Below are 57,671 nucleotides of genomic sequence, written 5' to 3'. Positions count from 1 at the left end.
AAATCAAAAACTATAATAATACTTTGCCACAAAATTAATAAAAATGAAATCGGAAGTAGTATTTTTAAACTCTTTTTCATATGTCACTTTCCCTATCATTTTCTTGAAGCTTAGAAATTAGATTTTCTTGTAAATTCCATAGTTTTTCATTTGATAGTTTATGAGGTAAAGTCCCCTGTAAAGAAGCTACTTCTTCTAAAATTACTGGTTGATTTTTTAAAATATAAATATGATTTGCTAGTTTTATAGCTTCTTGTGGGTCGTGCGTTACAAGAACTACAGTTTTATCTTTTAATAATTGACAAGTTAAATCTTGTAGTTGAATTTTTGTAATAGCATCTAAGGCTGAAAAAGGTTCATCCATTAAAATAAGATTTGCATCTTGCATAAGTGTTCTAGCTAATGCAATTCTTTGTTTTTGTCCACCTGAAAGTTCATATGTTTTTTTGTTTTGATGCTCAGACATATTTACTTGGCTCAAAAGTTCTTTTGCTTTTTGTAAAGTTTGCTTAGTTTTACTTCCCTTTAACTCATGATACAGTTGAACATTATCTAAAATACTAAGCCATGGATATAGTGAGTTTTCTTGGCTAAGCCAAGCTATACTGACACCTTCTTTTAATACGATATTTCCACTTGTGATATTCTCAATTTCAAGATCAGCAATGCACCTAAGTAAGGTTGATTTTCCAACTCCTGAACTTCCAAGTAATGCAGTACTTTTGTTTTCACAGATATTAAAGTTTAAATTTTTAAATAAATTTTTACCTTTAAAATCAAGGCTTAAGTTCTGTATTTTAGCTATAAAATTATTGTTCATAGATATTATAATATAATAAAAGAACTAAAACCAAAGGATTTAATTATTATATTTTGATAATAAATTTTGCACCAGTATATGAAATACCGTCAAAATCATAAGTTTCATTCCTTACTTCTATATTACCATTTAGACGTTTTGTTATAATCTCTACACTCATATACAATCCTATACCCGTACCTTGTGATTTATATTTTGTAGTAAAATATGGTTCAAAAATTCTATCAATAATATTATCTTCGATTCCTCCTGCATTATCTATTATTTCTATATACAAAGCATCTTCTTTTTTATATGTATTTATAAAAATTAATCTTCTTATTTCATCTTTAGTAATTAATGCATCTTTAGCATTATTAAGTATATTTATTAAAACTTGTATTAGATCATTTTCTATTGATAATAATTCATAGTTTTCTATATTTTTTATAATTTCTATATTACTTACATTAAACTGAGCATCAATTAATTTTAAAGTTTTTGTTAGTGTATTTTCTATTTTGAATTCGTTGAGAATACTATTTTTAGGATTAAAAAAACCTCTGAAGTCATCAATAGTTTGAGAAAGGTATTGTGCAGAATTATTAATAGTTACAAAAGTATCATCCAACTCTTTATCTGATAAACAATTCATCTCTTTTTGTAATCTTGCACCTGTAGATGCAGTTGTAATAGTAGATAATGGCTGTCTCCATTGATGTGCTATATTCCCTATCATTTCACCCATTGATGCCATTTTACTTTGTTGATATAATAATTCAGATTGTTGTTCTTTTTCCAATTCTAATTTCTTTGAATCAGTTATATCTTGTACTGTACCCATAATAAAAGTTTTGTCTTTATTTATTTCAGCTCTACAGTTAATCCATCTTATATCATTATCTGGTCTATTAATTCTATATATGCAGTTATGTTGTTCCCCTGTTTTAATACAGTTATTAAGAGAATTCTCAAAATAATGTACATCTTCTTTGACTATTAATGTTTTTATATATTCTGGTCCGAAATTTTTTTTATCTACATTTTCAACTCCAAACATACGAATAAACTCATTTGACCAATAAGCCTTATACGTACTTAAATCTAATTTCCAATCTCCTATATTAGCAATTTGTTGAGCTTTTAATAAGTTTTCTTTTTGAGTTACATTTTTAAAAATCTGCTTTTCTAAATTTTTTTTGTAACTTAAAATCTTTTTCTCTATTAATCTTGCTACGAAAAATGAAACAATAAGTAATACAATAGTAAATAAAAATCCATATAATAAAACATCTCTTTTATAACTACTATATTGTTTTTCTATATTTAACTTTCTTTTTTCTATAATTTTATTTGCATCAGATAATTTAAAACTTGTTCCAATAACCCATTCCCAATCATCAAACCTTTTTGAGAAAATGACTCTAGTTTCTTTTGTATCTTTATTATCCGTTACTGTTGGTTTTAAAGAAATAAAACTTCCTGCATTTTTCTCTTCTTTTGAAATTAAATCTTTAATATAATCATTCATATATGAGAATTCTTCTTCTTTTGATATATTATGATTTCTAGCTTTTTTTGATGGATGAAGAAGTACATTTCCTTTAAAATCAATTAAAAAAATATACCCATCATTCTTATATTGAAATTTTGATATTTGATTTAAAATTTTCTTTTTTAAGTTTTCTTCATACTCATCTAAATATATAGAGGTTGATATGATTAAATTATACGGCTCAAATTTTCTTACAAGTTCTATTTTCTTAAATTCTTTTGACTTATCATTTTCTTTAAAATGGTACCAATCTAAGAAGGATTCCTCTTGCGTCTTTAAAACTTCAATAATTTGACGCATAGGATAATTACCTTTATTATCTTTTATATTTAATAAACTTTTTCCTTCAAGTTGGGGATTTATTGGTTCTAATATATTTACCCCATTCATATTATGAATAGAAAAGTATGCTCTTCCTTCATTAAAGCGAATAGTTTCTATTGCATTTTTAATTTGCTTAATTATTTCATCTTTTGAATAAGTATCTTTATTTTTAAGATATATATTTGTAGTAATTTGATAAACATTATTTATTTTACTTTTTAAATCTTTTCTTAATAGTTCTTCTGTTGTTCGTTTTTCATTTTTTATATAATTAAAAATCGTATTTATATTTGAGTATAAGGTATCTTTCTCAATATTTATATACTCTGTTTCAACGAATAATTTTTCAGTCTTAAAATCTCGTTCTTGTTCCTCGTACATTATGAATATTACGATGATGCATGTTAAAACAATTATAATAGGAGGTGTGTATTTTATAATGTTTAATAAGTTATTAACTTTTTTATTCATAAACTCTCTCATATTCTTTTTACTTATAGTATATAAGATTATTTCTTAATTAATATCAGTAAATAGCTAAATAATAATTAAAACTTATTTCTTCATATTTTATCCACTTTATTTACTCAAATTCATGATATTAAAGAATAATGTTATATCATCATTCTAAATTAAAGAAGAAGATATTAAAATGAATTATATAAAAAAACTTAATCAAAAAATATTTGTCAAAGGTACAGCTAAATCAGTAATTGGATTAGGTACAACTATGACTATTGGTTATGGAACTTTATATTACTCATTTGCAATAATGTCTGAAGAATTTGCAAAAGAATTTTTATGGACTAAATCATTTATTTTTGGAATTTTATCTCTTGGCATATTACTAGGAGGATTAATTGCTCCTCAAATTGGAAAACTTCTAGATAAATATGGAGCTAGAGGAATTATGAGTTTTGGCTCAGTTTTAAGTGCAATTGGATTATATAATCTTTCAATGATTGATTCAAAACTTGAATATATAATTGCTATACTTTTTTTGCAACTGGTTTCTGTTTTTGTACTCTATGAATCTGCTTTTATCGCTTTTGCTCAAATTGCTGGCAATAAAGCTCGATTACCTATTATTCAAGTTACATTAATTGCAGGATTCGCATCTACTATATTTTGGCCTCTAATAAGTTATTTACTAACAATGATTTCATGGAGAGAAGTTTATCAGATATTATCTTTGCTAAATATATTAATAGCTTTACCTATTCATTTTTTTATACTCAAGCCTAATTTAATTGTAAAACATGAACAAGATGATGAAGAAATAGAAGAATTTATTTATTTAGAAAACTTACATAAAAGAAATACTTTCATTTTATTATCTATTGCTTTTAGTTTAATTGCAATACCAATTACAGTAATGCAAACACAGTTTTTGACACTTTTTAAGAGTTTTGGAATTGAAATATCCCTAGCTATTACTTTGGGTGCATTAATTGGACCCTCCCAAGTGGGAATTAGAGTTTTTGAAATTTTATTTTCAAAATATATAACTCCAATTCATTCCGCTATTTTCTCAACTTTTTTAATGTCCCTTGGGTTGTTTGCATTACTTTTTAGTGGATATTCAATTACTATTGCACTAGTTTTTGTTTTATTATATGGAGCAGGACAAGGTTTAAGTGATATTATTAGGGGCACTTTACCTTTGTATCTTTTTGGTAAAGATGGATATGGAAAAACAACTGGGAAACTAAACTTTTTTCGTTTAATTATGACATCAACCGTTCCTTTTTCTTTTGCTTTTATGCTTGAAAATTATGGAGGAACATTTTCTACTATATTTTTATTAGTAGTAACAATAATTGCTACAATATTATTAACATATGTAAATATAGTATATAAAAGTATAAATCCTTAGCTTATACTTTTTATATAATATCTCTCATTTTCTTTTTCAAGTTTAATATCTATTTCAAAAATCTCGGATAAATTATCAGAATTTAATACTTCATCTTTTTTACCTTGCTTATAAATAGTATTATTATATACAAGTGCAACATTTGAAACCTCAGGGAAAATTTCTTCAATATGATGAGTCACTAGAATAATAGATGCTTTACTTGAAAGCTTTTGAATTAGCTTAATAAAATTGTTTTGAGCTTTTATATCAAGTCCTACTGTTGGTTCATCTAAAATAAATGCTTTTGGATTATGAATAAGTGCTCGTCCTATAATACAACGTCTTAATTGTCCCGTACTCATTTGACTTACTTTTTTATCTTTCATCTTTGAAATTTCTAAAAAATCTAAAACCTCTAAAGCTTTATCGTGTTGTTCTTGAGTAAAATCTTGATGTTTAAAAACTCCAATTGTACTAAAATGTCCACTTAAAATCACTTCATAAGCACTTAAAAAACTTCCTTGCTTTTCAAAATAATTATGTAAATCATTAGTAATAATTCCAAGATTTTTTTTCAAATCAAAGATACTCCATCTATTTTGTCCAAATATCTCTTTTTTAAATGTATATTTTGTATTTGGGTAAAGATCGTTTGATATAAGTTTAATTAATGTAGATTTTCCACTTCCATTTGAACCTAAAATCACCCAATGCTCTTTTTCTTTTATTTTTAAATTTATATTTTCAAGTACTGGCTTAACATCATAACTTACATATATATTTTCGAAATCTATTATTGTATTTAGATTTTCATCTGTATTATTCAAAATAATATCCTCTTTTTTTGTTTTTATTTATCTTAATTTTATCATTTTTTTTTATATTATTCATTAGATAATATTTATTATATTGATAACTATTATTACTATTATCTAAAATTAAGTTTCATAAAGCTACTATTCTGAGATTAATTATCAAAAAGGAATAAATACATGAAAATTTCACACTTATCAGCAGCTGCATTACTTCTATCTAGTAGTATGTTTGCAAATGATTCTATTAACTCTTCTATTAAAAATGGAACTATTATCGGAGATATAACATTATATGCTGAAAAATCAGATTTAAAAGGAAATAATCCTGATTCAGGTTTTACATCTGGATCAATTGGACTTGGATATGAAACAGCTGATTTTAATGGCTTTAAAGCATCTGTTGGTTTTAGAGGAAATCATGATTTTTCAGAAGTTGAAAATGGAGATTATGGAGAAACAGACAAAACAATATTACATACTGCCAATATTTCTTATGGAAATGAGCAAGCAAATTTAACTGTTGGTCGTCAAGAAGTTGATTTAGAATGGATGAGTGACTTCCATGAAGCTGCAATGTTAGGTATTACTGCAATTACTAATACTACAATAACTTTAGGATATACAAAAAGAGTTGCTGTAGCAGATGCTGATGCAGCTTTAGAAACATTTGATAAAGTAAATAATGATGATGGAGCTTATGTTTTAGACGTAAAATATGAAGGTATTAAAGGTTTAGTTATTAATCCTTATTATTATCATGCAAATGATACTGCTAGTTGGTATGGTCTTAAAGCTGATTATGATGTAGATAGTTTTGGAGTAACTGGACATATTGCTGCTTCTAATGAAGATCAAACAGGAGCAGAAGATGGACAAATTATGCACGTTGATGCTAGAACTAGTGTTGCTGGTTTAAGTTTAAATCTCGGATATATTAAAACTGATAAAGATGCAGGAATTGGAAGTATGGAAGCTGCTGCTGGTGAGAATATTAATCCACTGGAAGATGGTAACCAAGTATATGAAGCAGATGCAGATACTACTTACTTAGCGTTAAGCTATGAACTTGCAGGAATTGAATTGGCTTCAATTTATGGACAAACAAAATATGCACAAAATAAAGAAAAAGAATTAAATATTACTGCTGATTATAATATCACTGATAATTTATCAACAGGTTTACTTTTTGTAGATGTTAATGCACAAGATAGTGGTGATGATTATAATAAAATCACTGCAACTTTAGCATACTCTTTTTAGTAAAAAAAGGGAAAAGTTAAACTTTTCCCTTTTTTATAGAATCTTCTATTCATCATCTTTTGCAAATTTTTCATAAAGAAAACTCAAAATTGCTTCTCTACATCTAATATACTCAGGATCACTTTGTAGCTCAACTCTATTTCTAGGTCTGTCTAACTTTACTTCTAAAATTTCACCAATTGTAGCTTCTGGTCCATTTGTCATCATAATTACTTTATCACTTAATAAAACTGCTTCATCAATATCATGTGTAATAATAATTACAGTATTCTGAACACTTTGTTGTATTCTCATTAAATGTTCTTGCAAATTTGCACGAGTAAGAGAATCTAATGCACCAAAAGGTTCATCCATAAGTAAAACATCTGGTTTAATTGATAATGCTCTAGCAATCCCAACTCTTTGCTTCATTCCACCTGAAATTTCACCTGGATATTTATCTTTTGCATGGTCTAAATTTACCATTGAAACAAATTTTTCTACTCTTGCTCTTAATTCAGAAGATGATAATTCAGGCATAACTTTTTTTACTGCCATTTCTATATTTTCATATACACTCAACCATGGTAATAAAGAGTGATTTTGAAAAACAACAGCACGTTCAGGTCCTGGTCCTATTATCTCTTTATTATTTAAAATAATATTACCTTTAGTTTGTGCGTCAAGTCCTGCAATCATATTTAATAGTGTTGATTTACCACACCCACTATGTCCAATAATTGAAATTATTTCATTCTTTGCAATCTTAACATTTACATCAACAACTGCAACATATTCTTTTCCACCACCAAGAGGGAAACTTTTATGTATATTTTCTAATTCTAAAAATTTATTATCACTCATTTTTTATCCCTACGCTCTTTTTCTATAATCAAAATAATCTGCAATTTTTCCCATTATTACATCTAACATAAATCCAATCAAACCAACAAGTATAATACCAATTATAATATTGTGATAAGCTAGATTATTATATTCATCCCAAATCCAAAATCCAATACCAATACCACCTGTTAACATCTCAGCTGCAACAATAACTAACCATGCAATTCCTAAAGATAATCTCATACCCGTAAATATATAAGGAACAGCAACAGGTAATATAATTTTTGTTATCTTTTCTAAAGAAGTAAACTGTAATACCTTTGCAACATTTAAATAATCTTCATTAACATTTTTAACACCTAAAGCAGTATTTATAATAATTGGCCAGATTGATGTAACAAAAATCGTTGATATTGCAGTTGTATTAATATCTTGAAAAACAAATAGTAATAAAGGAAGCCAAGCTAGTGGTGAAACTGGCTTGAATATCTGAATAAATGGCTCTAATGCATATTGAAAGTTCTTACTCATTCCTACAAGTAATCCAATAGGAACTCCTACAATAATAGCTAAAACAAAACCTGCAAATACTCTCTCTAATGATGCTAATATCTGCCAAAACAAACCTTTGTCATCTTGATTTTCAATATAAAAAGGGTCTGATAAAACACCCTCAATTTCATCACCATCAGCAGTAACACCACCAAATGCATAGACATATGTATCACTAGGCGTTGGAAAATCCTCTACAATTGAGGCTAAACCTGACCAAACTTGAATTAAAACTAATAATACTATAAATGGAAATAGTATCTTTTTATATATTTCTTTATTCATCTTTTACCTTTATTTTGTTCTTTTATATGCCTAAAATCTGTAATTAAAACTTTATTGAAGTTAGGCATGTAAAAAGACAAAGTTTAGAACTTTATCTTTTCATACTTGCCTCGCCCTTGGTGGTACTAATGTGCATCACCTTCGGGTTCCAACTGATAAAAAACAAACTCGTGTCTTTTATTTTCCAGTTGTCACATATTTTGGATCTGCACAACCAGCAGGTCCATAGTGACACTCATATTTTGGTTGTTTTGTTTCAACTTTCCAGTTATTAACTTTCATTAAATCTTCTTTTGAAACTAATGAATTCTGAACTTTTACATCAAAGATATAATCAACAGCTTTGTTTGGATCCCAAACTTTTCCATCTAAAAACTTATTATATTCATCAACACCATCTTTTTTCCAAGCACTTGGAGGTAATGTATAATTAACTTCTTTTGCAACTTGCGCAAATAAATCTGGTCTATAAACTTTTTCAATTAAAGCTTTCATATCTACTGCTTTATCAAGTTGTCCCCATCTATACATTTGAGTAACAAACCACATACCATGTGAATAGAATGGATATGATGCATAATTATTTGCAAATACATTAAACATAGGATTAGCAGAATCTACACCTTTGTTATAAAGGAATGTTCCTGACATTGATTTTCTTAATACATTTTTTGGAGCATTTACATAATTTCTTTTAGCTAAATAACCAATAGCTTCTTCTCTATTTTCCCAAGATGCATCTAACCATTTTTGGGCTTTAATAACCGCTCTCATAACTGCTTTTGTAGTTTCTGGATTCTTTTTAACAAAATCAGCTCTTGCTTGTAAAACTTTTTCTGGATTATTATTCCAAATATCATAATTTGTAACTAGTGCAGAACCTTTACCTTTAAGAACTATTCTTGAATTCCATGGTTCACCAACACAGTAACCTTCAATATTACCTGCAATTAAATTCGAAGGCATTGTAGGAGGTGGGAAAGGTTTAATAGTACAATCTTGATCAGGTCTAATTCCTGATGAAGCCATCCAGTATCTTAATTCATAGTTATGTGTAGAAACAGGATGAACCATACCAAAACTTAAAGGTTGGTAGTTTTTACCCTCTTTTGCTCTTTTTGAATCAATATATTTTTTCAAAGAATCAGCAGTAACAGGACGTTCAGTTTTATCTAATCCAAACTCTTCCATTTTTTCAATAATATCATTACCATATGTAATTGCATTACCATTAAAGTCTAAAGATAATAAAGCTTGTAAATGGGCATTCCCATTGATCCCTAAAGTTGCAGCAATTGGCATACCTGCAAGTGCATGAGAAAAGTCATATTCACCAGAAATTACTTTTTGTTGAATTCCAGGCCAACCTCCCCCTTCTTTTGCAACATGTACATCTAAACCTTCTGCTTCAAAAAAACCTTTTTCTTTTGCTATTACTAATGGAGCACAATCAGTTAATGCAATAAAACCTATTTTTAATTTTGTTTTCTCTGGAGCTGCTAATAATGTACTTGCAACAATAGATACACCTAACCCAATTTTTAGAACCTGCTTAATCATCTTTTTCTCCTTTTGATTAATATAAATGTTTTTCATCTTTAATAGTAACACAGAGAAATGAGATAATATACAATTTTATGGATATTTTATATACATTAAAACTTAAGATTACATTAATAAATTTTAAATAAATTATAGAAATACCTTAAAATAGCTATTTATATTTTATTTTGTAATTTTTTACTTAATATTTCATGAATTTTTATGTAATAAACTTTTATATTATTGAATTGGATATAAAATATACATATAAAAGTAATGATTCTTATCTACGAGCTATATAATAAACTTATAATTACATTAAAGGAATAAAATGGCAGGATTAAAAGATTTAAGAGGTCAAGGACATGCACCAACATTGTTTATGGCCTTTTTATACTTTGACATGAGTTTTATGGTTTGGACAATGCTAGGTCCATTAAGTACAGAAATTGCAGAAGCTTTAGCTTTAACTGGACATATAATGACAGCAGGTGAAAAAGCTACTTTACTTTCTCTTCCTATTCTTTCAGGAGCAATATTAAGAGTTCTATTAGGATTTGGTGTTGATAAATTAGGGGCTAAATTAACAGCACTTATGTCACAAACTATTGTAATTGCTGCACTATTAACAGCATACTTTTTAGGAAATGAAATTTCTTATAATCAATTACTAATAGTTGCACTTGGTTTAGGTTTTGCTGGAGCTTCATTTGCAGTTGCACTTCCACAAGCTGGTCAATGGTATCCTCCTAAACTTCAAGGTGTTGTATTAGGAATTGCTGGAGCTGGTAATATTGGGGTTGTTATTGATTTCTTATTTGCTCCAAAAATTGCAGAAATTTGGGGATGGGAATCAGTATTTGGAGTTGGAGCATTTATGGCAATAATTGTTTTAATTGCATATTTCTTCTTAGCACAAGATGCTCCTGAAGATGTATATAAAAAGAATCCAAAGAAATTAAAAGACTATGGTAAACTTTTAAAAGATAAAGATACATGGTGGTTCTGCTTATTCTATGCCGTTTCATTTGGTGGATTTGTAGGATTTGCTGGATATATGAAAGTTTATTTAATGAATACCTATCAAGTTGATATGTCAGCATTTGGACTTGATGTATTAGATGAAGGGAATGTGAAAGTAATTGCTGGATACTTTGGTGCTTTATGTATTTTTGCAGGTGCTGTATTAAGGCCTGTTGGTGGAGCAATTGCTGATAAAATTGGTGGAGTTAGATCTTTATACTATTTTTATGGAACTGTAGCCTTATTAGCAATAATAAATGCAACTATGGCGTTACCATTTGCTGTTGCTATTTTAGTATTATTCTTAATTATGGCAAATCTTGGTATGGCAAATGGTGCCGTATTCCAACTAGTTCCTCAAAGATTTGGTAAAGATATTGGTATTATGACTGGTATTGTAGGATGTGCAGGAGGACTTGGTGGTACTGCACTAATTAAAACTCTTGGTTGGTCAAAAGGTGCATTTGATGGATACACTGCTGGATTCTTAATCTTTGCTCTTGTTGTATTTATTGCAATTTCAGGAATATCTCTTGTAAAAACTAGATGGAGAACTACTTGGGGAGTACAAGCTGGTGGTAGAATATAAAAAAAGGCAAAAACTTGAGTAAAAATAACATTAAAACTTCTGGATTTTCTCTTGCAAAAAGACAAGAAATTGTAGGAGATGATTACTATGAGATTAAACAATTTAATGACTTAACAATTGCTGTTCTTTGTGATGGAGTGGGTTCTGCAGAAGCAGGTGCCCAAGCAGCTAAAAAAGTAGCTCAACATATAGTTACTAATTTTAAAAATATTCCAAAAACTTGGAGTATTGAAAAAGCTATAAAAAGTTTTATTACATCAATTAATTCAATTTTATATGCCCAATCTATTCAGGACTATGAACGTCCTGAAATGGTAACAACTGTTACAGTAGCAGTTATAAAAGGAAATAGACTTTATGGTGCAAATGTTGGAGATAGCAGAATCTATTTATTTAGAAATAAAGAATTATCTCAACTTTCACATGACCATAATGAAGAAGGAATGGCTAGTGTATTAACTGATGCAATAGGTATTGATAAAGATGTTGAGATATTTTATTTTGAAAATAATATTGAAAAAGATGACAAAATTCTATTATGTAGTGATGGTCTTTATTCTGTTATGAGTGAAAATATGATTATAAATCATTTAGAAAATGGTGCTTATAGTATAGTGAAAAAAGCTAGTTCTTTAATGGAAGATAAACTTCCCGATGACACAAGTGCTGTTGTTTTAGAAGTTAATGACACTGATGAAATAGAAAAAATGAAACAACTAAAGTTAACTATTCCTAAAAAGTTAAAAAAAGGTGATGTTATTGATGGATATAAATTAACATTATCTTTAATTCAAAATGATAGAACATGGGTTTGTGAAAAAAATGAAGAAGAATATGTTATAAAGTTTGCACCTTATGAGGCCTTAGAAAATGACGAGATTTTAGATTTATATATTAAAGAAGTGTGGAATGCAAAAAGATTAAAAGCTGGTTTTTTCCCAAACTCTGAAGTACCACAAGATAGAACTTCACGTTATTATATTATGAAAAAACTCGATGGTATTACACTAAAACAATACCTTAAAAAAAGAACATTGTCTGTTGATGATGCAATTACTCTTACAAAAACTCTTTTAGCAATGAGTCAGTATTTATTAAAATATAACCTTGTCCATGGAGATATTAAACCTGAAAATATTATTGTTATGCAAAGAGATGAGAAAAGAATTTTTAAAGTTATTGATTTTGGTTCTATTACAGAAGTATTTTCTATTACTAATAAAGCAGGAACCGCCTCTTATCTTGCACCTGAAAGATTTAAAGAATCCGCAATAAATGAAAAAACAGAGATTTATTCAATTGGCGTTACATTATATGAAGCCCTAACACAAAAATATCCTTATGGCGAAATTGAACCTTTCCAAAACCCTACATTTAAAAGTATAAAACTACCTCAAAAATATAATAAAAATATTCCTCAATGGTTAGAAAATGTAATTTTAAGATCCACTTGCGCCGATGATGAACTTAGATATTCTAATTATTCATTAATGAAATATGAACTTGATAATCCCAATAAAGTACCAGCTTTTTTTAATAAAAACACACCTTTAATAGAAAGGAACCCTTTAAAAGTGTATAAATTTGGTTTCTATTTTCTTTTAATTCTTAACTTTATCTTACTAATGAAATTACTTTAAAAGTATATTTTTTATACATTATTTTCTTAATTTTACATTAATATACAGTATAATTTTGACTATATATTAAACATAATAGAAGTTAAGGTTAAAGAAATGATAAGATCAGTTTGTGGTTACTGTGGAGTTGGATGTGGTTTAGAATTTGATGAAAATAAATTAATTGGAGATGTAGTATATCCAACAAATGAAGGTAAACTTTGCTCAAAAGGTATTTCTGAATTAGTTAGTATCCAAACACCATCTAGATTATTAAGACCTCAAATAAGAGAAAATATTAAAAACGAATATAAAATCATTTCATGGGAAAATGCAATATCTACAATTGCGAATAAAATCAAAAAAACTTCAAAAGAAAAAATAGGCTTTTATTTATCAGGACAACTTCTAACTGAAGATTACTATATTGCAAATAAGTTAGGAAAAGGTTTTATTGGAACTAATAATGTCGATACTAATAGTAGAACTTGTATGTCAAGTGCGGTAAGTGCTCATAAAAAAGCTTTTGGTATAGACTATGTTCCTGTACGGATGGAAGATGTTCATAAAGCAGATTTACTTATACTTGCAGGGGCAAATACAGCTGAAGCTCATGTTGTATTTCATAATAGAATAAAAAGAGCAAAAAAAGCAGGTCTTAAAATAATTGTAATCGATCCTAGATTTACAGATACTGCAAAAATTGCAGATTTACATCTTCCTTTAAAACCAAATAGTGATATAGATTTTTTTAATTTAGTTTCAAAAAGAATAATTGATGAAGGACTTGTTGATCAAGAGTTTATAAAAACTCATGTTAATAATTATGAATTATTAACAAATAAATTCAAAAGAATTCCCGTAACTAAAATGCTAAAAAGAACAGGTCTAACAAAAGAACAATTTGAACAGTTTTGGCTTTTATATAAAGAAAATACAAATATTATAACAGCTTGGACAATGGGATTAAATCAATCTTCTCAAGGAGTTGATAAAAATCTTGCTTTAATTAATACTCATCTTTTAACTGGAAAAATATTCAAACCTGGAAATGGACCATTTTCTCTAACAGGCCAACCAAATGCAATGGGAGGTAGAGAAGTTGGCGGACTTTCAACTATGCTTGCTGTTCATTTAGGTTTTGATTCAGAATCAATCAAAAAAGTTTCTAAATTTTGGAATACAAAAAATATAGATAAAAAACCAGGACTTACTGCAACCCAAATGATGAATGCAAATTTAGATGTATTAATTATTTGTCATACAGATCCTGTTTATCATTTACCAAATAGAAATAAAGTAGAAGAACAGATCCAAAAAATTCCAATGGTAGTTGAACTAAATGCATATGATAATTCTGAAACATCAAACTTTGCACATATAAAACTTCCTGCAGCTCCTTGGGGAGAAAAAGAAGGAACACAAACAAACCTAGATAGAACAATCACAAAACAAGAAAAACTAACAAGATCTTCAATTGATTGTAAAACAGATTGGGAAATTTTTCAATTACTTGCATGTGAACTAGGATTTGAAAATGAGTTTAAGTATTCATCTGCCCAAGACATATTTGAAGAGTTTCAAGAAATGACTAAATTAAATCCACATTTAAATATTCATGAAACTTCATATGAAAATTTAAAAAAAGAACCCTTTATTTGGGGTGAAAAAATTAGAACAGATAAAGAGTTTTTTACAGAAAATAAAAAAGCAAATCTTCATTTTGTGCAAAATAAACTTCTTAGTGAAAAAACAAACCTAAACTATCCACTTATTCTTCTAACAGGTAGAACAAGAGATCAATGGCATAGTGGAACAAAAACAAATCTCCCAAGAACTCTTTTAAAATTTAAAGAGTTAAACTTCTGTGAAATTCATCCTAAAAATGCAAAGGCTTTTGATATAAAAGATGGAGACTTTATTAAAATTTCTTCAATTAGAGGAGAAATAGAATCTAAAGCTTTAATTACAGAAACTATCAAAGAAGACACTGTTTTTATACCAGTAAGCCATAGAGGAATAAATTACTTAACAAATGATTTATTAGATAAAGAATCCTTTCAACCGGACTATAATCACTCTGCAGTAAAAATTGAAAAAATACTTTAAGCTTAATTTTACATTAATTTTATCATATAAATTATTTATATGTCTATTTTTTATATAGTTTAAGTTTAATTCTACATAAATTTATTGCTAAACTTCTATATATAATATATTTGGAGTTTGGCATATGAAAGTTTTAGAAGAAGCACATAATTTAAGAAATAAGAAAATTAATAAAATTGAAAAAATGAAATCTGAACAAAATCCTATAGATTTTATTAAATCTTTTGAAGAATTTTGTAAGGGAGCTTACGAAGAAACGGTAACAGACAGTCATACTAAACACTTCTTAAAATGTCTAGGATTATATGATAAAGGTACAAGTGATACTTTTGTAATTAGAATTAGAATTCCAGGTGGACAATTGTCAGTTAAACAAGCTTTAAAACTTGCAGAATGTTCAAAAAAATATGGAAATGACTATATTGATATTACAACTAGAGGACAAGTTGAATTTAGATATTTAAAATTTAATGAACTTCCAGATTTATTAAAAGATTTAAACTCTGTGGGAATATCTGCAACTCAATGTGCAGGTGATAACTTTAGAGGTGTTGTAACATCACCACTTGATGGATATTCAAAAACATCTCCAATAGAAACTATTCCATTACTTAAAGAGATACAATCTGTATTTTTGAAACAAGAAGCTTGGATGGGAACACTTCCTAGAAAATTTAATATTGCTATTTTAGGTGATAGTGTAAATACATGTAATATTTTTGGTAATGACTGTGCTTTCGCATTAGCTAAAAAAAATGGCGAGTTGGGATTTAACTTATACCTTGGAGGTAAAGTTGGAGTTCAAGCAAGAGACTTAAACCTTTTTGTTAAAGATCACCAAGTAAAAGAAGTATTCGCATCAGTAATTTCATTATATAAAACTTATGGATTTAGAGATAATAGAAATAAAAATAGATTAACTTTCCTTTTAGATGCAGTAAGTTTAGAAGAGTTTGCAAAGTCTATTAAAGAGTACTCAAAACTTGAACTTCTTGAAGCTGGAGAATTACTTGTAAAAGATGAGTTTACACTCGAAGATTCTTCTACTATTGAACTTAAAGATAAAAAAAGTGCTATTCATTTTGGTATTCCTTCGGGAATATTTTCTGGAAGTGATTTAAAAGAAGCTGCTTTATTAGCACAAAAATATGATGGTGTTATTAGATTAACATATGAGCAAAGTTTTTACATAATAACTGATACAGAAAATATAGAAGATATTAAAAACTCAGCACTTTATAAAAAATATGATTCATACCACAATATTTATTTTAACAATCAAATTGCATGTCCTGGAAATAAAGAATGTTCTTTTGGAGTAATTCCAAGTAAACCTACAGCTATTGAAATGGCTCATTATTTAAATGAAAATATTCCAATAAAAGATGGAAAAGTTAGAATGTACTGGTCAGCATGTCCTAAAGGTTGTGGTATCCATGGTGTTGCTGATATAGGTTTTGAAGGTGCAAAAGCAAAAGATGAAGAAGGAAAATCATGTTTTGGAGTTAAAATTTTTATTGGTGGAAAAGCAGCATCATCTATATTAGAAGCAAGGCAATTAACAAAAGCTGTAACAATACCAAAAGCACAAGTTGTAGTAAAAGAGTTATTAACAATTTATAAAGAAGAAAAGAAAGAAAATGAAACTTTTGAAAGTTTTGATACAAGAGTTTTATCTCATTTGGAAATAGAAGAAATTCAAACAAGAATTGGTCTTTAGTCATGAGTACAAATGAAACTACTCCATTAGAAGACTTTTTAAACTACAAAGCAGATACAGATATGCAATGTGGAAATTACAGTATTGATATAGAAAAACCCAAAGAGGGAGAACAATATAGATTTCACTTTGATGCAACTGCTTGTGTAGGTTGTCATTGCTGTGAAGTTGCATGTAATGAGCAAAATAATAACCCTGCTGATATTAAATGGAGAAGAGTTGGTGAAACACAAAGTGGAATATTTCCAAAAGTTACAAATCATTTTAATTCAATGTCATGTAATCACTGTGTTGATCCAGAATGTCTAAAAGGATGTCCAACAGAATCTTATATTAAACTTGATAATGGAATTGTTTTTCATGATGATGATACATGTATTGGATGTCAATACTGCACATGGAACTGTCCTTATGAAGTTCCAGTTTTTAATGAAGATAGAGGAATAGTTACAAAATGTCATATGTGTCATGACAAACTTGAAGTTGGACAAACACCTGCATGTGTACAAGCTTGTCCTGCAGGTGCAATTGCTATTGAAATAGTAAATATTAAAGATTGGGTAGAAAAAGATATGGCAATACAAGGTGTTGCACCTCATCTACCAGATATTGAAATTACTAAACCTACAACAAGATATACAATAATTGAAGAAGAAAATACTCAAAAAGTAACTCCTGCAGATGCTCATATAATAAAGCCAAACCATTCAGAATGGCCTTTAGTATTTATGACTATTTTAACTCAAATATCTGTAGGTGGTTTTGCTACTTTAGTTTTAGGAGAATTAATAAATTTCCTTGGATTTAATCTTGCAAGTCCAAATATTTGGATGATGATTGCTGTATTTATTCCAGCAGCTATTGGTTTACCATTGTCAGCTTTACATCTAGGTCGACCTGGCCTTGCATATACGGCTATGAAGAATATTAAAACATCATGGTTAAGTAGAGAAGCTTTAGCACTTGGTGTTTATGCAGGTGGACTTGTCATCTTAATGGGTATTTTCTTTTTTGAATTTAATCAAGTATTTAAACTTCTAGTAGAACTTGGAGTATTAGCTATTGGAATATATGGTATTTATGCTCAATCTATGATTTATAGAATTAAAGCTAGGCCCTCTTGGAATAAAAAAGAAACAACTAAAATATTCTTTTATGTTTCATATATAGGAATATTACTAATAACACTAATATTAGTTTTAAATCAAGAATACACAACAGCAGGTGTCCTATTACCCTTTGCCCTATTTTTAGGGTTTCTTCAGTTTGAAGAATTTCATAAACAAAAAGATTTCTATAAAGAGTTAGAAGAAGAAACAGAAGATAACTTCTACCAACTAAATAAAACAAAGATTTTATATGAAGAGAACTTTTCTAAACATAATGATTATAGAGAAAGATCATTAAGTATTGGTGCTTTAGCACTACCTCTAATTGCTATGTTATTACTAGCTAGTGGAAATTACTCAACTACTATATTAGTTTTAGGGTTAAGTATTATTATTTCATTTTCAAGTGAAGTAGTATCAAGATTATTATTTTATAAAACAGCAGTGGCTTTAGGTCTTGCTGGGAATTTCTTCGCTGGGAATCAAAGGGGTTAATATGTTAGAAAAAATTAAAAACTTTAATGTAAAAGATTTTTTAGGACTAGATATCAAAAATGATAAATATTTCCTAGTTGATGATAAAGTATTTGGTAAAGTTGCAAAACAAAAAGCTCCTGATAAATGGATTCGTTCAACTTGTGGATATTGTGGAGTTGGATGTGGTTTATATATTGGAGTCAAAGATGGAAAGCCTACATATGTAAAAGGTGATCCTGCACATCCAGTTAATAAAGGTACTCTTTGTCCAAAAGGTTTAAGTGAACATGAAATGGTTCAAAGTCCTAATAGATATACTAAACCAATGATTAGAAAAAATGGTCAATTAGTTGAATCTACTTGGGATGAAGCATTTAAAACTACTAGTGATAAATTTAAAGAAATACAAGCTAAGCATGGAAATACTTCAGTAGGAGTTATCTCAACTGGACAATTATTAACTGAAGAATTTTATACTCTTGGTAAGTTTGTACAATTAGGGCTTAAAACAAATAACTATGATGGTAATACAACACTTTGTATGGCTAGTGCTGTTATGGGATATAAGCAAACTTTTGGAAGCGATGGACCAGTTGGATGTTATGAAGATTTTTCATACGCTGATACTATTATGTTAATTGGTGCAAATATCGCAGACAATCACCCTATTTTAAAACTACATATTGCAAAAAATAAAAAAATTACTGGGAAGAAACCTAAGATTATAGTAATTGATCCTAGATTTTCTAAGACTGCAAAAATGGCAGATATATTTGTTCCTATAAAACCTAGATCAGATTTAGCACTTATGAACGGCTTAGCTTATATCATTTTAGAACAAGGTTGGGAAGATGAAAAGTTTATTAGTGAGAGAACAACTGGGTTTAAAGATTTTAGAAAACATATTATGGCTAACTATACTCCACAAGAAGTAGCAATCACAACAGGAATAGATGTAAAAGATCTTTATGAATTAGCTCGAGTATATGCTAAATCACCAGCTGCAATGTCTGCTTGGACTATGGGTGTAAATCAAAGTTCAATTGCTACTGATACCGTTAGTGCTATTTGTAATCTTGCACTAATTACAGGAAATCTTGGAAGAAAAGGTGCAACTGCACTTTCAATTACAGGACAATGTAATGCTATGGGTACAAGAGAGACTGGATTTACTTCATCAATTCCAGGATATAGAAACTATGCTTCTTCATATGATAGAGAAGAGTATGCAACAATTGTAAATGTTCCTCTTGAAGATGTACCAACAAAAAGAGGATATTCTTATCCACAAATTATTGATGCGATTGAAGCAGGTGAAATAAAAGCCTTATGGATAGTAGCAACTAATCCTTTAGTCTCATTTCCTGATCAAAAGAAACTAAGACGTGCTTTAAATAAACTTGAACTTCTTGTAGTTCAAGATGCCTTTAAAAGTGAAACTTCACTAAAAGCTGATGTCGTATTCTCAGCTTCTACATGGAGTGAAAAAGAAGGTACTTATACAAATTCTGAAAGACGTTGTAACAGAGCTAGAAAAGCAGTAGAACCACTTGGTGATACTAAAAGTGATTTTGATATTGTTTTAGAATTTTCAAAATACTTTGAAGGTGAAAATGAAAGACTTTTCCCTAAATGGAAAAAACCTATTGATGCATTTAATGAATGGAAAAAAGTAAGTGCTGGAAGACTTTGTGATTATACGGGTATGACGTATGAGTTAATAGAAGAATTAGGAGGTATTCAATGGCCATGTAATGAAGCTAACCCAAAAGGAACACCAAGATTATACAGTGTTGATATGCCTTGCCCTACAGATGATGGAAAAGCAAAACTATTAGCTCTTGATTGGCTTCCTTTAAGTGAACCTCAAAACTCCACATTTCCACTTATTCTTAATACAGGACGTACAGTTGAACAATGGCATACAAGAACTAAAACAAAAACTATTTCAATACTAGATGATTTAGCACCGGAAGCTTGGATAGAAATCAATCCAGAAGATGCTAAAAAACTTGAAGTAAAAAGTGGTGAAAGACTTGATATTTCTTCAATTAGAGGAAAAATAAAAGATGTAATCGTAAGAGAATCTCAAAATGTAAGAGAGGGAAATATCTTCGTACCTTTCCATTATAATGAACAACTAATCAATACTATTACAAAAGCAGAGTTTGACCCTAAATCTTTTGAACCAAACTATAAACAATGTGCAGTTCAACTACATAGTATAAAAGTACCAGATGGGATTAAGTTTGTTGAAGAAGGAATTGCTGGAGAGTTGGAACATATTGTTGTAAAACATGAAACATCTTTGGTTAAAGAAAAAGATCATTCAGAGTTTTCTGTAAGTAAGAAATAGTTCACTAAAAAAATCAAAACTCTCTGGTTTAAATATGACCTGTTTTTACAAAAATTATTGTTTCTTCATTTACATATGGGAAGTGTTCACTCAAGTGAGGACTTCTTAGCCATGAATTTTTTGGATATTCTCCATGTTCATCTATAAAAGTACCTTCTAATACAACTATTTCTTCTCCACCCCAATGTTTATGTGGAGTAAATTTTTCGTCTTTAGGCCATTTTACCAATGCAGTTTGTTCATAAAGTGGCATCACTTCTAAATTACCTTGCCCTTGTAACCATTCTTCAGTATTAGTATTAATAATTAGTTCTTGGGTATCTGTAAAAAAGTTAGTCTTTCTAAAAATTACACAGCCATCATTTGATTTTGCTAATGCTTCATTCTCTTTAGGTAATCTTAAATAAGTTCCTTTAGGATGTTCTCCGTATTCATTAATATAAATACCTTCTACTACAAATATTTCTACACTATTTATTTTTTCTGTTTGATTTAAAAAAGAACCTTCATTTAACTTAATAAATGAAGTTTCCTCTTTATCTTTTATGGCTAGTATTTTTTTTAATATATCTTTAGTTTCTACTTTTTGCCATTGAATAGTATTTGTATCTATAAATGCTCTTTTTTCGTAATCATGATTCATTTTAATATTCTCTTTTATTTATTATAGTATATAGTAAATAATGAAAGATTAAATTAAAGTATTCCTAATTATTTTATACTAAAATTTTTAATCCAATTATACTTATTATAATCAAAGACATAAAACTTAATCTTTTCAATCCCGCATGTTCTCCATATAAAATTATCCCAATAAGAGTAGCTCCTACTCCACCAATTCCTGTCCATATCGCATAAGTAATCCCCATTGGCAAAGTTCTCATTGCATAAGATAAGAAAAAAAAGCTCATTCCAAATGAAAGGATAATAAATAAAAACACTTGTTTATTTTTCTTTTTTTTGTAAAAATTCATCATTAATACACCTAATACCTCACAACATCCAGCAAGGATAAGACTAATCCACTCCATTATATTCTCTCTTTTTCAAGTGCTAATTCATTACTAGTTGTAACCATTTTTAATCCAATTACACCTATTATTAACATTATAATGAAGAAAATTTTCAGAAGTGTTATTTCTTGATTAAACAATATAACATCAGCTAAAATTGTTCCAACCGTACCAATACCTGTAAAAACCGTATAAGTGGTTCCAATGGGTAATTTTTTATTTGCAAATGTTAATAAAACAAATGTTAAGAGAATGCATATTATAGTGCCAATCCATTCTATTATATTTGTTGAATACTTAAGTCCAATCACCCATATAACTTCAAAAATAGTAGCTATAAAAACTGCCATCCAATATTTATTCATCAAATATCTCCTTTATTATGTTTTATTAACAACTCATTTATTGCAAGTAAATATTCTGAAAAATAATGTTTAAAATTAAAGTTTGTATCCATTAAAGAGTGTAAATACATTCCATCTACTGTAGCTAAAATACTACGTGGGAATTTTTTAGCATTTTCTTTTAAACAATCTTTTTTTATTAATTCATCAATCATTTCTTCAATATACTTTAATAGTAAATAATAAAAATTTCTATTAAGTTTTTGAATATCTCCATTTTCAGTGTTGATATATAAATGAAATGTACTTTTTAATAACTTAGCTAATTCAATAAATTCTGGATCTTTTTCTTCTATAAAAAATGAAAAGAACATACTCAATTTATCAAGAAAATTAGTTTTCAATTTTGTTTGTTCATATTTATAATTAAACATTTCATAACATTTAGTATCTATAACTTTACATATAAGTTCTTCTTTTGTTTTAAAATAATAATAAAATTGGCCTTTTGACATATCTATCATTGAGATAAATTTATTTAATGAAAATTGGTTAATACCGTTTTTTATCAATTCATCATATGCTTTTCCACAAATATACTTTTTTTTATCAAGTTCTTTTGACATTATTTCTCCTTTATAAACCAGTGGTCTAATCTTAACGAGTGTATCCTTTTATAAAAATTAAACCACTGGTCTAAATTGTGATTATCTAAAACAGTTGTCATCTATTTTGTCGATTACTTATAAAGATATAGTTTTCATGACTTGTTTTAAATTATCTCTTTTACGACAGATGTAAAATTTATATTACTCTAAAACTTAAAGTATGTTTTCACATGATGTTAGGGAATATAAAAGTAGTTCTCTTAAATCTAGCATATAGCATAAACACAAAATAACTCTTGGATGCTAGTATCATTTATTAAGAGATTAAATAATTGCAAGTTTCATGACAGACTACTATTCTATAATTCATTAAATCTTTTAGAAGGGTAAATTATGAATTATAAAAAACTATTTTTTCCAATTGGTGGAGGAGATGAATTAGAAGAAAGATTATATGCTGCACTATTACTTGCAAAAACTCTAGATACAAAACTAGAGATTTTAAAATGTGGTCTAAAATCAAATATTAATATGTATAAGACATTATCCCTTCCAAAAGATATTTTGAATAAAATTGATGAAGTAGTAGATAATAAGTATGATGATGAAAACATCGAGTTTAAATTACTTTTTGAAAAAGTAGCCAAAAAAATTGGTATAAATATAGATGATACATCTTCGCAAGAAAATGCTTTTGCCTATCTTAAAATTAAAGAAGGTATCAGAAGTACTTTAATTGAGCAAGAATCAAAATTTTGTGATTTAGTTATAGCAGCAGCGCCTCCTTCTGGTGTTACAACAGCTACTTTTGAAACTGCCGTACTTAAAAGTGGAAAACCAGTATTAATGTTCCCTAGAATAATGAAAAACTTTTCTGTGAACTCAATCATTATTGGATGGAATAATTCAACAGAAGCTTCACGTGCTCTTACTTCATCAATTAGTTTATTAAAAAAAGCTCAAAGAGTTCATATAGTATCTTCTCCTCAATATATAGAAGATTCCCAAATTATGCAAAATTTAATTGATTACTTAAAAGAGCATGAAATTGATGCAAGTTTTGAAATTGTTGAAACAACAAAAATTCCAGGACAGGCTTTACTAAATGCAGCATTAGATGGTAATTTTGATTTAATTGTTGCAGGTGCATATGGACATAAAGGTCTTAAAGAATTGATGTTTGGTGGTGCAACAAGATATCTATTAGAAAAATCTACTTTACCAATTTTTATGACTCATTAGTTATGATAGAATTAGTTTATGAAAATATTAATATTAGAAGATAATGAAACATTAGCAAATGGTATAGAAAAAAAACTAAATGAAGTAGGTTTTATCACAGATGTTTTTTACGATGGGGAAGAAGGTCTTTACACATTAGAAACTTCAATTTATGATTTACTTATATTAGATTTAGGATTACCTGGAATTGATGGAATCGAAATCATTAAAAAGTTAAGAAAATCTCAAAAGAATCTTCCTATTTTAGTTATCTCTGCAAGAGATAAACTAGATCAAAGAATTTTAGGTTTAGATACAGGGGCAGATGATTATTTATGTAAGCCTTTTGAACTAGATGAAGTAATTGCACGTGTTCAAGCACTACTAAGACGAAGTAATAATCAAGTATCAAATACAATCACATATAATGATTTAAAATTTGACACTCAAACACATATACTATTAAAAGATGAAAAAACAATTGATTTAAGTAAAAGAGAACTAACTATATTTGAATATTTAATTCAAAATTTAAATGCAATTGTAAGTAAAGAAAACATTGTTGAACATATTACAACTATTGATGATGAATTTAATCCAACTGCTGTAGAAACATATATTTCAAGGTTAAGAAAAAAACTCGGAACTTCAATAAATTTAAAGACAGTTCGTGGTTTAGGTTATATGATGAGTTAATATGAACTATTATTATAAAAATATACATTCAATTAAATCTCGATTAATAAAATGGCTGATATTTCCATTTGCCATACTGACAATAGTTCTTTTTATTTATATATATTTAACTTTACAAGAAAAAGTAAATACATTTTTTGATAAAAGACTTTATGCAACAGCTCAAAGTATTGAAGAAAATATTGGCATTGCAAACTCTAAACTCTTTGTTGATTTACCAAATTTTTCTATTGATTTACTTTCAACACATGAGAAAGGTTTAGTTTATTATTCTGTTGTTAATGAAAATAATGAATTACTTATAGGACATGGTTTACTTTTTAATAAAAGAATTCTAATTAATTTAAAAAAAAGATTTTATAACCTTACTTATGATGGAGTAAAATTAAGAGCAGTATCTTATAAAACTACATTAAATAGCGCTGGTAAAATTCATACTGCATATATTACTATTGGTGAAACAACAGAAGAAAGAGAAGAGAATATAAATTATGTTTTAACTCTTATGTTTATAATAATGTCAATAGTAATATTTTTTACCATCACAATCACTATTATTGCTGTTAATGAAGGGTTAAAACCTTTGGATAATTTAAAGAAGATTATAAAAAAAAGAGATGATAGAGACTTAGAACCTTTAGTATTTAAAGCACCAAAAGAATTAGAAGATGTTGTAAATAGTATTAATATATTATTAGATAGAAGTAGAGATACAATAGATTATATTGAACAATTTAACTCTGATGTATCTCATCAATTAAGAACACCTTTAGCTGAGATGAAAGTAAAACTTGAATTACACTATGATAATAAAAATGAAGATTTTCATGCTTTAAATTCATTATTAAATAATATGACACATATCACAGAACAACTTCTTTTATATGCAAAAACAAATCCTAATACTATTAATTTTAAACGTTTTAAAAAACAAAGTTTAAATAAATTATGTAAAGAATACAGTCTAAAAACAGCACCAAGAGTTTATGCAAAAGGTTTTGAATTTGAATTTGAAGATCTAGAAGAAGAAGTATTTATTCAAACAGATTCTATTCTATTAGAAAGCATGATGGATAATATTATTAACAATGCTTTACACTATGCCGTTGATGAAAATGGAAAACCTATTGGAGTGATAACCTTATCATTACAAAGACATAATAATACTATTTGGTTAAGTATTAAAGATCAAGGGATAGGTGTTCCTAAAGAAAACCTAAAATCTATTTTTGAAAGATATTATAGAGTTGATTCAACAAAACAAGGTTCAGGATTAGGTCTTAGTATTGTAAAACAAATTACTGTTTTACATCAAGCAAAAGTAATTGCAACAAATGAAAATGGTTTAAAAATATCAATAGTTTTTGATCACAAAAAACAAGAAGATTAATTATCTAGTAAATATTTATACTTCTTAAATATTTCATATGAATTATTTAAAATCTCTGTAGATCTTTTAGAACCAAGCCATGAATACCCTATATTTCTATGCTTTAGATGTTTTTGTATTCTCCGTTTAGCTAGTGTTCTTTTTATCGCATTTTTTAAAATCTTAAATCTTTTAGGATATTTTACTTTAAACCTCTTTGCTACTGCAAAACCTCTTGTTGGTCCATTTATAATAGGCATTTTTATATTACTTTCTTTTAATGCTTCATTTAATGTTGGAGCATCCCATCTTCTAGATCTTCTTTCAGAAGAAATTACAAGAGCTTTGATTTTATCTCTATATTTTTCACTACCTTGGGCTGCTGTTATTAAAATATCTGCTTTTTGAGTAAACAAAGCCTCTCTTACTGCTCTTCCACCATTGTAAACTTGAATATCAATATTTTTAAAAGGAATATCAAAGTTCTTTAAAAGTAATTTTAATAATAAATGCCCACTAGATTTATTAATCACAGCAATACTAATAGTATTTGGATATTTTTTTATATGATTTAATACTTGAAGAATAGAATTAAACTCAGAGTTTTTATTTACTGCAATAAAATCATAATCAAACCATTGTAAGTTAATTATTTCAAAATCATCTAAGGCATATTTAGCTTGTCCACTTAAAATAGTATTTGGAAGATAAGGTAAAAAAGTTGAAGAAAAAACTGTATAACCATCAGCTGTTTGATTTAGAACATAATTTGCTGCTTCTAAAGAAGCTTTCTTTTTCATATTTTTAACTTTTATTTGAGTATCAAGTTCATTTTCTAGAAATTTTGTCATTTCTCTTGTCATTCTATCGGCACTACCACCTTCACCTAAGCCAACAACAAACTCTATTGGTTTACTTGGATAAGTATCTGCAAAGATTAAACTGTTAAAAAAAAAGAAAAGAGTGATAAATATTTTCATGATACACCTTTTTATTAAATATAAACAAGCTTAATATTTAAAGCTGTCACGAACCTTGCAAAAATCAAATATAAATTAATGATTCTATAATTAATTTACTTCCTAATAATAGTATAACAATTTTTAAAATCTTTTCAAAGAGTTTATTATTGCTTTTAGATAATACTTTTTTACCTACAAGAGTTCCTAAATATGAAACTAAAATCAAAAGAGAAATTAAAAAAAACCAAGGTAAATAATCAAAACCAACTTGAGAGAAAATAATTGCTTTTCCTAAATTTTGAAAAGAGATACACCAAGCTAAAGTTCCAACAATCAAAACTCTATCTTTTAGCATAGAAGTTAAAAGTATTCCTAATAAAGGAGCAACAACACCTACAAACATTGTTAAAAAACCTGTAATAGCTCCAAAAAATAAGATTGTAAGATTTGATATATTATCAATTTTAAGATTAGGAAGTAATGCGAAAACTATAATACCCAGTCCTAAAAATAATTTTAAAATATTTTCATCTAATGAGATTAAAGTTAAAGTAGAAAAGAAAAAGCCTATTAATGAACCCAAAAAGAAAATCACAAAGAATTTTCTTAAAAAAGATTTTCTAAATAAGTAAGCTCTAAATATTCCAGAACCAGCTTGCACGCTAGCATGAATAGACAATAATGCCGTAATAGGAAGAACTAAACTCATTCCGCCAATTACTAACAAACCTCCACCTGTTCCTACTGTCGTTGAAATTATTGCACCAATGAAACAACTTGTTATTAATATAAATAAATCATATAAATCAATTGAAACAGGCAATAATTCCATTTAAATATAAACCTCACCATCTAGAAGTAACCTTGCTGTTCTTGTTGTTTTACCTTCAACATCATTTATATTTGTTGTAGGAAAATTAACACCAACATCAATAGTCCCAGAAGGTGTCTCTATTTTTACAAGATGATCCCCTATTTCTAATTTTTTAGGATTTAATTCATTTAATAAAGTTCCTTCAATAAAAGATCCAGTTGCAACACAAAAACCAGCTGAAACTGCAAGTGCGGGATGAGCAGTGCTTGGAGTAAAATATCTAATATTTATATCACCATCATTTCTAGCTTTAGAAATAACTGCAATTTTAGGAATAACATTTTCTTTAGCACTTCCTAATCCCATTTTTTGAGATGCTTGTTCTCTAATTTTTTCTAAATCTTCAAATAATTTCTTATTTGAATCAAGTTCACTAGGAGTTTCATACCCTGTAATATTCATATCACTTGCATTTATAAAAACAACAGGCATAGAAATATCAAGACAAGTTGCTTTTATTCCATTAAAAACATCATATGTATTTCCAGTTGGTAAATAATGTCCTGTTTTTCCTCCTGTAATATTCTTGAAAAACATTTCAATAGGAGATGCACTTCCTGGAACACCTGGAATTTTCATACTCCCATGATATTGAACAGTTCTATTTGGTGTTTTTATATTTTGTGTAATTATTGCACCTGTGTTAACATCATATACATTTACAATTGTTTCTTCATCATCAATAGAAACTAATCCTTTTTCTAAACCAAAAGCACCAATTGCAGTTAAAATATTTCCACAAGTTGGCTTATCATCAACAGTTGCAACACCGATATTGGGTTGTATAAATTTATAATCTAAATCTATTCCTTCTCTTTTTGATGCAGAAACAATAGCTACTTTTGTTGTAACAGAAGTTGCTCCTCCAATTCCATCAATTTGCCTAATATCTTCACTTCCCATAATTCGTGCAATTAATTCATGTCTTTGCTTTGTATCTTTTGGTAAATCATTATCTAAAAAATATGCACCTTTTGAAGTTCCTGATCTATAAATCATACATTTTATTCTTTTTAAATCATTCATTATTCTGCTCCTAAAAATGTGTCTGCAATTAATCCTGCAGGAAGATGTAATGTCATAGCATCACTTACAAATAATAAAAACCCAAGTGCAAAGCTTGTGATAATTGCGATTTTTAGCCATGATGATTTCATTTTTGTTCTAATAATCATTACAAATAAAATTGCTAAAGAAGGAACGAATCCAATAATCCAAGTTCCAAATAAAAATACTGGTAAAATCAAGAAGTTTTTCCATGTTTCCATCCAAGATGTAGTTAATTGACCATTTTCAGTTAGTGCAACATTTAATACTTCTTGTTGTTTTTGTCTTGATGTTAATTGCATTGTTAAAAATAATCCAAAGATAATCATTAATGATGAAATTACAATTGGGAAAATCCCACCAAGAAATTCATGAGGAACAGAATCAATAATTACAAATATTGCAAATGCTATAATTCCCCAAGTAAATAAAAGCTCACCTGTAATAAATGTATAGTTATGATTTGCTGTTACTTCAACTTCACTATTAGCTTCTTTTTCTAATCTTTCTTTCTTATCACTTCTTTTTTGGAAAAATACACTTAATCCAATTGAAAGAATCATAAATACAATTAAAATAATAACACCTGGTCTTTCTAACATATCCCAAGAGTAAAATTGAACTGCTTGATAATAGTATGTTTCAATAGTTCCTGCTAAAACAAACCCAATTAATAAAGCAGGTCTTGGCCAATCAAAATATTTAAATAAAGTTCCTAAAGCACCAATTGCAATTAAAAGCATTAAATCTTCTAAACTTCTAGTAGCTTGTAATGCTGCAAAGAAAATAATCATTAGCATAAAAGGAGCCACATATCCATATGGAATAGTTGTAATTTTTGAAATTTTCCCTGATAAAAGAAGACAAGTACCAGTTCCTACTACATTTGCTAAAGCAAGTGACCAAATAATGATATAAGAGATTTCTAAGTTCTCATCAACCATTCCAGGTCCAGGTTCAATGCCTAAAATTACTAAACCACCTAAAAATACAGCCATTGAACCACTTCCTGGAATACCAAATAAAAGTGTTGGTACTAGTCCTCCACCTTCTTTAGCATTATTAGCAGATTCAGGAGCAATAACACCTCTAACATCACCTTTCCCAAATTGTGATTTATCTTTTGAAGTTTGAACAACATGACCATAAGCAATCCAATCAACAACACTTCCACCCAGACCAGGAATTGCACCAATCATTGCTCCAAGTGGAGCACAACGTGCAACTATCCATTTAGAAGCCCATGTATCTTTTATACCTTGAAGCCAAGAACCACCAAGCTTTTCAGCTTTTGAAATTTTTTTATTTTCAACAAGTAATCCGATAATTTCAGGAACAGCATAAACTCCAAGACCTAAAATAACAAGTTTAATTCCATCATATAAGTAGTAACTATCCATTGTCATTCTAAATTCACCAGTTGCAGGAGCAGAACCAATTGATCCTAATAATAAACCAACACCAGCTGCTAAGAATCCTTTAAAAAGTGATTTCCCACTTAAAACACCAACCATACTAAGACCAAATATTCCTAAAATAAATAGTTCAGCAGAACCTAGTTTTAAAATTAAATCTCTAGCAAATACTATAAATGCCGAAAGAATAATAGCTCCTAAAAGTCCACCAACTAAAGAAGCAGAAAATGCAGCGCCTAAAGCTCGTGCTGCTTCACCTTTTTTAGACATAGGATATCCATCTAAAACTGTAGCTTGTGAAGCAGAAGAGCCTGGTATTCCCATTAAAACTGAAGTGAATGTATCAGATGTAGGAATAACAGCAACCATTCCAATTAACATAGCTAGTGCAGAAGTTTGATCCATACCATAAAGAAATGGAAGCATTATAGAGAAACCAACTATTCCTCCAAGTCCAGGAAGTATTCCAACTAAAATTCCTAAAAATACTCCCCCTAATAAATAAAGCATGTGCTGAACTTGCATAAGTTCATTAAACGCACCAATAAGAGCTTCTAATGCCATAATTAATCCTTTGTTGAAGTGAGTAAACACTTCTATATTTTATATAAGAAGATTAACATTCAAGGCTGTCATGAAACTTGCAAAAAAAGTATTTTTAAAAAAATATAATAAGTAGATTATCGATAAGAAGGTCTATATAATAAAAAAACACTTTATCCAAGAGGATAAAGTGTTTTGAAAGTATGTATTTTGTTTTAATTAAAATCTAACTCTATAATTTTTAGTAAGCCAGTTTCTAATCCATTGTCTATCTTCTGCATTAACACTTGTTGCAATGTCTTTTAATCTATCAGCTTTTGCTCCAACTGTTTGAGTATAATCACCTAATTGTTGTCTACTCATTTCTTTAAAGCCTTCTGATTCAACTATTTTCTTCATCGTATTTTGATATGTTTCAATTACATCACTTGAAACACCTTTTGGCAACATAATCATTTTTTGTGATGGGAAAGAAGCTGTAAAGAATGTTTTCCAAGCTTTAAAAGCTTCACCTGATGGTTTTTTACCATGTACTTTTTCATATACTTCACCAAAATGTGGTAAATTAGGGAAAGTTGGGTCTCTTTGTAAATCACCATTTTCATCTAAAGTACCAAATGCAAATAAAGGAACTGCTCTACCTTCTTTTTGTGCTGGTAATACATTTTTAATATATGAAGAAGATGATTGGAAATCAATATTAGTTTCACCTCTTAAAAAAGCAAGTCGAGTAGATTTTTTTCCTTTCATTCCAAAAACTGGTTTTGTTTTTATATCAAGTAAATGAAATGCTAATAATGGAATTAAATCCATTGATGTTGCACCTTGTGAACCAAATTTTAAATTTTGTGTTTTTAATTTATCTAAATCATTAATACTATTTACACCTAATTTAGAAGAAACATATACAATACCATTTGTAGGAGAGCTCAATACTGCATTCCAATCTTTATATTGGTATCTAACTCTTTTATCACCTAATAAAAATGGAATTTGTGTAGATGCTGATGATGCAAAAATTGTTAAGCCATCTTTTGATGCACGTTTTGCAAAAAAGTTTGCACCTTTAGTTGAACCACCACCTGGCATATTTTTAATAACAACAACAGGATTACCTGGTAAATTTTTAGATAACAAGGGAGCATAAAATCTTCCCCATTTATCTGTACCACCACCTGCTTTATATGGCATTATCCATTCTATTGTTTTTCCCTTGAAACTAACTTCTTTTGCACTTGTTATAGTTGTTAACATTCCTATTGCTAATGTTGATGCAAAAAGTCTCTTTACTATTTTCATCTTAAATCCTTTTTAAGTTTTATGGTGGAAGATTATCATTGGAATCTGTCATGAACCTTGCAGTATTTCAAATTTTTAAAATGTTTATAAATGCTATTTTAATGCTATTTTTAGGGCTTCTTTGCAAGTTTGGTGACAGAATTCAATGTTAGTATTCTTGCAGTCAAGCTAACAATTATATGTAAGAATAGTTGATTAGAAAAAAAATATATAGGATGAAAAATGAAAAAATTAACAAAAAGAAGTTTAGTAGCAGCATTTTTATTAGTAGGTTTAAGCTCACAAAGTTTTGCAGCTGAAAGTTTAAGTGAAGCTTTTACTAATGGGAAAGTAAAAGGTGAATTAAAATCTTACTATTTTGATGAAGCTTATGATTCTGCAAACGCATCTAATAATAGCGTATGGGCAAATGGAATAAAATTAGGATATGTAACAAATAGTTTTAAAGGATTAAAACTTGGTAGTACTTTCCAATTATCTTCAACTACATCAATAGATGATGATGCAGGTAAACAAAATAAAACGATGCACGCCTCAGGAGCTGTTTTATCTGAAGCATACCTAGAGTATAAATATAAAAATACAACTTTTAAAGGTGGTAGACAATTTATTTCATTACCTTTAATTAAAGGTTCTGGTTCGAGACTTATTAAAGAATCTTTTGAAGGTTACTTCTTATCAAATACAGATATTCCTGATACATTAATATCTTTAGGAAAAGTTACAAAATATCAAACAAGAACAGATGGAGTTACTAAAACAACAAACTCTGCATCTTTTTCAAATACTAATTCTAATGTTGGAGATACAGGAGAATTTAATAAAATAGGTACAGATGGTGCTATTTCATTATATATTAAAAATAATTCTATTAAAAAGCTAGCTATTCAAGCTCATTATGTTGATTTTATTGATGAAGTAGCAACATTATATGTAGATGCTAAATACAAATTTGGTGGAGATTTTAAACCATTTGTTGCAGCTCAATACTATAACTCAAATTATGATGATAATACAATAGATAATAGTTCAATGTATGGGTATAAAATAGGTGCAACTTTAGTTGGATTTAATTTACATGCTTCTTATACATCTACTGATGATGATGGGAACGTAACTAGAGGTATTGGAGAGTCTGCAACTGCATCATTTACAAATGCAACATCAACTACAGGAAACTATATAGCAGGAACAGACTCTTGGCAAGTTGGTGTTTCTAAGAAATTTAATAGTTTAGATGCAAAAATAAAATATACAAAAAGTGATGCAGTCTTAGAAAAAAATGATTTAGAACAAACTTATTTTGGTTTAAAATATAAATTTTCTGGGGCACTTAAAAACTTATCGGCATCTGCTGAATATACATTTTATGACTATGGAAGAGGTAATGATACTAAAGATAAAAATGAATTAAGAACTAAATTAATTTATAAATTTTAATACTTCTAAAATATAAATTTCTAAATCAAATAAATAGCGAATATAAAGGAAAGGATACAAATCCCTTCCTTTTTATGCAAAAAATAAATTGCCAGCTTCATGCTAGGAAAAAATGTGTCATTCAAAAATTAAAAAGGATATATATGAAAAATACAACTACAGCAGACTTATGTGATGATAATCAAGATAAAAAAATAGAAGTACTTTCTTCAGATTTTAAAAACTATGGTGGTAAAAAAATATTAAAAGGAATTGCAAAAACAATAAAATTAGATAAAAGTAACTGGGATTTAATTGATATACTTAAAAACGAAAAGGGAAAAGGAATAATTTTAATTGTGGATGTTCAAGAATCGTTTTTTGGAGTAATTGGAGATAAACTTTCTTTATTAGCACAAGAGGCAGAATATGAAGGATTTATTGTTAATGGCTATGTAAGAGATACAAATGAAACAAAGAAATTTAATATTGCACTTTATGCTTTAGGAACTTGTCCTTTACGTAATTTTGAAAAAACAAAATCGAAAAGAAAAATTGATTTATCTTTTGGTAATGTTAATTTTAAAGAAGGTGATTACGTATATTGTGATGATGATGGTATTATTGTTTGCAGTGAACAATTAATTTAAAAAATATTATAAGTTATAAAGAAGTTGAAGTTTATATTCCAACTTCTTTTGCAGAATATATAAGTATGTCAAGACTCTCGTTCCTATCTAATCAAAGAATATCTATTTTCGACACTAAACAATAAATCTACTGAATTAAGAAAGTAGATAATTAAGTTCATTTTAATACCCTCATCAATAGGTTGTAGTTATCACATAATCATTTTTACGTCAACTACTTATCGTTTATACCTATATATTTATGTAAATATCTAGTTATGATTTTATATATTTAAAAGTATTAATATATTAGAATATTCTAATATATTAAGGAGTTAGGATGGAATTTGTATCAAGTTTTTTTAACAATTTTATAATCTTATTAAATGCAATGTCGATTTACATAATTTTTGGTTTATTAATTGCAGGTATTTTAAAACAAATAATCCCAGAAAATTTTGTAAGTTCCCACTTAGGTAAAAACTCTACATCTTCAGTTATTAAAGCTACATTATTTGGAATACCATTACCTGTTTGTTGTTGTTCTGTTATACCCTTAGCTCAAGGACTAAAAAAAGAAGGAGCAAGTAAAGGTGCTATTCAAAGTTTTTTAATATCAACTCCTATTACTGGTGTTGACTCTATTCTTGCTACATATTCATTATTTGGTTTTGGTTTTGTTGTCTTTAGAATTATTTCATCTATCATTATTGCTATTACCGTTGGTCTTGTTCAAAATTTTGTTCAAAAAAATGACAATATAAAAGTTGATTCTTCTGAAACTTCTGAAACTTCTTCTTGTTGTTCTTCTTCATATTGTGAGTCTAATAGCAAGGTTAAAGAGAGTTTTTCTTTTATGAAAGTCTTTACGTATGGATATGTTATATTGTTTAATAGTATGGCAAAAGCACTTTTAATTGGACTTGTATTGGGTTCATTATTTGTTACATTTATACCAAAAGAATATACACAAATGTTATTTGAAAACCAATTCTTAACATATATCGTAATTATCTTATTTTCTATGCCTTTATATACTTGTGCAACTGCATCTCTTCCACTTGCTGCTGCTTTTATGCTTCAAGGGATGTCACCTGGAGCTGTGTTTATTTTTCTTACAGCAGGGCCTGCTACAAGTGCTATTACGATGAGTGTAGTTTATAAAATGCTGGGAAAAACTTCTTTGATTATCTATTCAAGCTTAATTGCAATTTTAGCATTATTATTTGGATTTATTTATGATACTTTTTTCAAAGAACTTACTTTATTAACAATTATCACAGATCATGAGCATATTAATATTTTTAATATTATATCTTCTGGATTAATGATGATATTAATATTTTATCATTTAATCAAAGATACATTTAGTAAAAATGAGAGTTGTTGTTCTCCTAACAATAAAAATATTGATTTGACATCAAAGCCTAAGTTTAGTAATGATATAAAAAAAGATATGATCTTTAGAGTAAAGGAATGAAAATTGGGGAATAAAGATATTTGTTTAAAAGTAGATATTAATAAAGATATTATTGCTTATGAAAAAGAACAATTAATTTTAGAAAATAATAAATTTTTTGAAAAAGAAAAGCTATTCTCTTTATTAGGTAGTGAAGTTAGACTAAAAATCATTTATCTTCTTTTAAAATATGAGAAACTTTGTGTATGTGATATTAGTGAAATATTACAAATGAATCAATCACCAATATCTCAACATTTACGAAAGTTGAAAGATGCAGAAATTTTGATTTCAAAAAGAGAAGGAATTTTAATTAATTATTATGTGAATTCTTCATATAAAGCTAAATTAAGTTCATTGATGTAAAAGTATGCAAAGACTAACTTTTAGCTAATCGTTAATTACAATATCTTCCTTACCTATAAACTTAATACTTTCACTAGCCTCAACCATCTCTTTTGCAACAGCATGATTACGAGAAGATATTGTACTAACATCTTGGGCAATAGAAGCATTTTCTTGTGTTGCTTTATCGATATTATTAATAGCACCGTTAATCTGTACTACTCCAAGTTCTTGTTCTTTTGAGGAAGTTGAAATTGTATCGATTAACTCAACAGTTTTATTGATATTTACAATCATTTCTTCATAATCTAAGCTCATTTCTGTAGCGATATTTTTACCACTTTCTACTTTTGTACGTAGTACTTCCATCAAGCCTTCAATCTCTTTTGCAACCTCTGCACTTCTATTTGCTAGGTTTCTTACCTCTCCGGCAACAACGGCAAACCCTTTTCCTGCTTCTCCTGCAGTTGCAGCTTCTACTGCGGCATTTAGACTTAGGATATTTGTTTGAAAAGCGATTTGAGATATCTGAGATATAGCTTCAAAAGTTTTATTTGTAAAACCATAAATATCATCCATTGCACTATCAGTATCTTTTGCTAATGATAAACCTTTTATAGAAGATTTCTTTACATCATTCCCAACTTCAATCACTGATGTAATGTGTTGTGAATTACTTGAAAATATTGAAGATATCTCTTCAATAGCGGCTGCTGTTTCTTCAACAGAAGCAGCTTGTTGTTGAGTTAGTGTTGAAAGGGTAGATGCTTTTTTTGTTAGATCACTTGATTCTTTTTCTAAAACTAATCCTTGTTTATAAGTTACTGAGACTTGTTCTACCATTTTATTATTTAAAGAGTTTACCCCTTCAAAAAGTTTTTTAAAGGCTCCTCCTCTAAAAAGTTCTGCATTGATTTTATTTAGATAATTTTGATCTTCATACTGGGATAATACTTCCAAAGCATCATTGATCCCTGTATTTAGTTTATCAAGCATAGTATTTAAACTTTTCCCAATATAGTTTATTTTGATATCATCTGCATTCGAAATAATTCTGTCATGTGTAAAACCATCTGATAACTTTTCACAAGCTAGCATTATCTCACCATATACTGTTAAATTTTGTTGATCTCTTTTTTGCATTAAATTATTTATAGAGGATAGTTTATTTTCTATCTCTTTAAAATTACTTGAGCTACACTGTTTTGTATTTTCTATCTTATTGATATCTTCTTTGATATACGCTTCTAATAAATCTAAAGTTTTTAATATCGTTTCTTTATCATTTGTTGCATTAAAAAACATCTTATCTCCTACTCTTCTAAACCAAATAATTTAATGGCATTTTTAATTTCTTCATCTGTTGGCTTAACTCTAATTGAAATATATCTTGGGTTTCCATTTGCATCTTTTGAAGCATAGGCAGTTGCATTTTGCCAATAAAAATCATCATTTTTAGTCTTGTTTTTTACAATTCCATTCCAAATCTTTCCAGATTGGATTGTATTCCATAAATCAAGTCCACTTTCTTTTGGCATATCTGGATGTCTTACAATTGCATTGTCTTGACCTATTAATTCATCTTTAGTATATCCTGATATATCACAAAATCCTTCATTGGCATAAACTATAATCCCTTTTTCATCTGTCTCTGAAACTATTAGAGTATCTTTTTTTAATTTTATTTCTGCCATATTAAAATCCTTTATTGATAAATAATATTTTTATAAGAATAAAGTATATCAAAACTTTGATATGTAAACGTCAAATAAAACATAAAATTCTAAACAATCTTTTTTACAAATAGAAAGATTGTTCAAAAAAGAGTTTGAATCTAGAGTTTTTCTTTGAGTCATCATTTTATAAATTCTTGGATTTTTTATTTAGATTTTAAATATTCACTTAAATATTCCTTAATAAAGTTGTTAAATAAAGTTATTTCATAGTAAAATGTACTATGAAATATTTTTATATAGTATTATTTTTTTTATTTATCTCAACATTTTTATCTGCTTATGAACTTGACTTTACTGATGAAGAGAAAGCATTTATTACAAGCTCTCCTAAGATTAAAATTGCTTCCATGAATACCTATACCCCCTTTAGTTTTATAAAAAATGGTAAAAAAGTTGGTTTTACTCAAGATTTAATAGATATTATATCAAATGAAAGTGGTTTAAAATTTGACAAAATTGGAGGTCCATGGCCTGAAGTTTACAAATTATTTCAAGATGGAAAAGTTGATGTAATAACAGAAATATCCTATAGAAAAAGTAGAGAAATCTTTACTAATTTTTCTGATCCATATTATGAAGTACCAATTGGAGTTTTTACAAGAAAAGATTTTGGCACTTATAGGTCTTTAGATGATTTAAATAATAAAAAGATAGGGGTTATTAAAAACACTTATATCACAGAAATTTTTAAAAAAGAGAAATTAGATTTTGTTGAATTTGATAATGCAAATGAAAGATTTAGATCATTAGATAATGGTGAAATAGATGTTGTACTTAGTAATGCTCTAAATATGCATAAAGTTGAAGAACTAATGCTTTCAAATATAAAATTAGCTGGTACCTTTGTTCACCCAGATACAAAAAAAGAAGATTTAAGATTTGGGGTTCGTAAAGAAAATCCACTTTTATCTTCAATTATAAATAAAACACTTAACTCAATATCCTTTTCTGTTATGAGTAAATTAAAAGAGAATTGGATTTTTACTCTAGACACACCAAAATCTTATCATAAGTTGACAGATAAAGAAAAAGATTGGATTGTTAGAAATAAAGTTAATATTGGGATAGAAGAAGCGAAACCATACATCTATTTTGATAAAAATAAAAATATTAATAGTGGATTATATTTTGATGTTTTAAAAAAAGTGATTAAAAATACTGGGTTAAAAGTGAATTATACTAATTCTCCTTGGAGAATACTTTTAAAGGATTTCAAAAAAGAAAAGATTGATTTACTTCCTTCATCTTTCTACTCTAAAGATAGGGAAAAAATTGGTTACTTTAGTGATGAATATTACAAAGTTAGAGATTATATTTATGTTTCTGATAAAAATAATGATATAAAAAACTTTAAAGACTTACAAGATAAAAAAGTTGCGATAACAAAAGATTATAAAACAGTAAAAAAAATAAAGAATAAGTTTCCAGAAATTAATATTCTTGAAACTAAAGGATTACAAGACTCAATAACTAAACTCTTAAATGGGGAGGTAGATGCATTGGTTGATTATCATCTAGTAGTTGAAGATTATATTCGTGATAATTCAATTATTGGGTTAAAAGGTATTTCGCAAAATGATTTTAAAGCAATTTCTGTACATTTCTTATCAAATATTAAAAAACCTGTTTTAAGATCTATCTTAAAGAAGGGTCTTAGTGATATATCAAGAGAAGAAATGGGTGAGATATTAAAAAACTGGGTTAGAAATCCATATGATGATAAAACGAAACAAAACCAACTTACAACAAAAGAAATAGAATTTGTAAAAAAGCATAAAAAAATAAGATTTGGAATAAGAACAAATAGTCCCCCTTTTTCATTTTATGATAATGGTAAAGCTGCAGGTATTGCAGTAGATTATATTAAAAAAAGTGCCAAAAAAAGTGGACTTGAAGTTGAATTCGTTTATGAAAAAATGTCACTTCTAAATGCTTATAATATGATTGAAACTAGGGAAAAATTTGACACAATTTTATATGCTATTAAAAATAGAGAAAATGAAAAAAGGTTTTCAATTGGAGATTCTTATCTCTCTTATCCAATGATTATTATAAAACATAAAGACTCCCCTTATATTGGTTCTATGAAAGACTTACAGAATAAAACAATAGTTTTAGAAAAAGATTTTTATACAAATAAATTGATAAAAAGAGATTACCCTAATATAAAAATCATTAATGTACCTAATACATCTGATGCATTAGAGTATATTAATGATGGAAAAGCAGATGCCTATGTTGGTAATTTAACTATCTCTAATTATTTAAGTGTATTTGGAGGATTGGATAATCTAAAATTTGCAGGAACATCAGGTTATGGAAATATTAATTATCATTTTATAGCTCCAAGTGAGTGGCCAGAACTTACTAGTATACTTTCAAAAGGATTTAAGCAGATTAGTCCAGTTGAACATAGTGCAATACAACAAAAATGGTTTTCACTGCAGACTATTGAAAAAACAAACTATATATTATTATGGCAGATATTATTAGGTTCAATTTTTATTATTCTTTGGGTTTTATGGTGGAATAGAAAAATTTCAATTGAAAAAAATAAAACTAGTGACGCTTTAAGTAAATTAAAAGAAAAAGAAAAAGATTTAGAGTCATCAAATAGTCGATTAACTCTCGCACTTGAAAGCATAAATATGGGAGTATGGGATTGGGATATTGAATCAGATATAATTATTTGGGATGATAAAATGTTTGAAATCTATGGATTAGAAAAGATAAATCCTGTTCCTTATAATATCTATCTTAATGTAATATTAGAGGAAGATCGCGAAAATGTTGAAGCTCTAGTTAAACAATTCATTGATAGTAAATCTAAAAATTCTATGGTATTTAGAATTATGAAACCTGATAAAAGTATTAGATATATAGAATCATCAAGTGATATTATATGTGATAATTCAGGAAAGGTAATCCGAGTAATTGGACTAGATATTGATATTACAGAACGAAAGATTTTAGAAGAACGTACACAAAGAGTATTATTAGGGAATAATGATGGTATTTGGGATTTAAATCTTATTGATCATAGTGTATATTTTTCTCCGGAGTGGAAAGAGATGATTGGTTATGAAGATAAGGAATTAGCAAATTCATTTGAAGCATGGGAGACAAGAGTTCACCCAGATGACTTAAATCAAACCTATATAGAAATAGAAGAACACTTAGATGGTAATACAGAATACTTTGAAGGAACACATCGACTTAAACATAAAAATGGTTCTTGGGTATGGATATTAAGTCGAGGAAAAGCTATTTATAACAAAGAGGGAAAAGCTATTAGAATGACTGGTACTCATCATGATATAACAGAGGAAGTTGAACATAGAGAAAAAGAAAAAGAATATTTGAAAAAAGAATTAGAATCAAAAAATGAACTTTTACATGTAAAAGAAGAGTTTAATCGATTCTTCCAATTATCAATTAATTTACAACTTATTTCTACAACAAAAGGAATTATTAAACAACTTAATTCTGCTTCTAAAGATATTTTTGGCTATGAAAATGATGAACTTATTGGTAGAAAAATCTTGGAGTTAATTCATCCTGATGATGTTGAGTCTACTCTAAAAGAGATGTCAAGATTATCACAAGGAGAAAATGTATACTTCTTTGAGAATAGATGGAAACATAAATATGGCCATTATATTAATTTAATATGGTCAGCAACAACTGACTCTTCTAATAATTTAATTTATGCAACAGCGCAAGATATTACAAGTTTAAAAAGAATTGAGAAGGAACAAAAAGAAAAAGATGTATTGTTATTTGAACAAACAAAACTAGCCTCTATGGGTGAAATGATAGGTAATATTGCACATCAATGGAGACAACCACTATCTGTAATATCAATAGGTGCAACAGGAATGAAGACCCAAAAACAATATGGATTATTATCTGATGAAATATTTATAGAGACATGTGATGCGATAAATAATAATGCGCAATATTTATCGAAAACAATAGAAGACTTTAAAAACTTTATAAAAGGTGATAGAACTAAAAAAGAATTTAATTTAATAGATAATATAAATAGTTTTTTACACTTAGTTGAAGGTACTATAAGAACTCATGATATTCAGATAATTAAAGATATACAAAAAGATATAAAAATAAATGGTTATTCAAATGAGTTAATACAATGTTTTATCAATATATTTAATAATGCAAAAGATGCTTTGATAGAAAATGATAATAAGTTAATATTTTTAACAACCTTAATTGATAAAGAGAATGTAATCATAAAAATCAAAGATAATGGTGGTGGTATTAATGAAACAATATTACGAAAAATATTTGAACCATATTTTACTACCAAACATCAATCAAAAGGTACAGGACTTGGACTACATATAACTTATAAGTTAATAGTTGAAGGCATGAATGGAACTTTAAAAGCTCAGAATATTAAATATAAATATAATAATAAAAATTATGCTGGGGCCGAATTTATAATAACACTATCTGCTAAATAAATTTATCTGCTATGTAAGAAGTGTTAAAAATTATATGTCAGTCTTATAAAATATATTCTTATATAAAAATAAGTATTTTTTAGTTAAAAAATAAACTAAAATTCAATTGAAGTCTTTTATCTAGAAAATTGTATCCTCACAATTCTTTTTTTGTGATATTTTAATAAGCATGTCCTAATAAATAAAGCAACTGCAAAATAAAATCCACAATTCACAAGATTTTTTAAAAAAAATGTTGAGATGACACCTAAAGACTACAGGTTAAATAATAGATAAAGTAATATTATTTGATTGGCTTACAATATTGCAACTAAGTTGCATTTAAATAACTTATATTATAATTCCAAAATAAAATGCAACAAAGTTGCATAAAAGGAAAAATGATGCTAAATGAAAAGAATCTCAATCTTACTGCTCAATGGGCAAAACCTTTTGCTGATATGTTCCAGGGACTGATCTTTATTAACCAAGAGATTAATCAGGATAGAATTGTTACTCAAGAACTGAATGACTGCCTATTAAGTGAAGAAGAAATATTACGTGGCAAAGACTATTGGGCAACAAGGAATGACCCTTTTCCAACATGGGAGAAAAACGTATGATTTCTACAAATTCTGTTCAATCTATTAGCTCCCCACCTTTTGCGACAATGCCTGTAACTTATCGACATATGGCGAAGGATAAGTATCCAACAGTTTTTAGTGATATCTATCAATCCAAAATCAATATAGCCATTTGGCAGCGTAAGTTACCTACCACTTTGCAGAATTCAGTGAAAACATTTTTGGCATTGAATCCTGCATTTCAAAAGAAAATGATCTTAACACCACAAGACGCGTTTTCACGTGTTAGCGAATCTTTTAATAACAATATGGCCGAAGTGAGCGAAGATATTGCTGAGCTTGTGGATATGTTTTGTTATTTATTCGAACTTAAACAAGCAGCCATGCGCTTGAACGTTTTAGATCAAGCGATGTGCCCTAAATTTCATGTTGATAGAGTACCTTGCCGTCTCGTGACGACTTATCAGAGTATAGCCTCCCAATGGCTGCCACACGAGTTGATTGATCACACAAAACTGGGGTGGGGTAGTAATGGGTTGCCTGACAGTGAATCTGGCCTTTACCAAAGGAAAAGTAATATCCAGAAACTTGCTTGTGGCGATGTTGCATTGTTCAAAGGTACGCTTTGGGAAGGTAATGAAAATGCGGGATTAGTCCACCGTTCACCAGTAGTGCCAGCCAATGAAAAGCGTTTAATATTAACTCTGGATTTTAATTGATAAATAGTTAAATGTTCTAGCTTGTCTTATGAAGCTAAAAATCACTTCAATTATTATCAAAGAGAAACACACTGTTAAGATAGCGTTAATATAAGATTCATAAACGATTAAAATACCAATGTCATAATTTCACTGTAACAAATAAAAACACTATATAAAAGGTTATAAAATGAAAACAAAATTATTAGTAGCAACAGCTTTAACAGCAGTTTTAAGTACAGGTCTTTATGCATCATGCAATGGTAAAAAAGGGATGGATAATGGAAACAAATCTTGTACAAAACAAGGTGGAAAACATATGATGAAAAAAAATCACAACAAAGGTCAAAAAGGACCTATGTCATTATTAAGACAATTAAATTTAACAGCAGAGCAAACTCAACAGATTCGTGATATCAAAAAAGATTTAATGAAAAACAGTATTACTCCAAATGTAGCATTTACAAAAAGCTCATTTGATAAAGCAAAATTTATTGAATTAATGAAACAAAAAAGAGATAATAGAATAGAATCTAAAGCAGAAATGATAGATAGAGTTTATAAAGTTTTAACTCCAAAACAAAAAGAACAGTTTAAAGTATTAATGGATTTAAAAAAAGAAAAAAGAATGTCAATGATGAACAAAAGAATGAATTCTAATAAAAATCATACTAATAACAAATAAAAATTAACTAATAAACTACATAGAGCTTTTAGCTCTTTGTAGTTTAAAACTCATTATAAAATTATGCTATCCCTTTCTTCTTTAAATTTAAAACTAATTAAATTAATGTAAATATAAGTATAAACCATAACAATATCATACAATCATACATAAATAAAATGTATTTAATTAAAAATTAAGTTATTGAGTATTTTATATACACTTTTTTTAACTATAAATCTCACATCTTTGTCATAATAATTACATAAGAGTTAGAAGGAAGATTTATGAAAGAGAAATTAATAGTTATTGGTAACGGAATGAGTGGTTTAAGAACCATTGAGGATTTATTTGATATAGAAAAAGACAAATATGATATTACAATTTTTGGTGAAGAACCTCATGTAAATTATAATAGAATCATGTTATCTTATCTTTTATCTGGTGAGAAAACTTTTGAAGAAACTATCATTAATCACCAAACTTGGTATGATGAACACAATATCACTTTACATACAGGTGATAAAGTAATTAAGATTAATAAAGAAGATAAAAAAGTTACCTCTACTAATGGTAAAGAACTCTCATACGATAAATTACTAATAGCTACTGGTTCAAACTCTTTCATCCCTCCTACAATAGGAAGTGAATTAGAAAACGTTATTGGTTTTAGAACAAAACTTGATAGTGATACTATCTTAGAATTAATCTCAAAAGATAAAACAGCAGTTGTAGTTGGTGGTGGTCTTCTTGGACTTGAAGCAGCTTACGGTATTGCAATGCATGGAATTAAAACTATTTTAGTTCATAGAAGTGGTTCTATTATGAGTCAACAACTTGACTCTACAGGAGGACGACTTCTTCAAAAAAATCTTGAATCTTATGGAATAGAATTTAAATTAAATACAACTATTGAAAAAATAGAAGGTGAAGGTAAAGTTGAAAGTGTAACTTTTACTGATGGCCAAACTGTTGAGTCAAACATCGTAGTATTCGCCACTGGAATTATTCCAAATATTGCACTTGCTAATGAGGCAGGACTTGATACTAAAAAAGGTATTGTTGTAAATGACCATCTTCAAACATCTGATGAAAATATTTTTGCTATTGGTGAATGTGCGGAGCATAAGGGAAATACTTATGGTTTAGTTGCACCTCTTTATGAGCAAGCTAAATTTTGTGCTAAAAAATTAGCGGGAAATGAAAGTGATGGATATAGTGGTTCTACACTTTCTACTAGACTTAAAATTTCAGGAGTTGATTTATTCTCAGCAGGTGATTATTTAGGTGATGAGACAACTGAAGAGTTAATTCTTCTTGATGAAAAAGCAGGCGTTTATAAAAAGCTTGTAATTTACCAAGATAAAATCATTGGGATTGTTTTATATGGAGATACGGTTGATGCTTCATGGTATTTAAAACTTCTAAAAGAACATACAGATATAAGTGATTTAAGAACAAAAATACTATTTGGTAAATCAGCACTTTCAGGAGATGCTGGTCATGGTGGAAATGATATAAATGCTATGAGTGATGATGAAGAAATTTGTGGATGTAATGGAATTACTAAAGGTGATGTTGTTTGTGGAATTAGAGATAATGACTTAAAAACATTAGGTGAAGTAAAAGCATGTACAAAAGCAGGAGCTTCATGTGGTTCATGTTTAGGACTAGTTGAACAAATACTTGTAAATACTTTAGGTGATGAATATAATGATACAGTAGAGGGTATTTGTGATTGCTGTGATGTTGGACATAAAGATATAAAAGAATGCGTTAATACAAATGAATTTGATAATGTTTATGATGTATTTAGAAAACTTAATTGGAAGACAGAAGATGGTTGTACTAAATGTCGTCCAGCAGTTAATTATTACTTATTAGTTAAATATAATGACGATAAATATAAAAATGATAAAAGATCATTATTAGTAAATGATAGAGTTTTTGCAAATATTCAAAAAGATGGAACATATTCAGTAGTTCCAAGAATTTGGGGTGGATTAACAAGTCCAAAAGAGTTAAAAGATATGGCAGATATTGCTGTTAAATATGATGTTCCAACTGTAAAATTCACAGGTGGACAAAGACTTGATATGCTAGGGGTTCGTAAAGAACAATTAGCACCTATGTGGAAAGACTTAAATGACGCAGGTTTTGTTTCTGGTCAAGCTTATGCAAAAGGACTTAGAACTGTTAAAACTTGTGTTGGAAATCAATGGTGTAGATTTGGAACGCAAGATGCAATGCAAACAGGTATTGATATAGAAAAAATGACTTGGGGTTCATGGACTCCACATAAGTTTAAAATTGCAGTATCTGGATGTCCTAGAAATTGTGCGGAAGCTACTATTAAAGATATTGGTGTTATTGCTGTTGATTCGGGATGGGAAATACATATTGCTGGAAATGGTGGAATAAAAGTAAGAGTAACTGACTTTTTTACAAAAGTAGCTACAAATGAAGAACTATATCACTATATAAAAGCAATTATGCAATTCTATAGAGAAGATGCCTATTATTTAGAAAGAACGGCTCATTGGGTTGAAAGAGTGGGATTAGAATATGTAAAAGATGCTTTATTAAAAGACAAAACAGCAATTGATTTCTATGCAGCTAGATTTGATGAATCGCAAAGAACAGCTCAAATAGATCCATGGGAAACATCAAGAAAAGATGGCTTTGCTGAAGAATTTAGTCCAATAGTTATAGCACCAGAAAATTCAGAAAGCTTTGAAGCAAAGGAAACAATATAATGTCAAAATGGATTAAAATTACGCAAATAGAAAATATCCCAAAAATGGGTTCAAGAGTAGTACAATATGGCGATATTGAAATAGCTATATTTAAAACAAGAGATGATTCAATATTTGTAATTAATAATGAATGTCCTCATAAACAAGGGAAATTGAGTGAAGGATTAATACATGAATCAGTTGTAACTTGTCCTATGCACAATTGGGATGTTGATTTGAAAAGTGGAGAAGTTCTTGGAAATGATAATGGATGTACTAATGTTTATGAAAGTAAAATTGAAAATAATATGATATTTATTAGTATCTAATATAAAAGAAGAGAGAGAAACTCTTCTTTTATTTTTTCTCTTCTAAAAGATGCTCGTATCTTTTATCTGTTAATAACTTCATAAAAGCTACTAAAGACTCAATTTTTCTATCATTTTGTTTTTTAGCTTTTAATTCTTCTAAAGCAATAGTTTCTTTAACTTCAGGCTCAGCCCAAGGTTTATTTGTCTCAGGATTTAAAACTCTTTCTTTGTTATTATACTTATCATAAAATTCTACTACAGTTTTTAACTCTTTAAATACACCATTATGCATATAAGGAGCAGTTACAGCTACATTTCTTAAGCTTGGAACTTTATATTTTCCTTTTTGATTTTCATCATTTACAGCTGGATTATTTAAAAGACCTGCATCAATTTCATTTACACCATTTTTAGCTCTAAGTTCATGATTTATTGGTGTTCCAATATTATGATATTCATAGTTTGTAAATGTTTCGCCTAGTTTATCTTCACCTTTTAAAATATGACAAGTTGCACAAGAGTTATTATTGTTTGAGAAGAAAAGAGTTCTACCTAAATCTTCTAAAGGTGTTAAATCATACTCACCTTTTAAAAATCTATCATACTTAGAATCAAAAGGAGCAAATTCTTTTGTCATTTCAAACTTTGCAAGAGAATCAGTCATCGCACTATATGCTTTATTAGGAGTTGAAAATATATCTTCTCCATAAATACTTTTAAAAGTATTTACATAATATTCATTTTCTTTTAATCTAAGAACTGTAGTTTCTTTTGATGCCATTCCCATTTCAATTGGATTTGTAGGAGGTCCTCCTGCTTGTCCCGCTAGATTAGTTTCTCTTCCATCCCAAAATTGTCCACCTTTATATAGCTTTTTTTTCTTATCATAATGAAATTCTGGGCTAAACATAGCATAAGCAGCACTAGGAGCTTGTCTATCTCCTAAGGAGTGACCATCATCGCCAAGTGATGCCATAGATGCTATTCCATTATCTCTATTATCTACAAACCCAGCTTCTGGATTATGACAAGTTGCACAAGATTGTGTTCTATTTTTTGACAAGTTTTTATCAAAAAATAGAACTTGTCCTAAAACTTCTTTCTTTTTTATTTGCTCTGCTATTTCAGCTTTGCTTAGTGCTGCATTTGTACAGCCACCCAAAAGTACAGCACTTGTAATTAGTGCTAAGGTATTTATATATTTCATTTTAGTTTTTCTTCCTTGTTAAGATGTTTTTAAATGGATAAATTAGTATATTTATTAATGTTGTATAATTTTTCATTTGTTCATTTCTAAGACCAAATTTTAAAACTTTTACTTCGCATGAGAGTTTTAAAGTTCCAAAAACTCTATCCCAAATAGCAAGATACCCACCATAGTTTTTATTAAAGTGCTTTTTACTATGATGTATTTGATGTTGTTTTGGTGAGATAAACCACTTTTCTAAAGCTCTAAAATAAGCTAATGGAATATGAGAATGTCTTAAGTTTGAACCCATAAGTGAAAAGAAGAAAATAAAAGCATTTGCACCCAAAACCTCAACAAGTCCAATTTTTGAACCAAAAAAGTAAATAAATATACCAGTTACAAAACCAATAGAAAGTGAATATCGAAATCCAAATAAAATATTTTCTACTGGATGAACTCTATAAAATGTTAAAGGATTTAAAACCTTAGCACTATGATGAACTTTATGGAATTCCCATAGAAATGGGATTGTATGTAAAAATCTATGTAACCAATATCTCGTAAAATCACTTACTATAAAAAGTGTTACAGTATATAAAACAAGTGTATTTTCATAAGAGAAGTTATGAATTTGATTAAACCCGAATTCATAATAAAGGTTTTTATTTATAAATAATGCAATAGATTTTGCACTAATTACTATTGGAATAATCATCATAATTTTTATAAAATATGAAAGTACAAAATAAGAATAATCTAACTTTGCACTTGCATGGAACCAAAGTTTTGAGCTAAAAACTACCCTACTTTGCTTTTTATTAAAATATAGATAAACCATTCCAATAGCAATTGATGAAAGTATATAAACCCAGTAAGTTCTCTTATCTGGGTTTATTAAATACTGTGAAAAAATATTATATAAAAAGTTATCAGCTAAAAAACTATCCAAGTTTAGTCACCATCTGCATCTAATATTTTTGCATTTATTGATAAATCTTCTAACATTTCTACGAAAAGCACAACATGTATAATATTTATATTTTCATATAACTCTTTTGAATTTGAAAAATCATCATTTTTGATTTCTTTTACTAATTTAAGAGATTTACTAAGAGAATCTCTTAATCTTTTCATTTCTTTACCATCAGTAAGTTTAATTAAATAGTCACCATAGTCTTTAAAAGAATCGTTATCTAATACATTTTTATATGTATTTAAAATAGCTTCAATTGCATTTGCAGAATTTTTACTTAAAAAATACTCAGCTCTTTTATTATCAGGATTATCTTCATACTTTTTAGTAAGCCCAATAACATCACCTACACGCCATTCTTTTAGTTTATAAGTATTTTGGATAATTGTATTCATAGTGACTGCGTTTGCTTTTTTTAAGTCTTTTAAAAAGTTTTCTTTTTGTGAAATATACTCATTTTCTATATCAGTTAAATGACTTGTAATTCTATTTAAAATTGCAAGTGTTATTTTATTTTCTCTTGTATTTTTAATATCTTTTGAAAATAACATATACTCTAAAGCATTAATAGATTTTAATGAATTTTTGAATAATACTATTCTTATTTCATCTTTACTTTTAATTGCTCTATCAAGTTGTTCTGTAATATCTTCATTTCCATTATGGAAAATATCTAGTAATCTAGGAGTATCGATAAAGTCTTCATTTATATCTCCTAGAATATAAAAAGTTTCAACACTTTTCCATGAATTAACAAGTTTTGCAAAATATTCTTTTGATTTCTTTTCATCTTTTTTAACAACTGCTTCTTTTAAACTTTTAATATCAGCTAACGTTCTTTTTATATCTGCAACAACTACTTTTTCATATAAAGTATTTAATATCTCTTTATTTTCTTTTTCATCATTCTCATCATTTACATTTGCAAATACAGTTGTTACAAATAAGAATCCTACTAACAGTAGACTTTTAATTACATTCATTTCTTATACCTCATTTAAAAATTTTATTAATTTTTCTCTTGATTTTTTATCAAGATTCATATATTTTTCTTTTGCGCCACTAGCTTCACCATCATGCCAAAGAATTGCTTCTTGGAAAGTTCTAGCACGTCCGTCATGTAAAAGTCGCGGACTTTTCTTATTTATACTTTTATGAAGAGCTAATCCCCATAAAGGTGGTGTTCTCCACTCATTACCATTTGCTTTAAATTCACTTCGTCCATCAGCTAAACCTTCACCCATATCATGTAATAACATATCAGTAAACGGTGATATATTAACTCCACTTTTTGTAGTAAAACTATTAATATGACATTTAGCACAAGAGATTGATTTAAATATTTCTAAACCCGCATTATAATCTTTTGTTTCTTTAACACTATATGTTTTTCTATTTTTTATATAAAAACTTATTGCATCTAATCTTTCATCTGTAAGATCAATCAAATCTCTAGCTTTAGGAGCTTCAATACAAGCTTTTTGATTTTTTGTACAATTATCACTTGGAAAAAAAGAAGTAGTTAATCCCATATCATTAAAAGCAGCATCTGCACTTTGATGTTTTAAAGAAGAAGTACTAGCTTTCCAGCTATAACGTCCTAGTTCCATTTTTTTAGTAATTGGAGAATAAACATAATTCGCTCGTCCAGAAATACCATCATTATCTTTATCGAACTCATCCACATTATTTAATATGTCTTCATTTGATATATCTTCTAAATAACCTAAACCATTTAAACTAGGAGCTAATCTAAACGTTATAATTGTATCCTTATGAAGTTCTCCATATTGTAAATCTTTTAATGCATATATAGGTTTTAAAAGTCTATCTATTTCTCCATCAGGGAATTTTACTTCTATTTCTTTATATTTTATATCAGGTTTTGCTTCAAAATTTACACCATGGTTAGCATTAATAGCTACTTGTCCACCGTAAGTTGGTTCAACTATTAAAGGACTAGTTTTTAATATTTCTTTATGTTCTAGTAAACTAGAAGAAGGAAGTGATAATTTAGCAATTAAACTTCTTGAGAACTGCATATTTTTATTATATAAAGTTCCCCTCCCATTTGAAGGGTGACATGAAACACATGTATTTGCATTAAACAAAGGACCTAATCCATCTCTAGCAGTTGTTGCACTAGGTGCTTCAACCCAGGGAATAACAAAAAAACTTCGTCCTAATATAAACTTATCATATTGTTCATCACTTAGGTTCTTTATAGGTTTTAAAAGAAGGGATTTGTCTTTTATACTTGAAATATCATCTGCATAACTATTAACGACAAAAAGCCCTGTAGCAAATATTACTACAAGGCTTTTATTTAAAATAATTCTAAAAAATGAATTAGATTTTTGTTTCATCAGCGTCTGTTACATCTTCTTGTGTTAAAGAAATTCCATTTGCATTTGCAACGTTAACCATCTCATCACCTAATTTTCTCATTTCGTTTTTAAGTTTTACAATAACTTTTGATTGAGGATTATCAGGTTGAATTTGGTAATCAAAGTGTGCACTTGTCATTGCAACTTTATTAATACTTGAAATTTTTGTTTCAATTGATTTCATTAAAGAAATGATTCTTTTCTTATCTTCTACAGATACAGCATCTAGCATCGACTTACCATATGATTCATTATTATAAGTCGAAGTTAATACATTTCTAAAACCTAAATAATTTGTAGTAATGTCCCTGTGTGTATTATCTGAAAAACAAGAATGCTCATCTTCTTCACTTGGAGTTAAAACTGCAACTGCAATTCTTTCATTTGCAAGTTCTGATTTCATAAATACACCCATTCCAGCAATAACTTGTTTTAAAGCATCAGCTGAACTAATATTTTTTGAAGCATCTGAACCACTTAATTTTCCTAAGAATGCATTTTTATATAATCCATCATTAGTCCATGCATTTGTAATAGTTTCTAAATCACTTACAATTTTTGATGAAGCTGCTTTTAAAAATGCAATTCTTCTAGGTGCATTTTTATCGCTGATATAATCACTTAATGGTCTTTGACCTGCAGTTGTTGCACCATTTGTAATTGAATCTTTTACAAAGTTAGAGTAGTCTTGATCTTGTCCCCATAGTAAGAACTCAATAGCATGATACCCAGTTGCTACATTTGCATCGCCACCATTTTCATTTAATGCTGTAATTGCATCAACTGTAATATTTGAAACATTTACTGAACTTGCATCTTCACCACCTGGATTAAATGTACCCATAGTATCAATAATATTTCCTGAAGTTTTTACACCATTTGCATCAATAGTATAATCAATCATATTTTCATCTAAAGGCCAAGCGTTAAGTTGTCCTTCAAGTGCACCATAAGTATCAGCAACCCAACCTTCTTCAGCATCAATAGGACCATTTGATAATCTAAAGATCTCAGTTTGACCATAAGATTCTCTTGAATTTAACCAAGCAACTTTTGCATTTGCAAAAGTTTTTTCTGTAGGATTTGAAGTAAAGTCTGCAATCGCTATTTGTAATTTCTTTGCATCGTTTAATGCATCAGAATAATTTGCTTCTGCAATCTTTGCATATGAAGTTAAAATTGGAGATATTTGTGTCATTTCAACTTTTTTTGTAGTTTCCATATTTTCAGAGCTTGTAACACAACCCGAGAAAGATAAAGCAGCAGCTAAACCAACTGATACTGTAATTAATTTTAAATTTAACATTTTAGTTCCTATACTAATAATTATTATCATAAATGATTTGTGACATTCTAGTAATTTTATTCTTAAGCGCCACTTAATATTAATAATGGTTATCATTTACTTTTAATATTTACAAATTATGTATGCAAAAAGTAGTATTAATAATCTTTTGATATACTTATGAAAAAATTTCAAGGTAATAAATGAGCACAAAACTATTACAAATACTATTCATTTCTTTTATTTCTATATCAATTCAAGGTTGTATTGTAGGGACAGTAGTATCTGCACCTTTTAAAGTTGTAGGAGCTGTAGTAAATACCGTTACACCAGATGTTGTAGGAGATAGTATCTCTGGTACTGGTGAAATTATTGATGCAGTAATACCATTTTAGATGAATGACTTAATCTCTGAATTAATTGGCTTTACAATAGTTGCTATTGTAGTGATTATGTTAGCTTTTTTTACATCTAAACTTCAAAAAAGATTTGAAGATGAAGATAAAGAGGATAAAGAAGGAGAAAGTTTATAAACTTCTCCTTTTATAATTTCAAAAGAGTTTATAAAGACCTAGGAACATGTATTCCAAACTTCGCTCCATTCTTTGTATTTCGTACTCGTAATTTCCCTTTCATATTTTTGTCAATAATAATTTTTGACATATATAAACCAATCCCAGTGCCATTACTACCATCTTTAGTAGTAAAATAAGGCTCAAAGATTTTTCCTTTTGGCTCAACTGTGATACCACCTGCATTATCTTCAATAAATAAAACAACATACTCTAATTCTTCATATGCTGTTATTTTTATACTTGGGTTTTTAATATTCTTTTCAATTAATGCATCTTTTGCATTTTTTAGTATGTTTAATATCACTTGTTCATATTCATTTAGATATGTATTAAGTTTAGTATTTTTATCAAGATTAATTTCAACATTAATTTTATCACTTTTTAAAGAGCTTGAAACAATAGTCATAACAGAATCAATTGCTTTATATAAGAAAAACTCTTCTTTTTCTTTTTTAGGCATAAAGAAATTTCTAAAATCATCAATTGTATGAGACATATAATCTAAAACCTTATCAGCTTCTTCTGCTTTTATTTGCATTGTTTTATCATCCAATTTATTAATACTATGCTTAAATTTTATATACATTAAAATTGATGATAATTCAGATAATGGTTGCCTCCATTGATGTGCGATATTAGATATCATTTCACCAAGAGCAATAAACTTTGATTTTTGAACTAAGAGTTGTTCTTTCTCTCTATTTTTTTCAAGCTCTTCTTTGACTTTATTTTCTAGACTCTTATTTAAGTTTTTAAGCTCCTGTGTTTTAGCTTTTACTTTTTCTTCATAAGTTTTTAATACTTCATCAATCTTTTGTGAAACTACAATAGATATTAAAATTGCAAGAGACAAAAACATGATAAATAAAACTACATTTTGTCCTACTTGTTTTTTAATTCTTGCTTCTAAAAGCTCTCTTTTTAATGAAATTTCTTTTTCAATATCATCCGTATATACTCCAACTGCTAAAACCCAATTCCAATTTTCATAATATTTAAAATATGATAGTTTTTGTTTTATCTCAGTTGTTCCCGGTTTTTTATATGTGTATTGAGTATAAGATTCTTTTTTTTCTCTAATATCTTTTAAAAAGATTTCTCTAAATTTTTTTCCATTATCATCTTCATAGTTTGTAGAAATTAAACTTCCGACTATGTCAGGTCTATTAGGATTTACAAGAAGTGTCGCAAAACCATCTCCCCCATTCATATTTTTAATATCGTAGACAAAGAAATAATTACTTCTATTTTTTTCAAATCTTATATTATTAAGCAATCGGATCGCTTCATTTTTTTGTTCTTTATCATTGATATAGTCTTTTGTAATATTATAATTAAAAACATCAATAACGGTATCAAGTTCTTTTTTTAGTGTTTTTTTCTTTATCTCATAGTACTCTTTTTTAAATATTTTCATCTCATTTTCAAAGTTTTCATATGTATTTTTTACATAAAAGTAAGTAATCATAAAAATCATTGAAGACATGATTATAATGAAAATATAGATTATTATTTTAGATAGATTCTTCTCAGTTATTAGCTTCAAACTTTTCCTTATTACCTTAATTATGTTATGATAACATAATTAAGGTAACAAGGATTATACTCTATGAAAGAAACTATAACTAATAAACTCAATGCATTTAGAGTATTATATGTAGAAGATGAAGCAGGTATAAGAGAAAATATAAGTGAGATTTTAGAACATTATTTTAAAGAAACTTACACCGCTGTAAATGCTCAAGATGCTTATTTAAAATATGTACAAAACAAACCTGATTTAATAATTACTGATATTCAAATGGGAGAGGAAACAGGTCTTGATTTAATTAGGAAAATTAGGAAATCTGATTCAAAAACAAGAATCATAATAACTTCGGCATACACTGATTTAGATTATATGCTGCAAGCAACAGAATTATACTTAATTAAATATATTGTTAAGCCAATTACTCATGATAAATTAATGACTGCATTAGAAGCATTTATTAAAAGTTATGACGATAATAAAATTTATGCTCTTACTGAAAAATGGTTATTTGACTTTAGTAAATCTATAATCTCAAATAATGAAGAAGAGTTTGATTTAACAAAAAAAGAAGCCCTATTTTTAAAGCAACTAATCACGAAAAATAGAATAATTACTTATGAAGAGATGGAAAGTCTTATTTGGGATGAAGACTCAGTAATGACACCAAATGCAATGAGATTATTTATAAAAAATTTTAGAAAAAAACTACCTGAAAAATCTTTGAAAAACATTCAAGGAACGGGTTATAGATTAATTAGAGAATAAGTAACTAAGCTAAGAGTTACTTATTTGTTTTCTTTGCTCTAATTCTTTTACTTCATCTTTTTTCTTCTCTTCATCAACTTTTGAATCTGGAATATCTAATTTATACATCTCTTCTAATTTTATAAAATACCCATGTCCTAGATATATGATATAAAAAACAGCAGTAAAGAGTGTAATAAATGGAATCATTGAAATAAAGTATAAAAGTAAAGTTCTAAGTCTTATTTTTCCTGATTCTTTTTCATATATAATATTGAACTCTTCTTCGCTTAAAATTGTAGATGATACATCATAATTTAATAGCTTATGAAAGAAATAGTAAAAAGGTAAAGAAAATGCAATTATATTTATTAATGGAATAAAATATAAAGGAATAAATAGTATAAATAAAAATATCATCATCAAAGAACTTTTAAGCAATACCCAAATAGGGGATAATAAAGTTCCATATCCATGTAATGTTAGATGGGAGTAATGTTTTTTATGTATTCTATTTAAAATAATAGGTGTTAAAAATCCAATTACTACAATTGTTAAAATTACAGATACTTTTAATACAATAATTGTTCCAACTGTATATAATAAAAATCCTGCGATATAAGAAGTAAAGGAGTATTTAAATAAAAATACTATTACATACGTAGCCCATACAAAATAAAATGGTGCACTTTCATCAATAACTATTTCTTCTCCATTTTGAGAAGCTTGCGCAATCTCTTGTAAAGAAGTAATCCCAAAATCAGCAGCTGCGAAAAATAACATATATAATAAAACCATAGTTACTATTAATGGAATTAATGAAATCTGTAACATCTTAGGAGTTAAGAAATCTTTTATACTTTTAAAAAAAATATCTGGTTCAGTCAAATTTATTCCTTTTATTATTTATCAAATCTAGTTCTATATTCACATTTTTGGCAAAGTTCTTCTACAACTTTTCCTTCTCTAAAGCCATTTTGAATAGTTTTAACTCTATTTGAAGTTAAAATATCTTTTAATTGTGAATCATTTGTATTCCCAAGATTTATACAGGCATTTTGATCTAAACAGCAAGGTACTACATCTCCTGATGTTAAAATACCAAAATGAGAATCTAAACCATAACAAAATCCCTTATCAGACACAAAGTCATTTTCTAAACTTGGCCAATTGAAATATTCATCAAAATTAAAAAACAATTTTTTAGCTATTCTTATATTTTTTGGCCTTTGATTATAAACATCATCAATATTTATATCTGTATTAAAACACTCATTTACTTTCTTAAAAACTTGAGTATTAAAATCTCTTGCACTTTTACTTTCATCTAAGTTCCATATTCTAAAATTTATAAAATACTCATGTGATTTTTCTTGAGCATATTTTACAAAATCTAAAATAGGATCTAAATACTCATCTAAAGACTTTTTATGTGAATTTGCATTATATGAGTTTATTGAAAAATTTATCTGCTTTATTGTTTTATTCATCAAAGCATCATAGTCATTTCGAGATATTTTATTTGCTGTTGTTGTGATATTTACTTTTAAATCATGTTTTAAACTAATATCTAAGTATTCATTTAAATTTTTAAGAACTAACGGATCTCCAACAATATGGTAAGCTAACTCTTTAGTAAAAGGCTTTAATTGTTTATTAATATCATCAAAGTCTTCTAAAGACATAACTCCATTTGGTTTTATTTTTGGAGGACAGAATGTACATTTTAAGTT

General features: G+C 28.0%; 50 protein-coding genes (2 of these 50 cut by a window edge). 24 read left to right on the top strand and 26 right to left on the bottom strand.

All coding sequences use genetic code 11. From position 1 onward, the window contains the following. The 3 genes in view from KO488_RS14415 to KO488_RS14405 are tightly spaced (at most 46 nt apart) and all read right to left on the bottom strand, a layout consistent with a single transcriptional unit that may run on beyond the window. Positions 1-80: the 5' end (the start) of an ABC transporter permease gene (locus tag KO488_RS14415; RefSeq protein WP_216059502.1), read on the bottom strand. Its footprint begins 667 nt before the window's first position; the window shows 80 of its 747 coding nt (coding positions 1-80); the start codon lies at positions 78-80; the stop codon falls past the left edge of the window. Then, the gene (locus tag KO488_RS14410; protein ID WP_216059501.1) at positions 77-820 is read right to left on the bottom strand and encodes an ABC transporter ATP-binding protein; all 744 of its coding nucleotides are present in this window, start codon (positions 818-820) and stop codon (positions 77-79) included. The genes KO488_RS14415 and KO488_RS14410 overlap by 4 nt, the downstream gene beginning before the upstream one ends. Before the next feature lie 46 nt (positions 821-866). Further along, the gene (locus tag KO488_RS14405) at positions 867-3,149 is read right to left on the bottom strand and encodes a cache domain-containing protein (RefSeq protein ID WP_216059500.1); all 2,283 of its coding nucleotides are present in this window, start codon (positions 3,147-3,149) and stop codon (positions 867-869) included. Between the two features lie 181 nt (positions 3,150-3,330). Here KO488_RS14405 and KO488_RS14400 point away from each other — a divergent pair, with 181 nt between their 5' ends. Continuing rightward, positions 3,331-4,554: an MFS transporter gene (locus KO488_RS14400; RefSeq protein WP_216059499.1), complete on the top strand. Its 1,224-nt coding sequence runs from the start codon at positions 3,331-3,333 to the stop codon at positions 4,552-4,554. Here KO488_RS14400 and KO488_RS14395 read toward each other — a convergent pair. Further along, entirely contained in the window at positions 4,551-5,363 is an 813-nt protein-coding gene (locus tag KO488_RS14395) for an ABC transporter ATP-binding protein (protein WP_228319223.1), read from the bottom strand. The two genes, KO488_RS14400 and KO488_RS14395, sit on opposite strands and share 4 nt — an antisense overlap. A 165-nt stretch (positions 5,364-5,528) precedes the next feature. Here KO488_RS14395 and KO488_RS14390 point away from each other — a divergent pair, with 165 nt between their 5' ends. Next, positions 5,529-6,611 carry an Opr family porin gene (locus KO488_RS14390; RefSeq protein ID WP_216059498.1) on the top strand — a complete coding sequence of 361 codons (1,083 nt, stop codon included), beginning with the start codon at positions 5,529-5,531 and terminating at the stop codon, positions 6,609-6,611. A 45-nt stretch (positions 6,612-6,656) separates the two neighbouring features. On the opposite strand, the gene KO488_RS14385 is transcribed toward KO488_RS14390, so the two are convergent. From KO488_RS14385 to KO488_RS14375, 3 genes are all read right to left on the bottom strand, one after another. Next, entirely contained in the window at positions 6,657-7,454 is a 798-nt protein-coding gene (locus KO488_RS14385) for an ABC transporter ATP-binding protein (protein ID WP_216059497.1), read from the bottom strand. A 9-nt stretch (positions 7,455-7,463) separates the two neighbouring features. Beyond that, positions 7,464-8,273: a nitrate ABC transporter permease gene (gene ntrB, locus KO488_RS14380; RefSeq protein ID WP_216059496.1), complete on the bottom strand. Its 810-nt coding sequence runs from the start codon at positions 8,271-8,273 to the stop codon at positions 7,464-7,466. Between the two features lie 177 nt (positions 8,274-8,450). Further along, a complete protein-coding gene (locus tag KO488_RS14375) occupies positions 8,451-9,833 on the bottom strand; it encodes a CmpA/NrtA family ABC transporter substrate-binding protein (protein WP_216059495.1) in 1,383 nt (460 codons plus the stop codon). A gap of 313 nt (positions 9,834-10,146) precedes the next feature. Here KO488_RS14375 and KO488_RS14370 point away from each other — a divergent pair, with 313 nt between their 5' ends. The 6 genes from KO488_RS14370 to KO488_RS14345 all read left to right on the top strand — a co-directional run bounded on the left by KO488_RS14370 (position 10,147) and on the right by KO488_RS14345 (position 20,817). After that, positions 10,147-11,427 (top strand): MFS transporter, encoded by a 1,281-nt coding sequence (locus KO488_RS14370; RefSeq protein WP_216059494.1) that lies wholly within the window; start codon positions 10,147-10,149, stop codon positions 11,425-11,427. Between the two features lie 14 nt (positions 11,428-11,441). After that, a complete protein-coding gene (locus KO488_RS14365; protein ID WP_216059493.1) occupies positions 11,442-13,067 on the top strand; it encodes a protein kinase domain-containing protein in 1,626 nt (541 codons plus the stop codon). A gap of 96 nt (positions 13,068-13,163) precedes the next feature. Beyond that, on the top strand, positions 13,164-15,155 hold the full coding sequence (locus KO488_RS14360; RefSeq protein ID WP_216059492.1) for a molybdopterin oxidoreductase family protein: 1,992 nt from the start codon (positions 13,164-13,166) through the stop codon (positions 15,153-15,155). Between the two features lie 124 nt (positions 15,156-15,279). Next, positions 15,280-16,875: a ferredoxin--nitrite reductase gene (locus KO488_RS14355; protein ID WP_216059491.1), complete on the top strand. Its 1,596-nt coding sequence runs from the start codon at positions 15,280-15,282 to the stop codon at positions 16,873-16,875. Between the two features lie 2 nt (positions 16,876-16,877). Beyond that, positions 16,878-18,479 carry a DmsC/YnfH family molybdoenzyme membrane anchor subunit gene (locus tag KO488_RS14350; protein WP_216059490.1) on the top strand — a complete coding sequence of 534 codons (1,602 nt, stop codon included), beginning with the start codon at positions 16,878-16,880 and terminating at the stop codon, positions 18,477-18,479. Position 18,480: 1 nt separating this feature from the next. Beyond that, positions 18,481-20,817, top strand: a complete 2,337-nt coding sequence (locus tag KO488_RS14345; protein ID WP_216059489.1) for a molybdopterin oxidoreductase family protein — start codon at positions 18,481-18,483, stop codon at positions 20,815-20,817. Between the two features lie 28 nt (positions 20,818-20,845). Here KO488_RS14345 and KO488_RS14340 read toward each other — a convergent pair whose 3' ends face one another. The 4 genes from KO488_RS14340 to KO488_RS14325 all read right to left on the bottom strand — a co-directional run bounded on the left by KO488_RS14340 (position 20,846) and on the right by KO488_RS14325 (position 22,800). Then, on the bottom strand, positions 20,846-21,460 hold the full coding sequence (locus KO488_RS14340; protein ID WP_216059488.1) for a cupin domain-containing protein: 615 nt from the start codon (positions 21,458-21,460) through the stop codon (positions 20,846-20,848). Between the two features lie 73 nt (positions 21,461-21,533). Further along, complete coding sequence (locus KO488_RS14335; protein WP_228319221.1) at positions 21,534-21,848, bottom strand: DMT family transporter; 315 nt, start codon at positions 21,846-21,848, stop codon at positions 21,534-21,536. Next, positions 21,848-22,195 (bottom strand): DMT family transporter, encoded by a 348-nt coding sequence (locus KO488_RS14330; RefSeq protein WP_228319219.1) that lies wholly within the window; start codon positions 22,193-22,195, stop codon positions 21,848-21,850. The genes KO488_RS14335 and KO488_RS14330 overlap by 1 nt, the downstream gene beginning before the upstream one ends. Next, positions 22,195-22,800, bottom strand: coding sequence for a TetR/AcrR family transcriptional regulator (locus tag KO488_RS14325; protein ID WP_216059487.1), 606 nt, complete (start codon positions 22,798-22,800; stop codon positions 22,195-22,197). The genes KO488_RS14330 and KO488_RS14325 overlap by 1 nt, the downstream gene beginning before the upstream one ends. Positions 22,801-23,175: 375 nt before the next feature. Between KO488_RS14325 and KO488_RS14320 the strand changes: the two genes are divergently transcribed. From KO488_RS14320 to KO488_RS14310, 3 genes are read left to right on the top strand one after another with little or no spacing between them, the layout of a single operon-like run. Next, positions 23,176-24,024 (top strand): universal stress protein, encoded by an 849-nt coding sequence (locus tag KO488_RS14320; protein ID WP_216059486.1) that lies wholly within the window; start codon positions 23,176-23,178, stop codon positions 24,022-24,024. An 18-nt stretch (positions 24,025-24,042) separates the two neighbouring features. After that, positions 24,043-24,699, top strand: coding sequence for a response regulator transcription factor (locus tag KO488_RS14315; protein WP_216059485.1), 657 nt, complete (start codon positions 24,043-24,045; stop codon positions 24,697-24,699). 1 nt (position 24,700) lies between these two features. Continuing rightward, positions 24,701-26,089, top strand: a complete 1,389-nt coding sequence (locus KO488_RS14310; protein WP_216059484.1) for a sensor histidine kinase — start codon at positions 24,701-24,703, stop codon at positions 26,087-26,089. On the opposite strand, the gene KO488_RS14305 is transcribed toward KO488_RS14310, so the two are convergent. From KO488_RS14305 to KO488_RS14285, 5 genes are all read right to left on the bottom strand, one after another. After that, positions 26,086-27,048, bottom strand: a complete 963-nt coding sequence (locus tag KO488_RS14305) for a tripartite tricarboxylate transporter substrate-binding protein (protein WP_216059483.1) — start codon at positions 27,046-27,048, stop codon at positions 26,086-26,088. The two genes, KO488_RS14310 and KO488_RS14305, sit on opposite strands and share 4 nt — an antisense overlap. A 64-nt stretch (positions 27,049-27,112) precedes the next feature. Further along, positions 27,113-27,862, bottom strand: coding sequence for a sulfite exporter TauE/SafE family protein (locus tag KO488_RS14300; protein ID WP_216059482.1), 750 nt, complete (start codon positions 27,860-27,862; stop codon positions 27,113-27,115). Then, positions 27,863-28,930, bottom strand: coding sequence for a PrpF domain-containing protein (locus tag KO488_RS14295; protein ID WP_216059481.1), 1,068 nt, complete (start codon positions 28,928-28,930; stop codon positions 27,863-27,865). Then, complete coding sequence (locus KO488_RS14290; protein WP_216059480.1) at positions 28,930-30,930, bottom strand: tripartite tricarboxylate transporter permease; 2,001 nt, start codon at positions 30,928-30,930, stop codon at positions 28,930-28,932. The genes KO488_RS14295 and KO488_RS14290 overlap by 1 nt, the downstream gene beginning before the upstream one ends. A gap of 198 nt (positions 30,931-31,128) precedes the next feature. Next, positions 31,129-32,208: a Bug family tripartite tricarboxylate transporter substrate binding protein gene (locus tag KO488_RS14285; protein WP_216059479.1), complete on the bottom strand. Its 1,080-nt coding sequence runs from the start codon at positions 32,206-32,208 to the stop codon at positions 31,129-31,131. A 222-nt stretch (positions 32,209-32,430) separates the two neighbouring features. Between KO488_RS14285 and KO488_RS14280 the strand changes: the two genes are divergently transcribed. The 4 genes from KO488_RS14280 to KO488_RS14265 all read left to right on the top strand — a co-directional run bounded on the left by KO488_RS14280 (position 32,431) and on the right by KO488_RS14265 (position 36,081). After that, the gene (locus tag KO488_RS14280; protein ID WP_216059478.1) at positions 32,431-33,648 is read left to right on the top strand and encodes an OprD family outer membrane porin; all 1,218 of its coding nucleotides are present in this window, start codon (positions 32,431-32,433) and stop codon (positions 33,646-33,648) included. Positions 33,649-33,791: 143 nt separating this feature from the next. Then, positions 33,792-34,277, top strand: a complete 486-nt coding sequence (locus tag KO488_RS14275) for an RraA family protein (protein WP_216059477.1) — start codon at positions 33,792-33,794, stop codon at positions 34,275-34,277. A gap of 319 nt (positions 34,278-34,596) precedes the next feature. After that, positions 34,597-35,736, top strand: a complete 1,140-nt coding sequence (locus tag KO488_RS14270) for an SO_0444 family Cu/Zn efflux transporter (RefSeq protein ID WP_216059476.1) — start codon at positions 34,597-34,599, stop codon at positions 35,734-35,736. 3 nt (positions 35,737-35,739) lie between these two features. Next, entirely contained in the window at positions 35,740-36,081 is a 342-nt protein-coding gene (locus tag KO488_RS14265; RefSeq protein ID WP_216059475.1) for an ArsR/SmtB family transcription factor, read from the top strand. A 24-nt stretch (positions 36,082-36,105) separates the two neighbouring features. On the opposite strand, the gene KO488_RS14260 is transcribed toward KO488_RS14265, so the two are convergent. Together KO488_RS14260 and KO488_RS14255 are read right to left on the bottom strand one after the other, a co-directional pair. Next, positions 36,106-37,365, bottom strand: coding sequence for a methyl-accepting chemotaxis protein (locus KO488_RS14260; protein ID WP_216059474.1), 1,260 nt, complete (start codon positions 37,363-37,365; stop codon positions 36,106-36,108). An 8-nt stretch (positions 37,366-37,373) separates the two neighbouring features. Continuing rightward, entirely contained in the window at positions 37,374-37,754 is a 381-nt protein-coding gene (locus tag KO488_RS14255) for a PAS domain-containing protein (RefSeq protein WP_216059473.1), read from the bottom strand. A gap of 263 nt (positions 37,755-38,017) precedes the next feature. On the opposite strand from KO488_RS14255, the gene KO488_RS14250 reads away from it, so the two are divergent. The 6 genes from KO488_RS14250 to nirD all read left to right on the top strand — a co-directional run bounded on the left by KO488_RS14250 (position 38,018) and on the right by nirD (position 47,272). Then, positions 38,018-42,283 (top strand): transporter substrate-binding domain-containing protein, encoded by a 4,266-nt coding sequence (locus KO488_RS14250; RefSeq protein WP_216059472.1) that lies wholly within the window; start codon positions 38,018-38,020, stop codon positions 42,281-42,283. A 383-nt stretch (positions 42,284-42,666) separates the two neighbouring features. Beyond that, positions 42,667-42,885, top strand: coding sequence for a hypothetical protein (locus KO488_RS14245; protein ID WP_216059471.1), 219 nt, complete (start codon positions 42,667-42,669; stop codon positions 42,883-42,885). Then, the gene (locus tag KO488_RS14240) at positions 42,882-43,565 is read left to right on the top strand and encodes a DUF1826 domain-containing protein (protein ID WP_228319217.1); all 684 of its coding nucleotides are present in this window, start codon (positions 42,882-42,884) and stop codon (positions 43,563-43,565) included. Before KO488_RS14245 ends, KO488_RS14240 begins: the two co-directional genes overlap by 4 nt. 169 nt (positions 43,566-43,734) lie before the next feature. Further along, complete coding sequence (locus KO488_RS14235) at positions 43,735-44,229, top strand: Spy/CpxP family protein refolding chaperone (protein ID WP_216059470.1); 495 nt, start codon at positions 43,735-43,737, stop codon at positions 44,227-44,229. Between the two features lie 266 nt (positions 44,230-44,495). Next, on the top strand, positions 44,496-46,964 hold the full coding sequence (gene nirB, locus KO488_RS14230; RefSeq protein ID WP_216059469.1) for a nitrite reductase large subunit NirB: 2,469 nt from the start codon (positions 44,496-44,498) through the stop codon (positions 46,962-46,964). Continuing rightward, the gene (gene nirD, locus KO488_RS14225; RefSeq protein WP_216059468.1) at positions 46,964-47,272 is read left to right on the top strand and encodes a nitrite reductase small subunit NirD; all 309 of its coding nucleotides are present in this window, start codon (positions 46,964-46,966) and stop codon (positions 47,270-47,272) included. The genes nirB and nirD overlap by 1 nt, the downstream gene beginning before the upstream one ends. 28 nt (positions 47,273-47,300) lie before the next feature. On the opposite strand, the gene KO488_RS14220 is transcribed toward nirD, so the two are convergent. From KO488_RS14220 to KO488_RS14200, 5 genes are read right to left on the bottom strand one after another with little or no spacing between them, the layout of a single operon-like run. Continuing rightward, positions 47,301-48,461, bottom strand: coding sequence for a cytochrome-c peroxidase (locus tag KO488_RS14220; protein WP_216059467.1), 1,161 nt, complete (start codon positions 48,459-48,461; stop codon positions 47,301-47,303). Between the two features lies 1 nt (position 48,462). Next, positions 48,463-49,392, bottom strand: a complete 930-nt coding sequence (locus KO488_RS14215) for a sterol desaturase family protein (RefSeq protein ID WP_228319215.1) — start codon at positions 49,390-49,392, stop codon at positions 48,463-48,465. A 2-nt stretch (positions 49,393-49,394) separates the two neighbouring features. After that, positions 49,395-50,399: an imelysin family protein gene (locus KO488_RS14210; RefSeq protein WP_216059466.1), complete on the bottom strand. Its 1,005-nt coding sequence runs from the start codon at positions 50,397-50,399 to the stop codon at positions 49,395-49,397. A gap of 3 nt (positions 50,400-50,402) precedes the next feature. Further along, on the bottom strand, positions 50,403-51,782 hold the full coding sequence (locus tag KO488_RS14205) for a di-heme oxidoredictase family protein (protein WP_216059465.1): 1,380 nt from the start codon (positions 51,780-51,782) through the stop codon (positions 50,403-50,405). Next, positions 51,766-53,109, bottom strand: coding sequence for an imelysin family protein (locus KO488_RS14200; protein WP_216059464.1), 1,344 nt, complete (start codon positions 53,107-53,109; stop codon positions 51,766-51,768). Before KO488_RS14200 ends, KO488_RS14205 begins: the two co-directional genes overlap by 17 nt. Before the next feature lie 182 nt (positions 53,110-53,291). On the opposite strand from KO488_RS14200, the gene KO488_RS14195 reads away from it, so the two are divergent. Together KO488_RS14195 and KO488_RS14190 are read left to right on the top strand one after the other, a co-directional pair. After that, positions 53,292-53,483, top strand: a complete 192-nt coding sequence (locus KO488_RS14195; RefSeq protein ID WP_216059463.1) for a DUF6726 family protein — start codon at positions 53,292-53,294, stop codon at positions 53,481-53,483. Beyond that, a complete protein-coding gene (locus KO488_RS14190; RefSeq protein ID WP_216059462.1) occupies positions 53,484-53,621 on the top strand; it encodes a hypothetical protein in 138 nt (45 codons plus the stop codon). It abuts the gene before it with no gap. Positions 53,622-53,649: 28 nt separating this feature from the next. Here the strand turns inward: KO488_RS14190 and KO488_RS14185 are convergent, their stop codons facing one another. Beyond that, a complete protein-coding gene (locus KO488_RS14185; RefSeq protein WP_216059461.1) occupies positions 53,650-55,209 on the bottom strand; it encodes a cache domain-containing protein in 1,560 nt (519 codons plus the stop codon). A gap of 63 nt (positions 55,210-55,272) precedes the next feature. On the opposite strand from KO488_RS14185, the gene KO488_RS14180 reads away from it, so the two are divergent. Then, positions 55,273-55,959 (top strand): response regulator transcription factor, encoded by a 687-nt coding sequence (locus tag KO488_RS14180; protein WP_216059460.1) that lies wholly within the window; start codon positions 55,273-55,275, stop codon positions 55,957-55,959. Positions 55,960-55,968: 9 nt separating this feature from the next. Here KO488_RS14180 and KO488_RS14175 read toward each other — a convergent pair whose 3' ends face one another. Both KO488_RS14175 and KO488_RS14170 read right to left on the bottom strand, forming a co-directional pair. Beyond that, entirely contained in the window at positions 55,969-56,826 is an 858-nt protein-coding gene (locus KO488_RS14175) for an EI24 domain-containing protein (protein ID WP_216059459.1), read from the bottom strand. A gap of 14 nt (positions 56,827-56,840) precedes the next feature. Further along, on the bottom strand, positions 56,841-57,671 hold the 3' portion of the coding sequence (locus KO488_RS14170; RefSeq protein WP_228319214.1) for a radical SAM/SPASM domain-containing protein. It continues 84 nt past the right edge of the window; 831 of the gene's 915 nt are visible here — the last part of the coding sequence; the start codon falls outside the window, past its right edge; the stop codon is at positions 56,841-56,843.

Origin of the sequence: Poseidonibacter lekithochrous, assembly GCF_018861145.1 — a bacterium.
GTDB classification, from domain to species: Bacteria; Campylobacterota; Campylobacteria; order Campylobacterales; family Arcobacteraceae; genus Poseidonibacter; species Poseidonibacter lekithochrous_A.
Note: the sequence above shows the minus strand (reverse complement) of the source record. Positions and strands in the feature narration are given on the sequence as shown.

What these genes read in the sequence shown, in the direction of transcription:
- KO488_RS14310 (WP_216059484.1), top strand. Translation starts at nt 24,701, where the DNA reads ATGAACTATTATTATAAAAATATACATTCAATTAAATCTCGATTAATA.
- KO488_RS14245 (WP_216059471.1), top strand. Translation starts at nt 42,667, where the DNA reads ATGCTAAATGAAAAGAATCTCAATCTTACTGCTCAATGGGCAAAACCT.
- KO488_RS14370 (WP_216059494.1), top strand. Translation starts at nt 10,147, where the DNA reads ATGGCAGGATTAAAAGATTTAAGAGGTCAAGGACATGCACCAACATTG.
- KO488_RS14220 (WP_216059467.1), bottom strand. Translation starts at nt 48,461, where the DNA reads ATGAAATATATAAATACCTTAGCACTAATTACAAGTGCTGTACTTTTG.
- KO488_RS14205 (WP_216059465.1), bottom strand. Translation starts at nt 51,782, where the DNA reads ATGAAACAAAAATCTAATTCATTTTTTAGAATTATTTTAAATAAAAGC.
- KO488_RS14195 (WP_216059463.1), top strand. Translation starts at nt 53,292, where the DNA reads ATGAGCACAAAACTATTACAAATACTATTCATTTCTTTTATTTCTATA.
- KO488_RS14280 (WP_216059478.1), top strand. Translation starts at nt 32,431, where the DNA reads ATGAAAAAATTAACAAAAAGAAGTTTAGTAGCAGCATTTTTATTAGTA.
- KO488_RS14410 (WP_216059501.1), bottom strand. Translation starts at nt 820, where the DNA reads ATGAACAATAATTTTATAGCTAAAATACAGAACTTAAGCCTTGATTTT.
- KO488_RS14355 (WP_216059491.1), top strand. Translation starts at nt 15,280, where the DNA reads ATGAAAGTTTTAGAAGAAGCACATAATTTAAGAAATAAGAAAATTAAT.
- KO488_RS14390 (WP_216059498.1), top strand. Translation starts at nt 5,529, where the DNA reads ATGAAAATTTCACACTTATCAGCAGCTGCATTACTTCTATCTAGTAGT.
- KO488_RS14190 (WP_216059462.1), top strand. Translation starts at nt 53,484, where the DNA reads ATGAATGACTTAATCTCTGAATTAATTGGCTTTACAATAGTTGCTATT.
- KO488_RS14325 (WP_216059487.1), bottom strand. Translation starts at nt 22,800, where the DNA reads ATGTCAAAAGAACTTGATAAAAAAAAGTATATTTGTGGAAAAGCATAT.
- KO488_RS14290 (WP_216059480.1), bottom strand. Translation starts at nt 30,930, where the DNA reads ATGGCATTAGAAGCTCTTATTGGTGCGTTTAATGAACTTATGCAAGTT.
- KO488_RS14285 (WP_216059479.1), bottom strand. Translation starts at nt 32,208, where the DNA reads ATGAAAATAGTAAAGAGACTTTTTGCATCAACATTAGCAATAGGAATG.
- KO488_RS14255 (WP_216059473.1), bottom strand. Translation starts at nt 37,754, where the DNA reads ATGGCAGAAATAAAATTAAAAAAAGATACTCTAATAGTTTCAGAGACA.
- KO488_RS14200 (WP_216059464.1), bottom strand. Translation starts at nt 53,109, where the DNA reads ATGTTAAATTTAAAATTAATTACAGTATCAGTTGGTTTAGCTGCTGCT.
- KO488_RS14250 (WP_216059472.1), top strand. Translation starts at nt 38,018, where the DNA reads ATGAAATATTTTTATATAGTATTATTTTTTTTATTTATCTCAACATTT.
- KO488_RS14235 (WP_216059470.1), top strand. Translation starts at nt 43,735, where the DNA reads ATGAAAACAAAATTATTAGTAGCAACAGCTTTAACAGCAGTTTTAAGT.
- KO488_RS14180 (WP_216059460.1), top strand. Translation starts at nt 55,273, where the DNA reads ATGAAAGAAACTATAACTAATAAACTCAATGCATTTAGAGTATTATAT.
- nirB (WP_216059469.1), top strand. Translation starts at nt 44,496, where the DNA reads ATGAAAGAGAAATTAATAGTTATTGGTAACGGAATGAGTGGTTTAAGA.
- KO488_RS14385 (WP_216059497.1), bottom strand. Translation starts at nt 7,454, where the DNA reads ATGAGTGATAATAAATTTTTAGAATTAGAAAATATACATAAAAGTTTC.
- KO488_RS14320 (WP_216059486.1), top strand. Translation starts at nt 23,176, where the DNA reads ATGAATTATAAAAAACTATTTTTTCCAATTGGTGGAGGAGATGAATTA.
- ntrB (WP_216059496.1), bottom strand. Translation starts at nt 8,273, where the DNA reads ATGAATAAAGAAATATATAAAAAGATACTATTTCCATTTATAGTATTA.
- KO488_RS14240 (WP_228319217.1), top strand. Translation starts at nt 42,882, where the DNA reads ATGATTTCTACAAATTCTGTTCAATCTATTAGCTCCCCACCTTTTGCG.
- KO488_RS14350 (WP_216059490.1), top strand. Translation starts at nt 16,878, where the DNA reads ATGAGTACAAATGAAACTACTCCATTAGAAGACTTTTTAAACTACAAA.
- KO488_RS14360 (WP_216059492.1), top strand. Translation starts at nt 13,164, where the DNA reads ATGATAAGATCAGTTTGTGGTTACTGTGGAGTTGGATGTGGTTTAGAA.
- KO488_RS14330 (WP_228319219.1), bottom strand. Translation starts at nt 22,195, where the DNA reads ATGAATAAATATTGGATGGCAGTTTTTATAGCTACTATTTTTGAAGTT.
- KO488_RS14305 (WP_216059483.1), bottom strand. Translation starts at nt 27,048, where the DNA reads ATGAAAATATTTATCACTCTTTTCTTTTTTTTTAACAGTTTAATCTTT.
- KO488_RS14405 (WP_216059500.1), bottom strand. Translation starts at nt 3,149, where the DNA reads ATGAATAAAAAAGTTAATAACTTATTAAACATTATAAAATACACACCT.
- KO488_RS14315 (WP_216059485.1), top strand. Translation starts at nt 24,043, where the DNA reads ATGAAAATATTAATATTAGAAGATAATGAAACATTAGCAAATGGTATA.
- nirD (WP_216059468.1), top strand. Translation starts at nt 46,964, where the DNA reads ATGTCAAAATGGATTAAAATTACGCAAATAGAAAATATCCCAAAAATG.
- KO488_RS14270 (WP_216059476.1), top strand. Translation starts at nt 34,597, where the DNA reads ATGGAATTTGTATCAAGTTTTTTTAACAATTTTATAATCTTATTAAAT.
- KO488_RS14340 (WP_216059488.1), bottom strand. Translation starts at nt 21,460, where the DNA reads ATGAATCATGATTACGAAAAAAGAGCATTTATAGATACAAATACTATT.
- KO488_RS14275 (WP_216059477.1), top strand. Translation starts at nt 33,792, where the DNA reads ATGAAAAATACAACTACAGCAGACTTATGTGATGATAATCAAGATAAA.
- KO488_RS14300 (WP_216059482.1), bottom strand. Translation starts at nt 27,862, where the DNA reads ATGGAATTATTGCCTGTTTCAATTGATTTATATGATTTATTTATATTA.
- KO488_RS14260 (WP_216059474.1), bottom strand. Translation starts at nt 37,365, where the DNA reads ATGTTTTTTAATGCAACAAATGATAAAGAAACGATATTAAAAACTTTA.
- KO488_RS14335 (WP_228319221.1), bottom strand. Translation starts at nt 21,848, where the DNA reads ATGGAGTGGATTAGTCTTATCCTTGCTGGATGTTGTGAGGTATTAGGT.
- KO488_RS14375 (WP_216059495.1), bottom strand. Translation starts at nt 9,833, where the DNA reads ATGATTAAGCAGGTTCTAAAAATTGGGTTAGGTGTATCTATTGTTGCA.
- KO488_RS14295 (WP_216059481.1), bottom strand. Translation starts at nt 28,930, where the DNA reads ATGAATGATTTAAAAAGAATAAAATGTATGATTTATAGATCAGGAACT.
- KO488_RS14400 (WP_216059499.1), top strand. Translation starts at nt 3,331, where the DNA reads ATGAATTATATAAAAAAACTTAATCAAAAAATATTTGTCAAAGGTACA.
- KO488_RS14210 (WP_216059466.1), bottom strand. Translation starts at nt 50,399, where the DNA reads ATGAATGTAATTAAAAGTCTACTGTTAGTAGGATTCTTATTTGTAACA.
- KO488_RS14345 (WP_216059489.1), top strand. Translation starts at nt 18,481, where the DNA reads ATGTTAGAAAAAATTAAAAACTTTAATGTAAAAGATTTTTTAGGACTA.